This is a genomic window from Mycobacterium rhizamassiliense (assembly GCF_900157375.1).
Taxonomy (GTDB): Bacteria; Actinomycetota; Actinomycetes; order Mycobacteriales; family Mycobacteriaceae; genus Mycobacterium; species Mycobacterium rhizamassiliense.
This window is the reverse complement of the sequence record NZ_LT721901.1, coordinates 939861-993693: the sequence shown is the minus strand read 5'-3', so window position 1 is coordinate 993693 and position 53833 is coordinate 939861. Positions and strand designations below refer to the sequence as shown.

At 68.7% G+C, this 53833-nt stretch carries 60 protein-coding genes, 1 pseudogene and 1 riboswitch (2 of these 62 only partly in view); of the genes and pseudogenes, 35 read left to right on the top strand and 26 right to left on the bottom strand.

The window, feature by feature from the left end; all coding sequences use genetic code 11:
• A protein-coding gene (gene fbaA / locus MRAB57_RS05005) for a class II fructose-bisphosphate aldolase (RefSeq protein WP_077086580.1) crosses the window boundary here: on the top strand, nt 1-371 show its end. Its footprint begins 664 nt before the window's first position; the window shows 371 of its 1035 coding nt (coding positions 665-1035); its start codon lies beyond the left edge, outside the window; its stop codon occupies nt 369-371.
• Here the strand turns inward: fbaA and MRAB57_RS05000 are convergent.
• A complete protein-coding gene (locus tag MRAB57_RS05000) occupies nt 368-1225 on the bottom strand; it encodes an Rv0361 family membrane protein (protein WP_077086579.1) in 858 nt (285 codons plus the stop codon). The two genes, fbaA and MRAB57_RS05000, sit on opposite strands and share 4 nt — an antisense overlap.
• A gap of 44 nt (nt 1226-1269) precedes the next feature.
• On the opposite strand from MRAB57_RS05000, the gene MRAB57_RS04995 reads away from it, so the two are divergent.
• On the top strand, nt 1270-1683 hold the full coding sequence (locus MRAB57_RS04995; RefSeq protein ID WP_077090396.1) for a DUF3151 domain-containing protein: 414 nt from the start codon (nt 1270-1272) through the stop codon (nt 1681-1683).
• 2 nt (nt 1684-1685) lie between these two features.
• On the opposite strand, the gene MRAB57_RS04990 is transcribed toward MRAB57_RS04995, so the two are convergent.
• From MRAB57_RS04990 to MRAB57_RS04980, 3 genes are read right to left on the bottom strand one after another with little or no spacing between them, the layout of a single operon-like run.
• Nucleotides 1686-2585, bottom strand: a complete 900-nt coding sequence (locus MRAB57_RS04990; RefSeq protein ID WP_077086578.1) for a cation diffusion facilitator family transporter — start codon at nt 2583-2585, stop codon at nt 1686-1688.
• 41 nt (nt 2586-2626) lie between these two features.
• Nucleotides 2627-3406, bottom strand: coding sequence for a site-2 protease family protein (locus MRAB57_RS04985; protein ID WP_077086577.1), 780 nt, complete (start codon nt 3404-3406; stop codon nt 2627-2629).
• A 9-nt stretch (nt 3407-3415) separates the two neighbouring features.
• Entirely contained in the window at nt 3416-4060 is a 645-nt protein-coding gene (locus MRAB57_RS04980) for a peptidase M50 (protein WP_083743584.1), read from the bottom strand.
• Nucleotides 4061-4144: 84 nt separating this feature from the next.
• On the opposite strand from MRAB57_RS04980, the gene MRAB57_RS04975 reads away from it, so the two are divergent.
• Genes MRAB57_RS04975 through MRAB57_RS04955 form a run of 5 tightly spaced genes read left to right on the top strand, consistent with a single transcriptional unit; the run spans nt 4145 to nt 9037 of the window.
• Complete coding sequence (locus MRAB57_RS04975; protein WP_077086575.1) at nt 4145-5443, top strand: adenylosuccinate synthase; 1299 nt, start codon at nt 4145-4147, stop codon at nt 5441-5443.
• A complete protein-coding gene (locus MRAB57_RS04970) occupies nt 5440-6090 on the top strand; it encodes a PaaI family thioesterase (RefSeq protein ID WP_077086574.1) in 651 nt (216 codons plus the stop codon). The genes MRAB57_RS04975 and MRAB57_RS04970 overlap by 4 nt, the downstream gene beginning before the upstream one ends.
• A gap of 41 nt (nt 6091-6131) precedes the next feature.
• Nucleotides 6132-7373 carry a formate-dependent phosphoribosylglycinamide formyltransferase gene (gene purT / locus MRAB57_RS04965; RefSeq protein WP_077086573.1) on the top strand — a complete coding sequence of 414 codons (1242 nt, stop codon included), beginning with the start codon at nt 6132-6134 and terminating at the stop codon, nt 7371-7373.
• A 19-nt stretch (nt 7374-7392) separates the two neighbouring features.
• On the top strand, nt 7393-7809 hold the full coding sequence (locus MRAB57_RS04960; RefSeq protein WP_077086572.1) for a rhodanese-like domain-containing protein: 417 nt from the start codon (nt 7393-7395) through the stop codon (nt 7807-7809).
• A gap of 7 nt (nt 7810-7816) precedes the next feature.
• On the top strand, nt 7817-9037 hold the full coding sequence (locus tag MRAB57_RS04955; protein ID WP_077086571.1) for an O-succinylhomoserine sulfhydrylase: 1221 nt from the start codon (nt 7817-7819) through the stop codon (nt 9035-9037).
• Here MRAB57_RS04955 and MRAB57_RS04950 read toward each other — a convergent pair.
• Together MRAB57_RS04950 and MRAB57_RS04945 are read right to left on the bottom strand one after the other, a co-directional pair.
• A complete protein-coding gene (locus tag MRAB57_RS04950) occupies nt 9034-10410 on the bottom strand; it encodes an NAD(P)/FAD-dependent oxidoreductase (protein WP_077086570.1) in 1377 nt (458 codons plus the stop codon). The two genes, MRAB57_RS04955 and MRAB57_RS04950, sit on opposite strands and share 4 nt — an antisense overlap.
• Nucleotides 10411-10651: 241 nt before the next feature.
• Nucleotides 10652-11446, bottom strand: a complete 795-nt coding sequence (locus tag MRAB57_RS04945; RefSeq protein ID WP_245835831.1) for a UbiA family prenyltransferase — start codon at nt 11444-11446, stop codon at nt 10652-10654.
• Nucleotides 11447-11625: 179 nt separating this feature from the next.
• Here MRAB57_RS04945 and idi point away from each other — a divergent pair, with 179 nt between their 5' ends.
• Nucleotides 11626-12204, top strand: coding sequence for an isopentenyl-diphosphate Delta-isomerase (gene idi, locus MRAB57_RS04940; protein WP_077086568.1), 579 nt, complete (start codon nt 11626-11628; stop codon nt 12202-12204).
• A 200-nt stretch (nt 12205-12404) separates the two neighbouring features.
• Here the strand turns inward: idi and MRAB57_RS04935 are convergent, their stop codons facing one another.
• Nucleotides 12405-13010 (bottom strand): hypothetical protein, encoded by a 606-nt coding sequence (locus tag MRAB57_RS04935; RefSeq protein ID WP_077086567.1) that lies wholly within the window; start codon nt 13008-13010, stop codon nt 12405-12407.
• A 30-nt stretch (nt 13011-13040) separates the two neighbouring features.
• The gene (locus MRAB57_RS04930) at nt 13041-14225 is read right to left on the bottom strand and encodes an acyl-CoA dehydrogenase (RefSeq protein WP_077086566.1); all 1185 of its coding nucleotides are present in this window, start codon (nt 14223-14225) and stop codon (nt 13041-13043) included.
• A gap of 35 nt (nt 14226-14260) precedes the next feature.
• Between MRAB57_RS04930 and MRAB57_RS04925 the strand changes: the two genes are divergently transcribed.
• The 6 genes from MRAB57_RS04925 to MRAB57_RS04900 all read left to right on the top strand — a co-directional run bounded on the left by MRAB57_RS04925 (nt 14261) and on the right by MRAB57_RS04900 (nt 19617).
• A complete protein-coding gene (locus tag MRAB57_RS04925) occupies nt 14261-14632 on the top strand; it encodes a DUF3054 domain-containing protein (protein ID WP_077086565.1) in 372 nt (123 codons plus the stop codon).
• A 6-nt stretch (nt 14633-14638) separates the two neighbouring features.
• Complete coding sequence (locus MRAB57_RS04920) at nt 14639-15538, top strand: SAM-dependent methyltransferase (protein WP_077086564.1); 900 nt, start codon at nt 14639-14641, stop codon at nt 15536-15538.
• 62 nt (nt 15539-15600) lie between these two features.
• Nucleotides 15601-16086, top strand: coding sequence for a GNAT family N-acetyltransferase (locus tag MRAB57_RS04915; RefSeq protein WP_245835830.1), 486 nt, complete (start codon nt 15601-15603; stop codon nt 16084-16086).
• Nucleotides 16083-17189, top strand: coding sequence for an LLM class flavin-dependent oxidoreductase (locus tag MRAB57_RS04910; RefSeq protein WP_077086562.1), 1107 nt, complete (start codon nt 16083-16085; stop codon nt 17187-17189). The genes MRAB57_RS04915 and MRAB57_RS04910 overlap by 4 nt, the downstream gene beginning before the upstream one ends.
• On the top strand, nt 17186-18304 hold the full coding sequence (locus MRAB57_RS04905) for an LLM class flavin-dependent oxidoreductase (protein ID WP_077086561.1): 1119 nt from the start codon (nt 17186-17188) through the stop codon (nt 18302-18304). The genes MRAB57_RS04910 and MRAB57_RS04905 overlap by 4 nt, the downstream gene beginning before the upstream one ends.
• Complete coding sequence (locus MRAB57_RS04900; protein WP_077086560.1) at nt 18301-19617, top strand: NtaA/DmoA family FMN-dependent monooxygenase; 1317 nt, start codon at nt 18301-18303, stop codon at nt 19615-19617. The genes MRAB57_RS04905 and MRAB57_RS04900 overlap by 4 nt, the downstream gene beginning before the upstream one ends.
• Here the strand turns inward: MRAB57_RS04900 and MRAB57_RS04895 are convergent.
• Nucleotides 19614-19949, bottom strand: a complete 336-nt coding sequence (locus tag MRAB57_RS04895; protein ID WP_077086559.1) for a YnfA family protein — start codon at nt 19947-19949, stop codon at nt 19614-19616. The two genes, MRAB57_RS04900 and MRAB57_RS04895, sit on opposite strands and share 4 nt — an antisense overlap.
• The gene (locus MRAB57_RS04890) at nt 19946-20698 is read right to left on the bottom strand and encodes an MBL fold metallo-hydrolase (RefSeq protein ID WP_077086558.1); all 753 of its coding nucleotides are present in this window, start codon (nt 20696-20698) and stop codon (nt 19946-19948) included. The genes MRAB57_RS04895 and MRAB57_RS04890 overlap by 4 nt, the downstream gene beginning before the upstream one ends.
• A gap of 29 nt (nt 20699-20727) precedes the next feature.
• Here MRAB57_RS04890 and fgd point away from each other — a divergent pair, with 29 nt between their 5' ends.
• The 3 genes from fgd to MRAB57_RS04875 are packed head-to-tail and all read left to right on the top strand — an operon-like array spanning nt 20728 to nt 24993.
• The gene (gene fgd, locus MRAB57_RS04885) at nt 20728-21738 is read left to right on the top strand and encodes a glucose-6-phosphate dehydrogenase (coenzyme-F420) (protein ID WP_077086557.1); all 1011 of its coding nucleotides are present in this window, start codon (nt 20728-20730) and stop codon (nt 21736-21738) included.
• An 11-nt stretch (nt 21739-21749) separates the two neighbouring features.
• Complete coding sequence (gene pta / locus MRAB57_RS04880; protein WP_077086556.1) at nt 21750-23834, top strand: phosphate acetyltransferase; 2085 nt, start codon at nt 21750-21752, stop codon at nt 23832-23834.
• Entirely contained in the window at nt 23824-24993 is a 1170-nt protein-coding gene (locus tag MRAB57_RS04875; protein ID WP_077090395.1) for an acetate kinase, read from the top strand. Before pta ends, MRAB57_RS04875 begins: the two co-directional genes overlap by 11 nt.
• 73 nt (nt 24994-25066) lie before the next feature.
• On the opposite strand, the gene MRAB57_RS04870 is transcribed toward MRAB57_RS04875, so the two are convergent.
• Together MRAB57_RS04870 and MRAB57_RS04865 are read right to left on the bottom strand one after the other, a co-directional pair.
• Entirely contained in the window at nt 25067-26260 is a 1194-nt protein-coding gene (locus MRAB57_RS04870; RefSeq protein WP_077086555.1) for a DUF1501 domain-containing protein, read from the bottom strand.
• Nucleotides 26261-26271: 11 nt separating this feature from the next.
• Complete coding sequence (locus MRAB57_RS04865; RefSeq protein ID WP_077086554.1) at nt 26272-27588, bottom strand: DUF1800 domain-containing protein; 1317 nt, start codon at nt 27586-27588, stop codon at nt 26272-26274.
• A 122-nt stretch (nt 27589-27710) separates the two neighbouring features.
• On the opposite strand from MRAB57_RS04865, the gene MRAB57_RS04860 reads away from it, so the two are divergent.
• A complete protein-coding gene (locus MRAB57_RS04860) occupies nt 27711-28574 on the top strand; it encodes a hypothetical protein (protein WP_077086553.1) in 864 nt (287 codons plus the stop codon).
• Between the two features lie 104 nt (nt 28575-28678).
• Here MRAB57_RS04860 and MRAB57_RS04855 read toward each other — a convergent pair whose 3' ends face one another.
• From MRAB57_RS04855 to glnX, 3 genes are read right to left on the bottom strand one after another with little or no spacing between them, the layout of a single operon-like run.
• Nucleotides 28679-30976: a serine/threonine-protein kinase PknG gene (locus MRAB57_RS04855; RefSeq protein ID WP_077086552.1), complete on the bottom strand. Its 2298-nt coding sequence runs from the start codon at nt 30974-30976 to the stop codon at nt 28679-28681.
• A complete protein-coding gene (locus MRAB57_RS04850; RefSeq protein WP_077086551.1) occupies nt 30976-31962 on the bottom strand; it encodes a glutamate ABC transporter substrate-binding protein in 987 nt (328 codons plus the stop codon). Before MRAB57_RS04850 ends, MRAB57_RS04855 begins: the two co-directional genes overlap by 1 nt.
• Nucleotides 31962-33281 carry a protein kinase G-activating protein GlnX gene (gene glnX, locus MRAB57_RS04845; RefSeq protein WP_077086550.1) on the bottom strand — a complete coding sequence of 440 codons (1320 nt, stop codon included), beginning with the start codon at nt 33279-33281 and terminating at the stop codon, nt 31962-31964. The genes MRAB57_RS04850 and glnX overlap by 1 nt, the downstream gene beginning before the upstream one ends.
• A gap of 131 nt (nt 33282-33412) precedes the next feature.
• Between glnX and MRAB57_RS04840 the strand changes: the two genes are divergently transcribed.
• On the top strand, nt 33413-34039 hold the full coding sequence (locus tag MRAB57_RS04840) for an NUDIX hydrolase (protein ID WP_077086549.1): 627 nt from the start codon (nt 33413-33415) through the stop codon (nt 34037-34039).
• Here the strand turns inward: MRAB57_RS04840 and thiE are convergent.
• Nucleotides 34011-34679, bottom strand: a complete 669-nt coding sequence (gene thiE / locus MRAB57_RS04835) for a thiamine phosphate synthase (RefSeq protein WP_108638051.1) — start codon at nt 34677-34679, stop codon at nt 34011-34013. The genes MRAB57_RS04840 and thiE overlap by 29 nt on opposite strands.
• A gap of 166 nt (nt 34680-34845) precedes the next feature.
• On the opposite strand from thiE, the gene thiO reads away from it, so the two are divergent.
• Genes thiO through MRAB57_RS04815 form a run of 4 tightly spaced genes read left to right on the top strand, consistent with a single transcriptional unit; the run spans nt 34846 to nt 37574 of the window.
• Entirely contained in the window at nt 34846-35865 is a 1020-nt protein-coding gene (thiO, locus tag MRAB57_RS04830) for a glycine oxidase ThiO (RefSeq protein WP_077090394.1), read from the top strand.
• The gene (gene thiS, locus MRAB57_RS04825) at nt 35865-36062 is read left to right on the top strand and encodes a sulfur carrier protein ThiS (protein ID WP_077086547.1); all 198 of its coding nucleotides are present in this window, start codon (nt 35865-35867) and stop codon (nt 36060-36062) included. The genes thiO and thiS overlap by 1 nt, the downstream gene beginning before the upstream one ends.
• Nucleotides 36055-36810 carry a thiazole synthase gene (gene thiG / locus MRAB57_RS04820; RefSeq protein WP_077086546.1) on the top strand — a complete coding sequence of 252 codons (756 nt, stop codon included), beginning with the start codon at nt 36055-36057 and terminating at the stop codon, nt 36808-36810. The genes thiS and thiG overlap by 8 nt, the downstream gene beginning before the upstream one ends.
• Nucleotides 36807-37574 (top strand): SGNH/GDSL hydrolase family protein, encoded by a 768-nt coding sequence (locus tag MRAB57_RS04815; protein ID WP_077086545.1) that lies wholly within the window; start codon nt 36807-36809, stop codon nt 37572-37574. The genes thiG and MRAB57_RS04815 overlap by 4 nt, the downstream gene beginning before the upstream one ends.
• Before the next feature lie 4 nt (nt 37575-37578).
• Here MRAB57_RS04815 and MRAB57_RS04810 read toward each other — a convergent pair whose 3' ends face one another.
• The gene (locus MRAB57_RS04810; protein ID WP_077086544.1) at nt 37579-38100 is read right to left on the bottom strand and encodes a hypothetical protein; all 522 of its coding nucleotides are present in this window, start codon (nt 38098-38100) and stop codon (nt 37579-37581) included.
• A gap of 282 nt (nt 38101-38382) precedes the next feature.
• Here MRAB57_RS04810 and MRAB57_RS04805 point away from each other — a divergent pair, with 282 nt between their 5' ends.
• The 6 genes from MRAB57_RS04805 (at nt 38383) to MRAB57_RS04780 (ending at nt 44287) form a co-directional block, all read left to right on the top strand.
• A complete protein-coding gene (locus tag MRAB57_RS04805) occupies nt 38383-38712 on the top strand; it encodes a CD225/dispanin family protein (protein ID WP_077086543.1) in 330 nt (109 codons plus the stop codon).
• Nucleotides 38713-38725: 13 nt separating this feature from the next.
• Nucleotides 38726-39151, top strand: coding sequence for a DUF2752 domain-containing protein (locus MRAB57_RS04800; protein WP_077086542.1), 426 nt, complete (start codon nt 38726-38728; stop codon nt 39149-39151).
• A 52-nt stretch (nt 39152-39203) separates the two neighbouring features.
• The gene (locus MRAB57_RS04795; protein WP_077086541.1) at nt 39204-40703 is read left to right on the top strand and encodes a M28 family metallopeptidase; all 1500 of its coding nucleotides are present in this window, start codon (nt 39204-39206) and stop codon (nt 40701-40703) included.
• Complete coding sequence (locus MRAB57_RS04790; protein ID WP_077086540.1) at nt 40700-42172, top strand: M28 family peptidase; 1473 nt, start codon at nt 40700-40702, stop codon at nt 42170-42172. The genes MRAB57_RS04795 and MRAB57_RS04790 overlap by 4 nt, the downstream gene beginning before the upstream one ends.
• 114 nt (nt 42173-42286) lie before the next feature.
• Nucleotides 42287-43744 (top strand): neutral zinc metallopeptidase, encoded by a 1458-nt coding sequence (locus MRAB57_RS04785; protein ID WP_077086539.1) that lies wholly within the window; start codon nt 42287-42289, stop codon nt 43742-43744.
• Between the two features lie 78 nt (nt 43745-43822).
• Entirely contained in the window at nt 43823-44287 is a 465-nt protein-coding gene (locus MRAB57_RS04780) for a DUF4190 domain-containing protein (RefSeq protein WP_245835829.1), read from the top strand.
• A gap of 120 nt (nt 44288-44407) precedes the next feature.
• On the opposite strand, the gene MRAB57_RS04775 is transcribed toward MRAB57_RS04780, so the two are convergent.
• Entirely contained in the window at nt 44408-44596 is a 189-nt protein-coding gene (locus tag MRAB57_RS04775) for a hypothetical protein (protein ID WP_425436805.1), read from the bottom strand.
• A gap of 72 nt (nt 44597-44668) precedes the next feature.
• Between MRAB57_RS04775 and MRAB57_RS04770 the strand changes: the two genes are divergently transcribed.
• Nucleotides 44669-44923 (top strand): hypothetical protein, encoded by a 255-nt coding sequence (locus MRAB57_RS04770; RefSeq protein WP_077086537.1) that lies wholly within the window; start codon nt 44669-44671, stop codon nt 44921-44923.
• A 4-nt stretch (nt 44924-44927) separates the two neighbouring features.
• Here MRAB57_RS04770 and MRAB57_RS04765 read toward each other — a convergent pair whose 3' ends face one another.
• From MRAB57_RS04765 to MRAB57_RS04750, 4 genes are all read right to left on the bottom strand, one after another.
• On the bottom strand, nt 44928-45545 hold the full coding sequence (locus MRAB57_RS04765; protein WP_077086536.1) for an alpha/beta hydrolase family protein: 618 nt from the start codon (nt 45543-45545) through the stop codon (nt 44928-44930).
• Nucleotides 45542-46378 (bottom strand): bifunctional hydroxymethylpyrimidine kinase/phosphomethylpyrimidine kinase, encoded by an 837-nt coding sequence (gene thiD / locus MRAB57_RS04760; protein ID WP_077086535.1) that lies wholly within the window; start codon nt 46376-46378, stop codon nt 45542-45544. Before thiD ends, MRAB57_RS04765 begins: the two co-directional genes overlap by 4 nt.
• Nucleotides 46375-48015: a phosphomethylpyrimidine synthase ThiC gene (thiC, locus tag MRAB57_RS04755; RefSeq protein ID WP_077086534.1), complete on the bottom strand. Its 1641-nt coding sequence runs from the start codon at nt 48013-48015 to the stop codon at nt 46375-46377. Before thiC ends, thiD begins: the two co-directional genes overlap by 4 nt.
• Nucleotides 48007-48117: riboswitch (TPP riboswitch) on the bottom strand. Its footprint overlaps the gene before it by 9 nt.
• A 105-nt stretch (nt 48118-48222) precedes the next feature.
• Nucleotides 48223-48498 (bottom strand): hypothetical protein, encoded by a 276-nt coding sequence (locus tag MRAB57_RS04750; RefSeq protein ID WP_108638050.1) that lies wholly within the window; start codon nt 48496-48498, stop codon nt 48223-48225.
• 63 nt (nt 48499-48561) lie between these two features.
• Here MRAB57_RS04750 and MRAB57_RS29045 point away from each other — a divergent pair, with 63 nt between their 5' ends.
• The gene (locus MRAB57_RS29045; RefSeq protein WP_077086532.1) at nt 48562-48840 is read left to right on the top strand and encodes an Rv1535 domain-containing protein; all 279 of its coding nucleotides are present in this window, start codon (nt 48562-48564) and stop codon (nt 48838-48840) included.
• A gap of 36 nt (nt 48841-48876) precedes the next feature.
• Here the strand turns inward: MRAB57_RS29045 and MRAB57_RS04740 are convergent, their stop codons facing one another.
• The 4 genes and pseudogenes from MRAB57_RS04740 to MRAB57_RS04725 all read right to left on the bottom strand — a co-directional run bounded on the left by MRAB57_RS04740 (nt 48877) and on the right by MRAB57_RS04725 (nt 51663).
• Nucleotides 48877-49326 carry a hypothetical protein gene (locus MRAB57_RS04740; protein ID WP_077086531.1) on the bottom strand — a complete coding sequence of 150 codons (450 nt, stop codon included), beginning with the start codon at nt 49324-49326 and terminating at the stop codon, nt 48877-48879.
• A gap of 173 nt (nt 49327-49499) precedes the next feature.
• Nucleotides 49500-50300: pseudogene (locus tag MRAB57_RS04735) on the bottom strand (exodeoxyribonuclease III); the annotation flags it as partial.
• 17 nt (nt 50301-50317) lie between these two features.
• Nucleotides 50318-51070, bottom strand: a complete 753-nt coding sequence (locus MRAB57_RS04730) for a GNAT family N-acetyltransferase, cg3035/Rv0428c family (protein ID WP_077086530.1) — start codon at nt 51068-51070, stop codon at nt 50318-50320.
• On the bottom strand, nt 51070-51663 hold the full coding sequence (locus MRAB57_RS04725; protein WP_077086529.1) for a peptide deformylase: 594 nt from the start codon (nt 51661-51663) through the stop codon (nt 51070-51072). The genes MRAB57_RS04730 and MRAB57_RS04725 overlap by 1 nt, the downstream gene beginning before the upstream one ends.
• Nucleotides 51664-51857: 194 nt before the next feature.
• On the opposite strand from MRAB57_RS04725, the gene napA reads away from it, so the two are divergent.
• The 4 genes in view from napA to MRAB57_RS04705 are tightly spaced (at most 32 nt apart) and all read left to right on the top strand, a layout consistent with a single transcriptional unit that may run on beyond the window.
• Nucleotides 51858-52166, top strand: a complete 309-nt coding sequence (gene napA, locus MRAB57_RS04720) for a nucleoid-associated protein NapA (protein WP_077086528.1) — start codon at nt 51858-51860, stop codon at nt 52164-52166.
• A 19-nt stretch (nt 52167-52185) separates the two neighbouring features.
• On the top strand, nt 52186-52668 hold the full coding sequence (locus MRAB57_RS04715) for a LytR C-terminal domain-containing protein (RefSeq protein WP_077086527.1): 483 nt from the start codon (nt 52186-52188) through the stop codon (nt 52666-52668).
• A 32-nt stretch (nt 52669-52700) separates the two neighbouring features.
• Nucleotides 52701-53432 (top strand): superoxide dismutase[Cu-Zn], encoded by a 732-nt coding sequence (gene sodC / locus MRAB57_RS04710; protein WP_077086526.1) that lies wholly within the window; start codon nt 52701-52703, stop codon nt 53430-53432.
• Nucleotides 53413-53833: the 5' end (the start) of a glutamate--cysteine ligase gene (locus MRAB57_RS04705; protein WP_108637881.1), read on the top strand. Its footprint extends 719 nt past the window's final position; only the first 421 of its 1140 coding nucleotides appear in the window; its start codon is at nt 53413-53415; the stop codon falls past the right edge of the window. The genes sodC and MRAB57_RS04705 overlap by 20 nt, the downstream gene beginning before the upstream one ends.

The following is a 53833-nucleotide window of genomic DNA, read 5'->3' as shown; positions in this document are numbered from 1 at the left end:
TGCGCCCCGACATCCTGGGCCAGGGCCAGCAGGTCGCGGCGGCCAAGCTCGGGTTATCCGACGGCGCAAAGCCTTTCGACTTCGTCTTCCACGGTGGCTCGGGTTCGCTGAAGTCGGAGATCGAGGAGGCGCTGGGCTACGGCGTGGTGAAGATGAACGTCGACACCGACACCCAGTACGCGTTCACCCGCCCGATCGCCGGCCACATGTTCACCAACTACGACGGCGTGCTCAAGGTCGACGGCGAGGTGGGCAGCAAGAAGGTGTACGACCCGCGCAGCTACCTCAAGGCCGCCGAGGCGTCGATGACGCAGCGGGTGGTCGAGGCCTGCAACGACCTGCACTGCGCCGGGAAGTCGCTGGGCGGCTAGCCGGTAGGGGACTGGCAGATCTTCCACTGATCGTCGCGGAACTGTAGGTCCAGGCTGCGGGTCGAGCGGGTCTGCGGGTCGAACGCCATGAACGTGGTGATGTTCGCCTCGGCGTGCTGCCCGTTGACGACGACCTGGTCGATGCTGGCGATCACCGGGAACTGCTTGGCTGCCGAAACCCGGTGATAGGTCTCGTCCCACGCGCGCTCGTCGTAGTCGACGTACCCGTCGCGGGCGGTCCCGCACGTCATGGTGCGCAGCGAGGTCAGATCGCCCCGCTGCACCGCGACGTCGTAGGACTGGATGGTCTGACGGACCTGGTCTTCCTGCGACGCCTTCGCGTGCTTGCCGCGGGTCAACAGCACGGTGCCCAGAATGGCGATGGCCGCCAGCGCTAGGACGATCACGGTGATCGCCAGCACCCAGCCCCAGTTGAAGTTCTTGCCCAACGACTGCAGCTTGCCGCCTTCGCGGCCCGGAAAGGATTGCGGCACAGCAGATTTCGGTGACATCGGGGGAGCCTGCCCCGGCGGGAACGGCGGCGGCGGTTGCCCCGTCCCGACTGGCTGGGTGGGCGGTGTGGCGAACACCTCCGTCGCGGGATCCGGCGTGGTCGAGATGACCGCCGTTTCCTTCGCGTCGAAGCCCGGGGCGGTGAATCGCCGTTCGGGCTGCTGACCCTCCGGGTCCGACTCGGGCTCGTGGCCCGGCTCGGGCCTGTTGATCACCACGGTCTCGGTCTCGGGATCAGGGGGCAACAGGGGATAGTTTTCGGTCGCCTCTTCGGCCTGCTCCGCGCCCGGCTCCTCGCCGGGCGTCGCGCCGGTGCGGTCTGGCTCCGATGCGTTAGGCATGAGTGGAGCTTAGCGACCCGAGCGGCAACGGCAGAATGGAAGCCATGACGCCGATGGGTGACCTCCTAGGACCTGATCCGATACTGCTGCCGGGTGACAGCGAGGCCGAGGCCGCGCTGCTCGCCGGAGAGAAACCGGGCATCGTCGCCGCCGCGCACCCGTCGGCCTCGGTGGCCTGGGCGGCGCTCGCCGAGGACGCCCTGGCCGACGACAAGGCCATCACGGCCTACGCGTATGCCCGCACCGGCTACCACCGCGGCCTCGACCAACTGCGCCGCAACGGCTGGAAGGGCTTCGGCCCCGTCCCGTATTCGCACGAACCGAATCGCGGTTTCCTGCGGTGTGTGGCCGCGCTGGCGCACGCCGCCGACACGATCGGTGAGACCGACGAGTACCGGCGCTGCATCGACCTGCTCGACGACTGCGATCCCGAAGCCCGCAAGGCGCTGGGCCACTAGGCCTAGAACGTCTCCGAGCAGTCGCCGCTGCGGTCCGGGTTCTCGACCTGCACGGTGGCGTGCTCGAGCCCGCGGTCGTGCAGCACCGCCCGCGCGTCGCTGAGCACCCGGGCCGAGTCGCTCGAGCTGGTCAGGTGCACCGTGCACATGTCCTTGCCCGGCGACAGCGTCCACACGTGCAGGTCGTGCACCTCGGTCACGCCGTCGACGGCGCCCAGCGCCGAGCGCAGCTCCTCGACGTCGATGTGTTCCGGCGACGTCTCGGACAGGATCCGCAGCGCGGCGCGGGCCAGCGCGAACGCGCGGGGCAACACCCATAGCGCCACCAGCACGGCGACCACGACGTCGGCGTAGGGCCAGTGCGTCGTGACGGTCACGATGCCCGCGATCAGCACGCCCAGGCTGCCGACGGTGTCGGCGACGACCTCCATGTACGCGCCCTTGACGGCCAGGCTGCCCTCGGACTGCGAGCGCAGCAGCATGGCGACCACGAAGTTGGCGACCAGTCCGGCCAGCGCCACCACGATCATCGGGACGCCGGGGACGGCCGCGCCCTTACCGAGGCGTTCGATGGCCTCGTAGAGGATGAACAGCGCCACCCCGACCAACAGCACGGCGTTGGCCACCGCGGTGAAGACCTCCGCGCGATGCCAGCCGTAGGTGCGATCGGGCGACGTGCTGCCGCGCTTGGCCAGCATGATCGCGGCCAGCCCCATGAACACCGCGACGACGTCGGTCAGCATGTGCCCCGCATCGGCAAGCAGCGCAAGCGAATTGATCAACAGGGAGGTGGTCAGTTCCACCACGAAGAACGTCGCCAGGATCGACGCGGCCATGATCATGCGGGGGATCATCCGAGACGCATCGGCCTCGGCAGGGGTGTGACTGTGTCCGGCGCCCATGAGCGATCAATATATGCGTAACGACGCATATATTGCAAGCGCTAGATCCACTGGCTCCAGAAGCGGGTGAGCGAGCTGCCGGCACTCGCCAGCAGCGACGGCGTCCCGGAGAACTCGAAGAACCATTCGGCTATCGCGTAGAGCCACTGGCCGACCGCCGGCGCCAGAAACAGGAACAGCAGGATGAACACCGCGTACTGCTTGGCCGGGGCCACCGCCCGCTGCGTCTCCGGGCTCAGGTGCGGCTCCAGGGCTTCGTAGCCGTCCAGCCCCGGGATCGGCAGCAGGTTGAGGATCACGGCCATGATCTGCAGGAGTCCCAGGAACGCCACGCCCGCCCACAGCACCCAGTGGTTCGGGTCGAAGAACAGCCGGGTCAGCACCAGCAGCAGCACCGCGAGCACCAGATTGGCCGCCGGTCCCGCGAGGCTGACCAGGGTGCGCCGCATCGGCGTCATGAACCACGTCCGCAGGTACACCGCGGCGCCGGGCAGCCCGATCCCGCCCAGCGCGATGAACACCATCGGCAGCAGCAGCGACAGCCCGGGATGGGTGTAGCGCCGCGGATCCAGCGTCAGGTAACCGCGCACCGCGTCGTCGCGGTCACCGAAATGCCACGCGGTCGCGGCGTGCCCGAATTCGTGCAGGCACAGCGAAACCAGCCAGCCGGCGATCACGAAGACGAACACCCCGGCGTAGGACAGCGGGCGCACGGTAGCCCCGGCCAGCCAGGCCAGCAGGGCGCCGACACCCGTCACGCCGACGAGGACTAAAAAGATCGGGCTGGGCCGGACCGACTCCTGGGCCCTGGGGAAGCTCACCGGATGAAACTACCGGACCAGCAACCAGCCCTCGACGTGGCGGTAAAACGTCGATCGGCGCGCGCTGCGGGATGCCGGGACGCCGTCGCGCACCACCACAACGCCGGTGCAGCCGAGCTGTGCGGCGCGGCCGGCGACCCAGCGGCGCCACGGCCGGTGCCCGCCGTCAAGCGAGGTCCGCAGGCCGGGCACGGCCAGCGTCGGCTCGATGCGGACGCCGGCGGCGTCGCCGTCGAACAACACCGTGTCGTCGACGACCGCCTCGCCGTGCAGCGACTGCCCCGCGTCCGGCGGCCGCCAGTCGGCCCGGCCCACGATCACCGCGCCGGTCTCGTCGCGGATCAGGGTGACCCGCCGGGCCGTCGCGAGCCGGGCGGCCCGGGCGGCGCGGCGTCCCGCCGGCAGCCGGTACACCCGGGTGGCCGGGGTGCGCCGCGGCGGGACGTAGGCGAGCTCGACGTCGAGGCGTTCGGCGCGCAGCAGCCTGCTCAGCACCGCGGCCAGGTCGGCGTCGGTGCCGACCACCGCCAGCCGCCCGTACGGCCCGATCGCGGCGTCGATGTCGGCCGGCCCGTCGACGCGGTGAACGGGCAGGTCGCGCAGCGGCGCGGGCGTGCGCGCATCGCCGAACAACAACACCGCCACGGTGGTAATCACGACGCTCCTCGCAAGCCGCTGGGATAAGGTGGGTCCCCGGCTGGACCACAATAAGCAGGCGAGACCAAGCGGGAGCATGCCATGCCGGCAATCGTCCTCATCGGCGCCCAATGGGGCGACGAGGGCAAAGGTAAAGCCACTGACCTGCTCGGCGGGCGTGTGCAGTGGGTGGTGCGCTATCAGGGCGGCAACAACGCCGGGCACACGGTCGTACTGCCGACCGGCGAGAACTTCGCGCTGCACCTGATCCCGTCGGGCGTGCTCACACCCGGGGTCACCAACGTCATCGGCAACGGCGTGGTGATCGACCCCGGCGTCCTGCTCGACGAGCTCAAGGGCCTCGAAGACCGCGGCGTCGACACCTCCAAGCTGCTGATCTCCGCCGACGCGCACCTGCTGCTGCCCTACCACGTCGCCATCGACAAGGTGACCGAGCGCTACATGGGCAACAAGAAGATCGGCACCACCGGGCGCGGCATCGGGCCGTGCTACCAGGACAAGATCGCCCGCCAGGGCATCCGGGTCGCCGACGTGCTCGACACCGAGCTGCTCACCCACAAGGTCGAGGGCGCGCTGGAGCTCAAGAACCAGATCCTGGTCAAGATCTACAACCGCAAGGCGCTCGATCCCGATCAGGTGGTCGAGGCCCTGCTGGAACAGGCAGAGGGCTTCAAGCACCGCATCGCCGACACGCGGCTGCTGCTCAACGAGGCGCTGGAGGGCGGCGAGACCGTGCTGCTGGAGGGCTCGCAGGGCACGCTGCTCGACGTCGACCACGGCACGTATCCCTATGTGACGTCGTCGAATCCGACCGCGGGCGGCGCGGCCGTCGGGTCCGGCATCGGGCCGACCCGGATCACCACGGTGCTGGGAATCCTCAAGGCCTACACGACGCGGGTGGGCTCGGGCCCGTTCCCCACCGAATTGTTCGACGCGAACGGCGAATACCTGTCCAAGACGGGCGGCGAGTTCGGCGTCACCACGGGGCGGCGCCGCCGCTGCGGCTGGTTCGACGCCGTCATCGCCCGCTACGCCACCCGGGTCAACGGGATCACCGATTACTTCCTGACCAAGCTCGACGTGCTGTCGAGCCTGGAGACCGTGCCGGTGTGCGTCGGATACCGGGTCGACGGGGTGCAGACCAACGAAATGCCGATGACCCAAAGCGAGCTGCACCGCGCCGAGCCCATCTACGAGGAGCTGCCCGGCTGGTGGGAGGACATCTCCACCGCGCGCGAGTTCGACGACCTGCCCGCCAAAGCGCGTGACTACGTGTTGCGGCTGGAAGAGCTTGCGGGAGCCCATGTTTCGTGCATCGGTGTGGGCCCGGGCCGGGATCAGACCATCGTGCGCCGCGACGTGCTGGCGGCGCGGCGGTGACCGAACCCGATCCCAAAGAGCTCGACCCGGAGTACGAACACCACGGCGGTTTCCCCGAATACGGGGTGGCCAGCCCGGGTCCCGGATTCGGGCGCTTCGTGGCGGCCATGCGCCGGCTGCAGGACCTGTCCGTGTCGGCCGACCCGGCCGACGACGTGTGGGACGACGCGGCCGACCGCGTCGCGGCGCTGGCCGAGCTGCTCGGGCCGTTTCAGTCCGCGATCGAGGGCCAGGCGCCGTCCGGCCGGACACCCGGGTTGCCCGGCATGGGCAGTCTGCTGTTGCCACCGTGGACGTTGACGCGCTACGAGCCCGACGGCTGCGAGATGCGGGGCCACTTCACCCGCTTTCACGTCGGCGGCAACATGGCCGTGCACGGCGGGGTGCTGCCGCTGCTGTTCGACCACATGTTTGGGATGGTGTCGCACGCGTCGAACCGGCCGATCAGCCGCACGGCGTTCCTGCACGTCGACTACCGCAAGATCACCCCGATCGACGCGCCGCTGGTGGTGCGCGGACGGGTCGACCGCACCGAGGGACGCAAGGCGTTCGTCTCCGCGGAACTGGTCGACTCCCGCGACTCTGGGGACACGCTGTTGGCCGAAGCCAACGGCCTGATGGTGCAGCTACTTCCTGGCCAGCCCTGAGGAATCCGCCGCCCCGCTGCGGGCACACATATCCTTAGCTCGTGACCGATGGCGTGACCGAAGGACAGCATGAGCCCCTGCGGCCCCGAATAGTCCTGCTCGGATCCGACGAACTCAGCCGCGAGCTGGCGATCGCCCTGCGGCATCTCGGCGCCGAGGTGATTGCCGTCGACGACCACCCCGACGCGCCCGCGCACTCGGTGGCCGACCAATCGCTGGTGCTGCCGATGACCGATGACGGCGAGGTGTCGGCGCTGATCAAGCGGCTGCAGCCCGACTTCGTGGTGACGGCCGCCGATGCGGTTTCCGTCGACGCCCTCGAGTCGCTGGCGGCCGACCACGACCACGAGCTCACCGAGCTGGTGCCCAATGCCCGGACCGTCCGGCTCACCTCCGACCGCGAAGCGTTGCGCCGGCTGGCTGCCGACGAGCTGGGCCTGCCGACCGCGCCGTTCTGGTTCGTCGGGTCGCTGGGCGACCTCAAGGCGGTGGCCGCCCACGCCGGCTCGCAGCTGCTGGTCGAACCGGCCGCCGGGCCCGTCGGCGACCGGCGTTCGGTGGTCCGGGGGCCCGGCGACCTCGAGACGGCCTGGGAGCGGGCCGTGGGATCGGCGCCGCCCGAGCGGCAGCGGGTGCTGGCCGAGACGGTGGTAGAGGTCGAGTTTTACGTCACGCTGCTCGCAATCCGCAGCGAGGGCCCGAAGGGTCCGGTGATCGAGTTCTGCTCGCCCATCGGGCACCGCGGCGTCCAGGGTGACGTGCAGGAATCCTGGCAGCCGCAGCACCTGACCCCGGCCGCGACCGACGCCGCCAAGTCGATCGGGGCGCGGATCGTCAAGGCGCTCGGCGGCCGCGGCGTGTTCAGCGTCGAGCTGATGGTCAACGGCGACGAGGTGTACTTCGCCAGCATCAGCGCCCGGCTGCCGCAGACCGCCTGGGTGACGCTGCGCAGCCAGCGGCTTTCGGCATTCGAGCTGCAGGCCCGCGCGATCCTGGGTCTGCCGGTGGACACGCTGATGATCTCGCCGGCGGCCGCACGCGCGATCAACCGCGGGCGCGACGGCGACCGCGCACCGGCCGCCGGGTCGCTCAGCGCGGACGCGCTGGCCGGCGCGCTCGGTGTGCCGGAGACCGACCTCCGCGTGTTCGGCCGGGGCTCGACGCGGCAGCTGGGCGTGGCGCTGGCCATGGGCCCGGATGTCGCGGCCGCCCGTGACCGCGCCCGCGACGCGGCCGCCGCCCTGTCCGGTGCGGCGACCACGGATTCGCAGCGGCCCAGCTGAATATGCCAGACTCACGCGAATGAGCTACGCAGGAGACATCACGCCGCTGGACGCATGGAAGCTGCTCAGCGACAACCCTGACGCGGTCCTGGTCGACGTGCGCACCGACGCGGAATGGCGGTTCGTCGGGGTGCCGGATCTGTCCAGCTTGGGCCGCGACGTGGTCTACATCGAATGGAACACGTCCGACGGGCGCCACAACGAGAACTTCCTCAAAGAACTGCAGGAGCAGGTGCCGTCGGCGCAGGGGGAACGGCCGGTCGTCTTCCTGTGTCGCTCGGGCAACCGCTCCATCGGTGCCGCCGAGGTCGCCACAGAGGCGGGCATCGCCCCGTCCTACAACGTGCTGGACGGCTTCGAGGGAAATCTGGACGCGCTGGGACACCGGGGCGAAACCGGTTGGCGCGCACTCGGATTGCCGTGGAAACAGGGCTGATCCCGCGATGACCGATAGCGATTCGGTCCGCACCCCGAAGGCGCTGCCCGACGGCGTGGACCAAGCCACCATTGGAGTGCGCGGCGGACTGCTGCGGTCCGGGTTCGACGAGACCGCCGAGGCGATGTTTTTGACGTCGGGCTACATCTACCCGACGGCGGCCATCGCGGAGCAGTCGTTCACCGGCGAGGTGGACCACTTCGTGTACTCGCGCTACGGCAACCCCACCGTCACGATGTTCGAGGAGCGGCTGCGCCTGATCGAGGGCGCGCCAGCGGCATTCGCCACGGCCAGCGGCATGGCCGCGGTGTTCACCTCGCTGGGTGCGCTGCTGGGCGCGGGCGATCGACTGGTGGCCGCGCGCAGCCTGTTCGGATCGTGCTTCGTGGTGTGCAACGAGATCCTGCCGCGCTGGGGGGTCGAGACCGTCTTCGTCGACGGTGAGGACCTTTCCCAGTGGGAGCAGGCCCTGTCGGTGCCCACGCAGGCGGTGTTCTTCGAGACACCGTCGAACCCGATGCAGTCGCTGGTGGACATCGCCGCGGTCACCGAGCTGGCCCATGCCGCGGGTGCAAAAGTGGTGCTGGACAACGTCTTTGCCACGCCGCTGCTGCAACAAGGGTTTCCGCTCGGGGTCGACGTGGTGGTGTACTCCGGGACCAAGCACATCGACGGCCAGGGCCGGGTGCTCGGCGGTGCGATCCTGGGCGACAAGGAGTACATCGACGGCCCGGTGCAGAAGCTGATGCGCCACACCGGCCCGGCGATGAGCGCATTCAACGCCTGGGTGCTGCTGAAAGGCCTTGAGACACTTGCCATTCGCGTGCAGCACAGCAATTCTTCGGCACACCGCATCGCCGAATTCTTGGAGACGCATCCGGCGGTGAGCTGGGTGCGCTACCCGTATCTGGCGTCGCATCCGCAGTACGACCTGGCCAAGCGGCAGATGTCCGGCGGCGGGACGGTGCTCACGTTCGAGCTGAAGGCGGCCGAGGGCGCCGCCAAGCAGCGGGCCTTCGAGGTGCTGGACAAGCTGGCGCTGATCGACATCTCGAACAACCTCGGTGACGCCAAATCGCTTGTCACACATCCCGCTACGACGACACACCGGGCGATGGGCCCGGAGGGCCGAGCCGCGATCGGGCTGGGCGACGGCGTGGTGCGGATCTCGGTCGGCCTGGAAGGCACCGACGATCTGATCGCCGATATCGACCAGGCCCTCAGCTAGCCCGCCGCCCTTTCTCGGGCCTGCTCGGCCGCCTCGGCCTCCATCGCTTCCTGGGTGTGGGATTCCATCCAGTTCGTCACCACCCGGGCGTACATCATCTGGTTGGTGATGGCCATCTGGCTGCGCCCGTCGCCCAGGAAGGTGATGAACCAGGCGATCACCGTGGTGAACCTGTTCTTGAAGCCGACCAGATAGAGCAGGTGCAGCCCGAGCCACGCCAGCCAGGCGATGAAGCCGCCGAACTCCAGCTTGCCGACCTGTGCGACGGCGCTGAACCGCGAGATGGTCGCCATGCTGCCCTTGTCGAAGTAGCTGAACGGCTTTCGGGTCGCCGGGTCGTCGGTGCCCTTCACCATGTGCTTGATCAACGTCGTGGCGTAGTGCGCGCCCTGGATCGCGCCCTGGGCCATGCCGGGCACGCCGGGGAAGGACATCAGGTCGCCGACGATGAAGACGTTCGGATGGCCCTTGACGGTCAGGTCGGGCTCGACGATCACCCGCCCCGCCCGGTCGACCTCGGTGCCGTCGGACTGGTCGGCGATGATCTTGCCCAGCGAGCTGGCCTGGACGCCGGCGGCCCAGACCTTGCACGCGCATTCGATCCGGCGCTCGGTGCCGTCCTGGTCTTTCACCGTGAGGCCCAGGTAGTCGACGGTGCTGACCATCGCGTTGAGCTGGACCTCGACGCCCATCTTTTCCAGCCGCTGTTGCGCCTTGAGGCCCAGCTTCTCGCCCATCGGCGGCAACACCGCGGGCGCGGCGTCGAGCAGGATCACCCGGCAGTCGCGGGGCTCGATGGTCCGAAACGCCTGCTTCAGCGTGCGGTGGGCGAGCTCCTTGATCTGGCCCGCCACCTCCACGCCCGTGGGTCCGGCGCCGACCACGACGAACGTCAGCCGGCGTTCCCGCTCGACGGGATCGTCGGTGAACTCGGCGGCCTCGAACGCGCCGAGGATGCGCCCGCGCAGCTCCAGCGCGTCGTCGATCGTCTTCATCCCGGGCGCGTAGGTCGCGAACTCGTCGTTGCCGAAGTAAGACTGCTGGGCGCCGGCGGCCACGATCAGGCTGTCGAAGGGCGACACAGTCTCCATGCCCATCAGCTTCGATGTCACCGTGTTGGCCGTGAGATTGACGTCGCAGACCTCGCCGAGCAGCACCTGGACGTTCTTCTGCCGCTGCAGGATCAGCCTGGTGACCGGGGCGATCTCGCCCTCGGACAGGATGCCGGTGGCCACCTGATAGAGCAGCGGCTGGAACAGGTGGGTGGTGGTCTTCGAGATGAGGGTGACGTCGACGTCGGCGCGCTTGAGCGCCTTGGCCGCATTCAGCCCGCCGAATCCACTACCGATGACGACGACGCGATGGCGCGACATGCTGATCCCTTCCGGTGCCTGGCTTCCTTCTGGTTTCCATGGTCTCCGCAGCTCATGTACACCGTACGACTCCACGTGGCCGATGGATGTCGCAGTCGTGACGCCTCGCCTTTCGGCGGGCCGGTTGTTCTCGGTTACCCGTTTTCTGCGCGAACGACGACACGGCGAACCGGATGCGCAGGTGCGGGTGGGTTCGCCCGTGAAAGACGTTACCCGCGAATGTATTTCGTGGCCAGAGGCCTCAGGTGAGCGAGCACCCGCCCACGGCGAAGATCACGGTGTCGACGGCCCCGACGCCGATCACGGCCCAGAGCGGCACCTTGCCCCGGCCGCGGGTGGCGATCACGGCAAGCGGGATGGCGGCGGCCAGCCCCCCAAGCGCGAACCACGGGCGGCTCGAGGCCAGTAACAGCAGCACCGATGGCGACAGCACCAAGACCAGCACGACGCCGCGGGCTGCCGTGATGCCCCAGCGGGCGGTGATCTGCTGCGCCATGCCCTTGACGCCGGTGACCCGGTCGGCGGTGAGGTCGGGCAGCACGGTCGCGAAGTGGCCACCCACGCCGAGCAGGGCCGCGCCCGCGGTCGCGTACCACGTCGGCGCGGGATGACCCGGCAGCGTGCTCGCCGCGTAGGCGGGTATCAGGCCGAACGCGGGGACGAGGATGAGGCCATCGGCCGGTGTCGACTTCAGGACAAGGTTGTAGGTCCAGTTCGCGCCGACGATCACCGCCAGGACGATCGCGGTCGCCACGCCGATGGCCAGCGACATCGCCAGCGCCGCCAGCAGCGCCGCGAAGGCCGCGATCCACACCGCCCGCGCGCTGATCGCACCCGTGGCGATCGGCTTGTCCGTCCGCCCAGCTGCGGCGTCCCGGGGTGCGCCCGAGGCGTCGTTGGACCAGCCGACCGAGAGCTGGCCGGCCAGCATGGCGGGTGCGGTCAACACGGGCCCGAAGCCGTGCGGCGCCGCCTGCGCCGCCAACGCGCCGGTCAGGGCGCTGATGCCGGTCACCGCTATCGGATGGCCGGCCATGATCAGTGCTCGGGCGCGGATCAGGGCAGGGGCCGTTCGGCCGGTCTGAACCATCGTCGTCGGCCCCCTCCCATGCCTGCGCCCGGACGGCGACAGATGCCGTGGATCAGCGCGAGGTACAACAGTTGAGATGCTAATTCCGTGACGGAGCGTCGTAAATGTAGGAACGGGGGAGTGGCTTGAACAGTTCAGAGCCCGACAGCCGGGTCGTCTCGAGCGACGACGATCAGCTCATCCTGGTGGACAGCGACGACCACGAGGTCGGCTTCCTGGCGAAGGCCGACGCGCACCTCGGCAGCGGGACGCTGCACCGCGCGTTCTCGGTGTTCGTATTCAATCCGGCGGGCGAACTGCTCATCCAGCAGCGCGCGCAGAACAAGCGCCTGTGGCCGGGCTACTGGTCGAACACCTGCTGCTCACACCCGCGGTCGGGCGAGCAGGTGGACGACGCGGCCCCCCGCCGCTTGCGCGAGGAGCTCGGCCTCGCCGCGGAGCTGGACTTCCTGTTCAAGTTCCAATACCAGGCGCAGTACGACGCGCAAGGCGGCGAGCACGAGGTGTGCTGGGTTTACGCCGGGCGCAGCGCCGAGCAACCCCGCCCGAACGTGAACGAGATCGCGGCCTGGCGCTATGTCACGCCGGAGGCGTTGAACGACGAGATCGCAAGCGCGCCTGACACTTTCACGCCGTGGTTCAAGATCGAATGGGAGCGCCTGGTGCGCGATCACCCGCAGGTGCTGTCCCCGCGTCAGACGTAGAGAAACGAATAGGCCGACGCGTTGTTGGCCGGCTCGCGCTCGCAGAGCACGACGTCGCGAACGGCCCGCCGGATCGAGGCCGCGATGCGGTTCTTCAGAGCGGTCATGGCTGCACTTCCTCTCCGTCTTGTGTTGACGTCGAGATAGTGGGCCGCCCGCCTTGAGGAATCCTTTACGTGCAGGTAGGGGGCGTTTTCAAGTCACGGCCACGCGGACGCGTTGGTCTTGTAGTTGCCGCTGAGCGCGCTGCAGAAGTCGGAGTTCGTGCCGGCGAGCAGGACGGCATAGTCGCCGCCCTTCTTGTTGAAGTCCTGGGGCGGGTACATCCAGCTGCCGTTGCACATCGACATGGTGCTGCCCGCCGAAGGCCTGCGCCAGTTGGTCATCTCGCAGGCCTTCATCGCGTCGGTGTCCGGGTACGCGCTCTTAGGGATCACCAGCATCGCGCCGCCCCACAGGCCGTCGTTGCGCCGGTAGGCGCGCGCGCCGAATCCGGCGTTGTTGGCCTGGCATGCCAGCGCCCGCTGCAGCGCCATGAACGGGGCGGAGAGGTCGCGGTTCGCCAGACCTGCTGCGGCAGAGATGAATTGGGCAGCATCCGGGCCGTCGACCTCTTGGACTCCTCCGTCGTTCAGGCTCTTGAGTTGCTGCGTCATCTGCGACGCGTTACCGCCGCCGCCGATGATCGGCCCGCCGTTGGTGGGCGTCATCGGCGGCAGGGTGTCGGCGGCGCCCGCCGTCGCCGGCGTGCACAGGGCGGCCACGGCCAGCGCGCTGGCGGCGACGGGACCGATCCGCATCCTCATGATTCGTCAACGTAGCAGTCGGCGGCCATGTCAGCGAAAAGCGTCGCTGCCGGTGAACGCCTGGCCGAGCACCAGCTGGTGCATCTCGGGCGTGCCTTCGTAGGTCAGCACCGACTCCAGGTTCACCATGTGCCGGATCACCGGATACTCGAGCGATATCCCGTTGCCGCCCAGGATCGTTCGTGAGGTGCGGCAGATCTTGATCGCCTCGCGGGTGTTGTTGAGCTTGCCGAAGCTGACCTGTTCGGGGCGCAGCCCGACGGTGTCCTTGAGCCGGCCGAGGTGCAGCGACAGCAACTGGCCCTTGTGCAGCTCGATGGCCATGTCGGCGAGTTTGGCCTGCGTCAACTGGAATCCGGCGATGGGACGGCCGAATTGGGTGCGCTGCGTCGAATAGTCGAGCGCGGCCTGCCACGCGGAGCGGGCCGCACCCATCGAGCCCCAGATGATGCCGTAGCGCGCCTCCGACAGACAGGACAGCGGGCCGCGCATTCCCTTCGCGTCGGGCAGCATCGCGTCGGCCGGCAGCCGCACGTCGTCGAGCACCAGCTCACTGGTGATCGACGCCCGCAGCGACAGCTTGTGGTGGATGGTGTTGGCGGTGAAGCCCGGGGTCTTGGTGGGGACGACGAAGCCGCGGATCCCGTCGTCGGTGGCGGCCCAGACCACCGCGACGTCGGCGATAGATCCGTTGGTGATCCACATCTTGCGCCCGTTCAGCACCCAGTCCGAACCATCTTGTCGCGCACGGGTTTTCATCGCCGCGGGATCGGAACCGACGTCGGGTTCGGTGAGCCCGAAGCAGCCGAGCAGCTCGCCGGCGGCCATGCCGGGCAGCCACTGCTGCTTTTGCTCCTCGGACCCGAAGTTCCAGATCGCGAACATCGCCAGCGAGCCCTGCACCGAGACCATCGACCGGATGCCGGAGTCGGCGGCCTCCAGCTCGGTACAGGCCAGGCCGTAGTGCACGGCCGACGCGCCGCCGCATCCGTAGCCGTGCAGGTGCATGCCGAGCAGGCCGAGTTGGCCGAAGCCTTTGGCGAGTTCGCGGACCGGCAGATCGCCGATCTCGAACCACTCCGCGATGTGCGGCAGGACGTGTTCGGCGCAGAACTCCCGGGTGGTGTCGCGTACCGCGATCTCGTCGCTGGACAGCGATGCGTCCAGGCCCAGCGGGTCGCTGCGGTCGAACGCGGGTGGCGATTGTGTGCTCATGGGAATCAGCCTGCCACCTTGGGTAGTCTCGCTGCATGCAGCGGCTGGGGTGGCTGGCATCCCTCTTGGCGGACGTGGTGGGCGTCCTGGTGTTCTGCGCGGTGGGGCGGCGCAGTCATGCGGAGGGGCTCACGCTCGCCGGCATCGCCGCCACGGCCTGGCCGTTTCTCACCGGGACCCTCATCGGGTGGTTGGCGTCGCGCGGCTGGCGGCGGCCGACCGCGGTGGCGCCCACCGGGCTGACCGTCTGGGTGTGCACCGTGGTGGTCGGCATGCTGTTGCGCAAACTCAGCTCCGCGGGTGTGGCGGTCAGCTTCGTGGTGGTGGCCTCGACGGTCACCGCGCTGGTGTTGCTGGGCTGGCGGGCGGCCCTCGGGCTGGCGCTGCGGCGCCGCGCGGACGTCTGACCGGCGATGGCACGGACAGACCACGACACCTGGGATCCGGCCACCGGCGTCGGAATGACGGCGACGTTCGGCGCCGTCGTGCGGGCCGTGGCCACCAACAAGGGGCTGCTCGACGATCCGTTCGCCGAGCTGCTGGTGCGCGCGGCCGACGTGCACTACTTCACCCAAATGGTCGAGAACGAGCTGTATTCCGACGACGGCGCCAACTCCGTGACCGCCGGGCTCATCGCCGTTCTCGGGGCCTACACCCGGTTCCTCGACGACTACCTCGCGGACGCCGGGCGCGCCGGGATCCGCCAGGTCGTCCTACTCGGGTCGGGTCTCGACACCCGGCCGTATCGGTTGTGGTGGCCGCACGGGACCACGGTGTACGAACTCGACCAGCCGAGCGTCATCGACTTCAAGACCGACGTCCTGGTCGCCCTGGGCGCCGAGCTGACCGCGAGCCGCCGCGCGATCGGAGTCGACCTGCGTCAGGACTGGCTGGCCGCGCTGTACCGGGTGGGATTCGACGCCGCCCAGCCCACGGTCTGGATCGCCGAGAACCTGTTGGTCGGGTACCTGCCGCCGGACGGGCAGGATCGGCTGCTGCGGGATGTCACGGTGGCCAGCGCCCCGGGCAGCCGGTTCGCCGCCGATCACATCCCCACCTGGAACCCGTTGCAGCTGGAGGCCGGCCGCGGGTTCGTCGACCGCTGGCGGCAGTTCGGTCTGGACATCGACTTGGCCGAACTGATCTATCAGGGTGAATACCGCCATGTCCCGGCGAATCTTGCCGACCGCGGGTGGCAGACGGTCGAGTTCAAAGTCGCCGATTTGTTCGCCACGATTGGAATGGCGAACCGCTGGCGCGGGGGCCGAAAGGGCGATGCCATCACCCCCGCGTATGTCACGGCGACGAGGTAGGCGGGCCGATCGGCCGCAATGCTGCGGAATGCGAAGATCCGGCAGACGTTAAAAATGGGGTGGTGGCCAATATTGAGCTGAAGTTCGTCGCGGCCGCGCTCGACGACGCGGTGGCGCAGCCGTTGCTGGCCGAGCTGGCGGTGGAGTACTCGACGCGCTACGAGCGCCCGGTGCCGATGGTGCTGGCGTGGCTGAAGGACAACCCGTCCGACGAGTTCGCTCCGCCCGACGGGGGCATGCTGATCGGCCTGCTGGACGACCGGCCGGTCACCGGCGGCGGATTCCGCCGGTACGACGAGCAGACCGCCGAACTGAAGAGGATCTGGACCGACAGCGCGCACCGCCGGCGCGGATACGCGATGGCGCTGCTGGGCGAACTGGAAACCGAGATCGTGACCCGCGGCTACCGCAAGGTCTACCTGATGACCGGCGACAAGCAGCCGGAGGCCGAGGAGCTGTATCTGGCCACCGGATACACCCGGTTGCCGGGGCCGCTGCCGTCCGAGGGCCCGGTCTTCCCGATCGCGTTCGAGAAGTGGCTCGCATGACCGATCAGTTGCATCTGGGCGTCGCGCTGGACGGGTACGGGTGGGACCCGCAGGCGTGGCGGGCCACCCTGGCATCCGCCCCGGACACCGCGCCGGTGCTCAGCGGCCGCTACTGGGCCGGCCTCGCGACCACCGCCGAGCGCGGGCTGCTCGACTTCCTGACCATCGACGACTCGTTGATGCCGCAGCCCGGCCGCCGCGAGCGGATCGACCCGAAGCGGCTGGCCGGCCGTGGCGATGCCGTGCTGGTCGCGGCGCGCGTCGCGCCGGCGACCCGGCACATCGGGCTGATCCCGGTCGCGACGGTGACGCACACCGAGCCGTTCCACACCTCGAAAGCCGTTGCCACGCTTGACTATGTCTCGCATGGCCGGGCGGGCTGGCAGCCGAGGATCAGCTCGACGACGCACGAGGCCGCGCTGTTCGGCCGCCGCGACGGCTCGCTGGACGGTCTGTCGGACCTCTTTCCAGAGGCCGCGGACTACGTCGAGGTGGTGCGCCGGTTATGGGACAGCTGGGAGGACGACGCGATCATCCGGGACGTGGGCACCGGGCGCTACGTCGACATCGACAAGCTGCACTACATCGACTTCAGCGGAAACCGCTTCTCGGTCAAGGGCCCGTCGATCACGCCCCGCCCGCCGCAGGGTCAGCCGGTCGTCGCCGTCCTGGCGCACCAAGGGCCGGTATACGAATTCGCCGCCGCCAGCGGCGATCTCGTGTTCATCACGCCGAAGGACGAGGCCTCGCTGCGCGGCATCCTCGACGAGGTGTCGGCGGCCGGCGGCGCGGGGCTGAAGGTTTTCGCCGACGTGGTGGTGTCGTTCGGCGGCCCGGGTGATCCACGCTCCGATGCGCTCAACTTCACCGGGGCCGCAACGGAATTGGTGGACTTGCTGCTGGAGTGGCAGCGCCTCGGCATCGCCGGCGCGCGGCTGCGCCCCGCGGTCAACGCCACCGACCTGCCGGTGATCGTCGACGAGGTGGTGCCATTGCTGCAACGGGCCGGGAAGTTTCGCGAGACCTACCGCGACGGCGAAACGCTGCGCGAGCGGCTCGGCCTGCCGGTGGCACCCAACCGCTACGCAGGAGCCGGCCGATGAGCGTTCCCCTGTCGATCCTGGACCTCGCGCCGATCAGCGCGGGCGGCGACGCCGCGACGGCGCTGCGCAACACCGTCGACCTGGCCCAGCACGCCGAGCGCTGGGGCTATCGCCGCTACTGGATGGCCGAACATCACTTCGTCGGCGTGGCCAGCTCGGCGCCGGCGGTGCTGATCGGCCAGATTGCCGCCGCCACCAACACCATTCGGGTGGGTGCGGCCGCCGTGCAGTTGGGCTACACCACCGCCGTCGCGGTCGTCGAGAGCTTCGGCATGCTGGAGGCCTTCCACCCCGGCCGCATCGATCTCGGCATCGGCCGGTCCGGGCAGCGCCGTTCCGAGGACAACAAGCCGAAGAAGCCGAGACAGCCGCGCCCGCCGCGGGTGTGGCACGAGGTGGATGGCGTCGTCGTCCCGACCCCCTTCGACCTGCGCGGGCTGCTGGACATCGAACAGCTGCAGGCCACGATGGGTGTGCTGCAGCAGCCGGAGGCGTTGTCGCCCGACTTCACCGAGCAGGTCGACGACATTCTCGCCCTGCTGGAGGGCACCTACCGCGTCGGCAAGTTCGACGTGCATGCGGTGCCCGGCGAGCGAAGCGGGTTGCGGCCATGGGTCTTCGGCAGCACCCGGGGACAAAGCGCGCGGGTGGCCGGGGCGCGGGGACTGCCGTTCGTCGCCAGCTACCACATCACGCCGGCCACCGCGCTGGAGGCGATCGAGGCCTACCGCGACACATTCGTGCCGTCCGCGGCGCTGGCGAAGCCCTACGTCGTGGTCTCGGCCGACATCGTGGTCGCCGACGACACCGAGACGGCCAAGCACCTGGCCTCCGGCTACGGCCACTGGGTGTACTCGATCCGGACCGGGGTGGGCGCCATGCCCTATCCCGAGCCGGGCAGCAGCCCGCCGCTGACCGATGAGCAGTATGGCCTGGTAAAGGACCGGCTGGCAACGCAATTCGTGGGTGGCGCGGACGAGGTCGCCGAACGGCTGCGGGCGCTGCAGCGGGTCACCGGCGCCGACGAACTCGTCGTCACCTCGGTGACGCACCGCCACGAGGACCGGCTGCGCTCACACGAGCTGATCGCCAAACGCTGGGGGCTGAACCCGTGAGCCGCAAGCCGATTCACCTGGCGGCGCACTTTCCGGGCGTCAACAACACCACGGTGTGGACCGATCCCGGCGCCGGCAGCCAGATCGAATTCGAATCCTTCACCCACCTCGCCCGCACCGCCGAGCGCGGCTTGTTCGATTTCTTCTTCCTGGCAGAGGGGCTGCGGCTGCGCGAGCATCGCGGCCGGATCTACGACCTCGACGTCGTCGGGCGGCCCGACACCTTCACCGTGCTGGCGGCGCTGGCCGGCGTCACCGACCGGATCGGGCTGACCGGCACCATCAACACGACCTTCAACGAACCCTTCGAGGTGGCAAGGCAATTCGCCACCCTCGACCATCTGTCCGGAGGGCGCGCCGGGTGGAACATCGTCACGTCGTCGGACGCGTTCACCGGCGCGAACTTCCGCCGCGGCGGTTTCCTGAAGCATCCCGAGCGCTATCAGCGGGCCGAGGAGTTCGTCAACCTCGCCCGGCAATTCTGGGACAGCTGGGACGCCGACGCGGTGCTGGCCGATGTCGAGGGCGGAACGTACGTCGACCCGTCCGGCATCCACGCTGTCGAACACTCCGGGCCGCAGTTCGACGTTCGGGGTTTCCCGACGCTCCCGGTGGGGCCGCAGGGTCATCCGGTCCTGTTGCAGGCGGGCGACTCCGACGAGGGCCGGGCGTTCGGTGCCCGGTACGCCGATGCGTTGTTCACGCTGCACGGCTCGCTGGAGGACGGCCAGCGCTACTACGCCGACGTCAAGGGCCGCGCCAAGGCGGCCGGCCGAGACCCGAACGAGCTCAAGGTGTTTCCGGCCGCGACGTTTGTGCTCGGTGACACCGACGCCGAGGCGCGGGACAAGGCGCACCACATTCGCCATCAGCAGGTCAGCGGCGCGACGGCGATCGCGATGCTGGAGCAGGTGTGGGGCCGCGAGCTTTCCGGCTTCGATCCCGAAGGCCCGCTGCCCGACTTCGATCCCGTCGTCGAAAGCGACATCACCCAGGGGCGGGTCCGCCACGTCGACCCGGTCGCGGTGGCCGGCCGCTGGCGCGAACGCGCCGTGGCCGAGAAGCTGTCGATCCGCGAGCTGATCATCGCGGTCACCAGCCGTGAGCAGTTCGTCGGCACCGCAACAAGGATCGCCGACGAGATCGACCGCTACGTCCAGGCCGACGCCTGCGACGGCTTCATCCTGGTGCCGCACCTGACGCCGCACGGCCTCGACGAATTCGTCGACCGCGTGGTGCCGCTGCTACAGGAACGTGGCGCCTACCGCAGCCAGTACAGCGGCGAGACGCTGCGGGATCACCTGGCCGCCTAGCGGGTGCGCGGCGCGTACATGATGACGCCGACGCCCAGCAGGCAGATCAGCGCGCCGGCGATGTCCCAGCGGTCGGGGCGGAATCCGTCAAAACCCATGCCCCACAACAGCGATCCGGCGACGAAGATGCCGCCGTAGGCGGCCAGGATGCGGCCGAAGTGGGCGTCCGGCTGCAGCGTGGCGACAAAGCCGTAGGCGCCCAGCGCGACGACGCCCCAGCCCACCCACAGCCAGCCGCGATGTTCGCGGACGCCCTGCCACACCAGCCAGGCGCCGCCGATCTCGAACAGCGCCGCCAGGACGAACAACGCGATCGACTTGGCAACCGTCACCGAACGCCGGCCTTCTCCAGCGCCGCATCCGTCGCTTCGCGGATGGGACCGCGCCACAGCGGGCCGTGACCCGGTGCCAGGACCTCGGTCTCCAACAGCGCCAGCGCCGAAAGGGTTCGGATGCAGTCCTGCTGGCTGTAGCTGAAGATCGCCGGCAGCAGTTGCGGCCCGTCGTGGCGGATCAGCGGGTGCCCGGTGATCAGCGCGTCGCCGCTCGCCAGCACGCCGTCGACCAGGTACGAGCAGTGGCCATTGGTGTGGCCGGGGCTGAAGACGGGCCTCGGGTGGCCGGGCAGCCCCGCGGCGATTTCGGGCGTCAGCGGCTGGGTGGTCGAAATGCCGTCGCGGATCAGGCCGCCGCTGCGCACCACGTGCGCCGTCCACACCGCCCACCGGGGCCGCCAGATCCGCAGCGCCAGATCGACGATCGACACCTGCTCGAGGTACTCGCGCTTGGCGTGGCCGACCTCGTCGGCGTGGCAGTAGACGGGGGTGCCGTGCTCGCCGGCGAACCAGATCGCCGAGCCCAGGTGGTCGATGTGGGCATGCGTCAGCAGGATGGCGCGCACGTCGCCGGGGCCGTAACCGAGCGCGCGCAACGAGGCCAGCACGTCGTCGCGGTCGCCCGGGTAGCCCGCGTCGATCAGCAGGACGCCGGTGTCGTCGACGACCAGCGTCCAGTTGACGGCCTCGCCCTGGGCGAGGTGCACGGTGTCGGTTACTTGAACAAGCGCCGGTGCAGGTCCCATGCCGAACACTGTAGGAGTAGAAAGAACGGGTGGCTGAACTGAAACTTGGATATAAAGCGTCCGCCGAGCAATTCGCACCGCGCGAGCTCGTCGAACTGGCTGTTGCCGCCGAAGCGCACGGCATGGAGAGCGCCACCGTCAGCGACCATTTCCAGCCGTGGCGCCACAAGGGTGGACACGCTCCGTTCTCGCTGGCCTGGATGACCGCCGTCGGCGAACGCACCAAGAAGCTGGTGCTGGGCACGTCGGTGCTCACCCCGACGTTCCGGTACAACCCCGCCGTCATCGCGCAGGCCTTCGCCACCATGGGGTGCCTGTATCCGAACCGCATCTTCCTTGGCGTGGGCACCGGCGAGGCGCTCAACGAGATCGCCACCGGATACGAGGGCGAGTGGCCGGAGTTCAAGGAGCGCTACGCGCGGCTGCGCGAGTCGGTGCGGCTGATGCGCGAACTGTGGCTCGGCGATCGTGTCGACTTCCAGGGCGAGTACTACAAGACCAAGGGCGCCTCGATCTACGACGTGCCCGAGGGCGGTATCCCGATCTACATCGCCGCGGGCGGACCGCAGGTGGCCAAGTACGCCGGGCGCGCCGGCGACGGCTTCATCTGCACCTCCGGGAAGGGCGAGGAGCTCTACAAGGACAAGCTGATCCCCGCGATGCGCGAGGGCGCCGAGGCGGCGGACAAGAACCCCGACGACATAGACCGGATGATCGAGATCAAGATCTCCTATGACACCGACCCCGAACTGGCCCGGGAGAACACCCGGTTCTGGGCGCCGCTGTCGCTGAGCGCCGAGCAGAAGCACAGCATCGACGACCCGATCGAGATGGAGAAGGCCGCCGACGCGCTGCCGATCGAGCAGATCACCAAGCGCTGGATCGTGGCGTCGGATCCCGACGAGGCCGTCGAAAAGGTCGGTCAGTACGTGAAGTGGGGCCTCAACCACTTGGTGTTCCACGCACCCGGTCACGACCAGCGCCGATTCCTGGAGCTCTTCGAAAAGGATCTGGCGCCCAGGTTGCGACGGTTGGCCTGACAGGCGCGCGGGTGCCCGGGGGGTCCGCATCCGCGATCTACATCGCGGCGCCGGAGCCGGAGACCGGCAAATCGACGATCGCGCTGGGGCTGCTCAATCGGCTGACGGCGACGGTCGCGAAAGTCGGTGTGTTCCGGCCGATTACGAGGCTGGACGAGGACCGGGATTACATCCTGGAATTGCTGTTGACGCGCACCACCGCGGGCCTGTCCTACGAGCAGTGCGTCGGCGTGACCTACCAGGAGCTGCACGCGGACAGCGACGCCGCGATCGCCAGCATCGTCGACGCGTATCACGCGATGGCCCAGGCGTGCGACGCGGTGGTGATCGTGGGCAGCGACTACACCGATGTCGCTGGGCCGGCCGAACTTTCGGTCAACGCGCGGATCGCGGTCAACCTCGGTGCCCCGGTGCTGCTGGCGGTGCGCGCCAACGGCCGCAGCGCCGACCAGATCGCAGGTGTCGTCGAGGTCTGCTTGGCCGAGCTGTCGGCGCAGCGCGCCCACACCGCGGCGGTGGTCGCCAACCGGTGCGATCCGGCCGAGATCGGTGCGGTTGCCGAAGCGCTGCACATGTTCACCCCGCTGGGCTACGTGCTGCCCGAGGAGCCGCTGCTGCTGGCGCCGACGGTGGCCGAGCTACAGACGGCGGTCAACGGCAGGCTGCTCAGCGGCGACGCCGAACTGGTCGACCGCGAGGCGATGAGCGTGCTGGCGGCCGGCATGACCGCCGACCACGTGCTGGAACGGCTGCGCGACGGCATGGCGGTGATCACCCCCGGCGACCGTTCCGACGTCGTGCTGGCCGTCGCCAGCGCCCATGCGGCCGAAGGGTTTCCGTCGCTGTGCTGCCTGATCCTCAACGGCGGCTTCGACCTGCACCCGTCGATCTCCCGCCTGGTGTCCGGCCTGCGGCTGCGCCTGCCGATCGTCGCCACCCCGCTGGGCACCTACGACACGGCCAGCGCCGTCGCCGGGGCCCGCGGCCGCGTCACCGCGAAATCGCAGCGCAAGATCGACACCGCGATCGAGCTGGTGAACAACCACATGGATGTCGCGGATCTCATTGCGCAGCTGGCCATTCCGATCCCCACAGTGACCACCCCGCAGATGTTCACCCACCAGCTGACGCAGCAGGCGCGGGCCGACCGCAAGCACATCGTGCTTCCCGAAGGCGACGACGACCGGATCCTCAAGGCGGCCGGGCGGGTGCTGAAGCGCGGCATCGCCGACCTGACGATCCTTGGCGACGAAGCCCAGATCCATTTGCGCTCAGCCGAACTCGGCGTGGACCTGACCACCGCAAAGATCATCAACCCGCGCGGCGGGGACCTGTGCGAGCAATTCGCCCAGCAGTATTCCGAGCTGCGCAAGGCCAAGGGCGTCAGCGTCGAGCGGGCCCACGAGATCATGCACGACGTCTCCTATTTCGGGACCATGCTGGTATTCAACGGCATGGTCGACGGCATGGTTTCGGGCGCCGCGCATACCACCGCGCATACCGTCCGTCCGGCCTTCGAGATCATCCGGACCGTTCCGGACGTCTCGACGGTGTCCAGCATCTTCCTGATGTGCCTACCCGACCGGGTGCTGGCCTACGGCGACTGCGCGATCGTCCCGGACCCCACCCCCGAGGAGCTCGCCGACATCGCGATCAGTTCGGCGCGCACCGCGGCGCAGTTCGGCATCGAACCCAAGGTGGCGATGCTGTCGTACTCCACCGGCGACTCGGGAACCGGCATCGACGTCGACAAGGTCAGGACCGCAACGGCATTGGTGCGGTTGCGCGATCCCCAGCTGCTGGTCGAGGGCCCCATCCAGTACGACGCCGCGATAGAACCCTCGGTCGCGGCCACCAAGCTGGCGGACTCGCCGGTCGCGGGGCACGCCACGGTGCTGATCTTCCCGGACCTCAACACCGGCAACAACACCTACAAGGCGGTGCAGCGCAGCGCCGGGGCGATCGCGATCGGTCCGGTGCTGCAGGGCTTGCGCAAACCGGTGAACGACCTGTCGCGGGGCGCGCTCGTCGAAGACATCGTCAACACGATCGCGATCACGGCGATCCAGGCGCAGGGTGTACGCGATGGCCGGTGACACTGTGCTGGTCATCAACTCCGGCTCTTCGTCACTGAAATTCCAGCTGGTGGAACCCGATTCGGGCGAGGCACTGGCGGGCGGCATCATCGGGGAGATCGGCGAGCCGTCGGGGCGGGCCGCCGACCACGAGGAGGCGCTGCGCCTGGCGTTCACTCAGCTGGCCGAGGACGGCATCGACCTCAAGACCTGCGGCCTGTCTGCCGTCGGGCACCGCGTGGTGCACGGGGGCAAGGCTTTCTACCGGCCCACGCTGCTCGACGACGACCGGATCGCCGAGCTGGAGAAGCTGTCGGAGCTTGCCCCGCTGCACAATCCGCCTGCGTTGCAGGGCATCAAGGTGGCGCGCAAGCTGTTGCCGGACGTCGCGCACATCGCCGTGTTCGACACCGCCTACTTTCACCACCTGCCCGCCGCGGCCGCGACGTACGCGATGAACCGGGAGCTGGCCGACCGATACCAGATACGCCGCTACGGATTTCACGGCACGTCGCACCAGTACGTCAGTGAGCGGGCGGCCGCCTTCCTGGACCGGCCGTTGGATTCGGTGAATCAGATTGTGCTGCACCTGGGTAACGGCGCCTCGGCGTCGGCCATCGCGGGCGGGCGGCCGGTCGACACCTCGATGGGCCTGACGCCGCTGGAGGGCCTGGTGATGGGCACCCGCAGCGGCGACATCGATCCCGGCGTCGTCAGCTACCTCTGGCGCAGCGCCAATATGAGTGTCGACAAGATCGAGTCGATGCTCAACCACGAGTCGGGCGTCTGGGGCTTGGCCGGTGAGCGCGACTTCCGCCGGCTGCACTCGATGATCGAATCCGGCAACAGCTCGGCACAATTGGCCTACGGCGTGTTCATCCACCGGCTGCGCAAGTACATCGGTGCGTACCTGGCGGTGCTGGGTCACACCGACGTCATCAGCTTCACCGCCGGCATCGGCGAGAACGATGCGCTCGTGCGCCGCGACGCGGTGACCGGCCTGGGCGAGCTGGGCATCGTGCTCGACGAGGACCGCAACACCGCCGACGGCAAGGGGGTGCGGCGGATCTCCGCCGACGACTCCCGGGTCGCCGTCCTGGTGGTCCCCACCAACGAGGAGCTGGCCATCGCGCGGGATTGCATGGCCGCGCTCGCGCAGCTAGAGGAGTTTCCGCGTTGAGTGTGCGCGTAGGGCGGAGTACGTCGGCGTGTCGCCGCCAAACACGCACACTCAACGCCAGGGAGGCACACGGTTAGACGAAGCCGAGACTCTTTCGGCCGGTGCCGACCGACGGCGTGGGGTCGGTTCCGACGGTCCGCGACAGCAGCTCGTGGTAGACATCCCGAAAGTCGGTGCTGTACTTCAGGTCTCCGCGGTCGAGGTTGCTCAGGCTGGGCTCCTCGCCGTAGAAGCCGCCCTTGACGGGGGCGCCCGCGATGAAGACGGGGCCGGCGGTGCCGTGGTCGGTGCCCTGGGACGCGTTGGCCGCCACCCTGCGCCCGAACTCCGAATACGCCATCAGGACGACGTTCTTGCCGTGGCGGTCGCCGGCCATGTCGCGCAGGAATGGGGTCACGGCCTCGTCGAGCGTCTGCAGCTGCCGCTGCTGGGTGGCTCGCTCGTTGGCGTGGGTGTCGAATCCGCCGAGCTGCACGGTGTAAACCCGGGTCGGCACGCCCGCGCGCACCGCGGCCGCCACCGTGGCGAGCTGGGCGGCCAGCGAATTATGTTCCCCGGAGGCGGGTTTGACCGATTCGAATGTCTTGTTGGCGGTGCGCGCCGCGCGGTAGGCCTTGCACACCGCGGCCATCGCCGGAGTATCGGAGGGGTCGTCGGCGCCCAGCGCTGTCATGATGGTGTCGAACCTGTCCGCCTGCTTGGGTGGTACGCGCGTGGTGGAAAGAGCTGCGGCCGTGTACTTCTCGCCGACCGCGAGCGGGGGCAGCACCGGCCCGATGTTGACCGCGCGCAGCGGGTCGTCGCCGGTGGCGTCGAGCCAGCGGCCGATCCACCCGGTCGAGACGGGCTCTGCCGGAGACGCCGTCTGCCAGATGTCCATGGAGCGGAAGTGGCTGTGATCGGGCTGCGGGTACCCGACGCCGCGCACGATGGCCAGCTGGCGCTGGGTCCACAGTTGGGCGAGCCCCTTCAGCGCCGGGTTGAGGCCCAGCTGCGAGTCCAGCTGCAGCACCTCGTTCGGGGCGTACGCGAGCTCTGGGCGTGCGTCGTGATAGGCGTTGTCGCCGTACGGGATCAGGGTGCTGATGCCGTCGTTGCCGCCGTAGAGCGTGACGAGCACCAGCACGCCGGCGCCGTCGGCCAGCGGCCGATCCTGGGCCGCGCGCAGCAGCTCGGGCCAGTTGACCGCGACCGGCGTCGAGAGCAGGCCGGCGGCGCCCGCGCCGGCGCTGGCGATCAGGAATTTTCGGCGATTGATCTCGGGCATGGTGTGTCTGCCTAGGACGTCAGGTATTCGGGTGTGTTGACGGCGGCGGCCACCAACTGCGGCGGGTTGCGCACCAGGGGTTCGAGCGCGTCGACGGTCCGGTCCGACCACGCCCCGACGCCGATCGCATAGCCGACCGCGTCCATGCGCTCGCCCGGCGCGGCGCCCTCGATGCCGGACAGGTCGGCCAGGTGGGCGAGCCGGCTGGCGGCGCGCAGCCGGGCCTCGGCGCTGGCCGTGGACAGCCACACCTGGCCGTGCGGCCATCCGCCGACGCTGGGCGGGTAGAACGGGCGCTGGCCCAGCGCCCGCAGCGTCGTGTCGGCCAGCTTCACGTTCGCGGGCTGGTCGAGCGGCACCCGCAGGGCCCGGAGCACGCCGACGAGCCACTCGATCGGCGTGTTGACGACAGCGGCCCGGGCGCCGGTGAAGTCGTCGTCGGTGAGGATGGCCGCGGTGAGTGCGCGCAGGTTGCGGCCCGGGCCGTACGCGGAGACCAGCCGGTCCAGCGTCTGGGGCTGGGGCGGTTCGTCGGAGGCCAGCTGCTGCCACAGCCGCCCGGCGACATAGCCCGCCGACTTGGGTTGGGCCAGCACGGCATCGCAGAATCCGGCCGCGTCGAAGTTGCGGCTCCGGCCGAACAGGGTCTTGGGCCCGGCGTCGTGGCGCTTGGGTAGCAGCGACGTTCGGCCGTCGGGATCGATCACCCAACCCGTCAGGGCGCGGGCGCCGGCGCGCACGTCGTCCTCGGTGTATCCGTTGCCGTGACCGAGCGCGAACAGCTCCATGAATTCCCGGGCGAGATTCTCGTTGGGCGCCTTGGCCGTATTGCTCTGGCCGTCCAGCCAGCGCAACATCGCCGCATCGGTCAGCATGGTGTACGCGAGCGCGCCGAAATCGCCCAGCGACCCGGTGCGCAGCTTCTGGTTCTGCGCGGCCATCCGCGCGGCGGCCCGGACCTTCTGCGCCGACGTGGCGAAGTGGTTGTGCCACAACAGCGTCAGCTTCTCGTGGATCGGGTTCTGCACTACCGCCATGCGCTGCAGCCACCAGTCGGACAGCACGCGCTGCTGCTCGGACAGGCCCTGGTTGTATTCCTTGCGGGCGGCCGGCGTGGCGCCCTTGCCCGGTGCGCGAGGCGTCGCGAACGAGGGCATCGGGGTGGCCTTGGCGCCCGGGTCGGCGTCGGGATCTGCGCCCAGCATGGCGTCGACGTACGAGGGCCAGTCCCGGCCGAGGGCCGCGTCGACCTCGGGCCCGGTCACGCCGAATCCGGCCCGGCGCAGCACGCGGGCCGTGGCTACCCATCGGCTGGACTGCCCAGGCATGCGTTAACTGTGCGGCGTCCAGCTGAAAATTGGCTGAGCTTTCTTGCGTATTTCTTGCGTCGCTGCATACGGCCTGTGGATGGACGAAATCGCGCGCGGCGCGAACGTGGGAGTGTCGCGACATGGCAGACGTCGAATACCCGTTCATCGGCAGCGAGGCACTGAAAAGCGGGAAGCTGAACCGCCATCAACTACGGACGCGTTACCGCGCGGTGTTGCCCAATGTGTACCTGCCAGAGCATATCGAGCCGTCCCTGGAGCTGCGCACCGTCGCGGCCTGGCTCTGGTCCGGCCGCCGCGCGGTCATCTCCGGTGCGGCGGCCGCGGCGCTGCACGGCGCGCAGTGGATTCCCGACGGCGTCCCGGTCGAGCTGGTACACGCGAATCCCCGTGCGCCGCACGGCGTGCTGACACGGCGCGGTGTGCTGGGCGACGGTGAGACCCAGCAACTGGGCGGATACCCGGTCACCACACCCGAGCGAACGGCGTTCGACATCGGCCGGCGCGGTGCCGTGCATTCGGCGGTTGCCAGGCTCGACGCGCTCGCGCGCGCAACGGGTTTCAAAATCGACGACGTGCTGCGCGTCGCGGAGAATCATCCGCGCTCGCCGGGACTGCGCAGCCTGGAAACCGCGCTGGAGCTCGTCGACGCCGGGGCGCAGTCGCCGCGGGAGAGCTACCTGCGGCTGCTGCTCATCGATGCGGGTCTGCCCCGGCCGCAGACCCAGATCCCGGTGGTCGGCGCCGACGGAATGCCGGTCGCCTACCTGGACCTCGGTTGGGAGGACCGCATGGTCGCGGTCGAATACGACGGCGACCATCATCGCAGCGATCGACGCCAGTACGTCAAAGACATCCTTCGGATGGAGACCCTCGAGCAGATGGGCTGGACCGTCGTCCGGGTCGTCGCCGAGGACAGCCCCGCGTCAGTGCTACGCCGTGTGCGCGCTGCGCTCGCGGCTTCGACTGTGCAACAGCGTATTTGAGTGTGCGCGTGGGGCGCGGTCCGTCGGGCGTGTCGCCGCCCTGGGTGCACACTCAACGGGCGCCCTGGGCGCACACGCGACGGGAGGCGCGACGCCAGAAGAAACTAGAAGGTGCTGGTGGGCCGCACGGCGTTGGCCATGTCGACCAGGGTGTAGCGGTGTCGCTGCGTGGGCGCGACACGCGCCAGGCTGCGCAGCGACGCCTCGACGCCCAGCCGCAGGCCGTGCTCGGTGAACGGGAAACCGAGGATGTGGTTGGTGCTGGCCTCGTTGCCGTCGAGCCAGTCCATCGCCCCGCCCAGCACCAGCGCGCGGATCTGCAGCACGCGCGGTTCGGTCGCCGGCAGCGCCTCGACACGCCGGGCGGCGTCACGGATCTGCTCCTCGGTGACCTCGTTCGTCGACCGGCCGGACAGCAGCGTCACCGCACTGGTCAACCGCGCGGTGGTGAAATGCCTTGAGGTGGGCGGAACTTCGTCGAGGGTGCGTACCGCATCGGTTCGAACACCTTCGGCGGAAAGGGATCTGGCCAGGCCGAAAGCCGCCGAGATCACGCCGTCGTTGGTGCGCCACACCGTCTGATAGAACTTGTGCACATCGGTATTGCCGGCCAGTTCGCCGGTGGCGGCCAGCGCCAGCTTCGGGCCCAACTCGCCGGGGAAGGTGTCGAGCACCTCGGTGAAATGCTTCATGGCCGAGTCGTAGTCGCCGGTCAACAGCTCCGCGACAGCTCGATACCAGACCAGCCGCCAGCGCCAGCCGACGCGCTCGGCCAGGTCGTCGAGCTTGCGGGTGGCCTTGGCGACGTCGCCCAAATCCAGCAGGGCGCGGACTTCCATCAGGGGCAGCTCGATCGACTCCGACACGTCGACGCCCTCCGCCTCGAGGGTGCCGTGCCGGGCTGCGCGCAACGAGTCCAGCGTCTGCACCGGCTGCGAGAGCACGGTTGCCTGCAACACCGGGGCGGCGACGTCGCTCGGATCGACCAGCGGAACCGGCAGGGCGGTCACGATTTCGCGGGCGGTCAGCCTCTCCGAGTGCACCTGGCCGTCCAGGTACACGTCGGTGTGCGCAACCAGCAGGTCCACCCCGAAGGTGGAGCGGCTGGGGCTGAAAACCGTTGACAGGCCAGGGCGTGCGACGCCGGAGTCCTGGGCGACGACCTCGCGCAGCACGCCCATCAGCTGTGCCGACATCTCCTCGGCCGAGCCGAACCGGCGCCGCGGGTCGGGGTCGGTGGCACGGCGCAGCAGCCTGCCGAACGAGTCGTAGGTGCTCAGCACCGGGTCGTCTTCGGGCAGGCCGTCCGCGTACCGGCCGTTGCGGGTGCGCAGGTTGAGGGTGAGCGCGGCCAGCGTGCGCCCCACGGTGTAGATGTCGGTGGCGATCGTCGGGCCGGTGCGAACGATCTCGGGTGCCTGGAAGCCGGGAGTGCCGTAGAGGTAGCCGAACGAATTGACCCGCGACACCGCGCCCAGGTCGATCAGCTTCAACAGCTCCTCGGTGAGCATGATGTTCTCCGGCTTGAGGTCGTTGTAGACCAAGCCGATGGAATGCAAATAGCTCAGTGCGGGAAGGATTTCCAGCAGGTAGGCGATGGCCTCGGCGACCGGTAGCTTCTCGTCCTTCTTCTTCAGCCCGCCCTTGAGGGACTGGCCGCCGATGTACTCCATGACGATGTAGCCGACCGGGTCGCCGTGCCGGTCGGTGTGCTCGACGAAGTTGAAGATCTGCACGATCTGCGGGTGGACCACCTCGGCGAGGAACTGCCGTTCGGCCATCGCGATCGCCTGGGCCTCGGCGTCACCGGAATGCACCAGGCCCTTGAGCACCACCGGACGATCGTTGACGTTGTGGTCGACCGCGAGGTAGACCCAGCCCAGCCCGCCGTGTGCGATGCAGCCCTTGACTTCGTACTGCCCCGCGACGATGTTGCCTGGAGTCAGTTGCGGCAGAAATGAATACGGGCTCGCGCAGAACGGGCAGGTGCCCTCCGAGGAGCCCTTGCCCTCGCCCTTGGACCGGCCCACCGGCTTACCGCAGTTCCAGCAGAACCGCTTGGACTCCGGCACCACCGGGTTGGTCATCAGGGCTTCGAGTGGATCGATGTCGCGGGCCCGGGGAATCTCGACCAGGCCGCCGCCGAGCTGTCTGGTCGGTGGCAGCACCCGCGTCGCCACCGTCATCCGGTCTTGCGCTTCGGTGTCCAGCGCGCCGAGCGCGATGTGCGGCAGGTCGTCGTCGTCATCGTCGAAGTCCGGCCGGAACAGCGCCTGCGTGGCGTTCAGCCGCCCGGTGTTCGCACCCGTGGCCGTGTCCGGCGGTTGGGTGCCCGGGTTCGGTTCGGCTTCCGTATCCGGCTGCGCCGCTTGGCTTTCCACGTCTTTTTCCCCGTCGGCCATCAGTCCACGTACCTCGGTATGGGCGGCATGGGTGCCGGGCCGAGAACCGTTAACCACTTGCGGTACAACGTGTTCCAGGTGCCGTCGCGGCGGATCCGCTCGAGGGTGCCGTTGACGAACCGGACCAGTCCCAGGTTGTCGAGGCTGATCCCGATGCCGTAGGGCTGGGTGGCCATGTTCGGGCCGACGATGTGCAGATACGGGTCCTCTTCGACCAGTCCGGCCAGGATCGAGTCGTCGGTGGACACGGCGTCGATCTCGCGCTGCTGCATCGCCACCAGGCAGTCGGCCCAGTTGACCACCGACACGACGACCGGTGGCGGATTGATCTGCCGGATCCGGTGCAGCGACGTGGTGCCCCGCGCCACGCAGACCCGCTTGCCGGACAGGTCGTTCACCTTGGCGATCGTCGAGTCACGCGGGGCCAGGATGCGCTGGTTGGCGTCGAGGTAGACGGTGGAGAAATTGACCAGCTTGCGCCGTTCGCAGGTGATGGTCATGGTTTTGACGACGACGTCGACCTCGGACTTCTGCAGCGCGGTGATGCGCTCGTCGCTCGACAGGATCCGGTACTCGACATGCGATGGGGCGCCGAAGATGTCGCGCGCGATCTCGCCGGCGATGTCGACGTCGAAGCCGGTGATCTCGCCGGTGATCGGGTCGCGGAAGCTGAACAGGTTGCTGCCGATGTCGAGCCCGACGATCAGCCTGCCCCGGGCCCGGATGTCGGCCACCGCGGCGTCGGCGTCCGCTTTATTGCCGAACGGGCGCAGGCTGGCGGTCGCGTTGCAATTGTCGGCGGAATCGTCGGGCGGCAGCGCGGGTTCCGGCGGCATCTGGCTCATGCCGACCGGTGTGGGCGGCGGCAGCGTCGGCACGCTGGCCGTCGTCAGCGATTCGGTGTGCCCGCACCCCGCCAGCACGATCGCCGCGGCCAGCGCCCCGATGCGGGAGCCGGCCCGCCGGACCCGTGGCAGGCGCGGCATTATCGATACTCTTTCAGCCGCGGCCACAGACCGAGCGCGACCGCGATCGCGGCACCCAGGCTCAGCACCACGCCGCCGACCTGCGCGCCGGACAGCCCGCTGCGCGCGTTGATGACGTCGTTGCGCAGGTGCGCGCGGCTTTGGGTCATGGCCTTGCCCAGCGCGTCCTCGAGCTTGTCGAACGCGGGCGTGGAGTCGTCTTCGGCGCTGCCCAGCGCGACCTGGGTGGCGGACCGGTAGTTACCGACCGAAATGTAGGAGTTGATGCGGTCGTTGGCCTGCCGCCACCGGACCAGCAGCTGGTCGGCGCCCTGCAGGTCGGGCTTGTCGACGGCGTCCGGGCGCGCCATGTACTGGTCGATCTGCTGGTGCATGGCGTCGATGCGCTGATAGAACGACTGCTTGCGGATCTCTTCGTCGCCGCGCCGGATCAATGACAGCGTTTCGTCGGCTCGCGCCTGCTGGGCGGTGATCGCGACGTTGGTCACGGTCCTGAGCGACTCGGCCGCGGTGTCCTTCGCGCTCCGGCTCGCGGTCGTGGAGATCGTCAGCGCAGTTCCCACCCAGACCACCATGACGAGGATACCGAGCGCGCCCACGACCAGGCCGGGATTGATTCGGCGCCGGGTACGCCGGGCCAGCCAGCGATGCGAGAACGCGCCGAAGATCACTGTGCCCGCTACGACGAGGATCACCGGCGCGGGGAAGTGGGTCGACGCTGTGGTCTCCGAGTCCACGCGCTCCGACGTCGCCTGGTAGAGCTGGGCCGCGTCGGGCAGGATCGTCGACTGCATCAGCCCCGAGGCCTCCGACAGATACGACGAGCCGACCGGATTGCCCTCCCGGTTGTTGGTGCGCGCGATCTCGATCAGACCCGTATAGACGGCCAACTCGGCGTTGATCTTGCCGAGCAACTGCACCAACGGTTCGTCGGTGAGGCCGCTGGACGCGCGGGCCACCGCCACCGAGGCGTCGGTGATCGCCTGTTCGTAGCGCAGCCGCACCGGCCGCGGCTCGGCCTGGGCGATGAACGCGGTCGCGGCCGCGGCGTCGGCCACCGACAGCGTCGTGTAGAGCCGTCCGGCGGCGAAGGCCAGCGGCTCGGTGTGGTTGAGCACCGTGGTCAGCACCTGCTGCCGGTGGTTGATGGTGGTCGAGGTGGCAAACGCGCTGGACACGCCCAGCGCCGCCAGGACGATGCCGATGGTCAGGATGCGGCCGGGCGTCGTGGAGATGAACCACCAGCGGGGATGGGCCGGTTCGACCGGCGACCTCGACCCCTGTGGCTCGGTCGACGGGTGCGCCAGCTCAACCGTCACGTGTGTTCAGACCTCAGCTTTCGGCCCCAGGAGTTCGCTGCAACAACTCTATAAGCGAATTCTAAGAGGATGTTCGGCCGGATGGGGGGAGGCGGACCCAATTTCGCCGAACGCCTGCATATCCTGATCTCGTGCATGGCGACGGTGACGGGTGGGTGATATCCGACAGCGGCGCCCATTATTGGGGTCGATTCGGCGCGGCGGGTCTGCTGCTGCGGGCCCCGCGACCCGACGGAACCCCCGCGGTACTGCTGCAACACCGCGCGGTGTGGAGCCACCAGGGCGGCACCTGGGGCCTGCCCGGCGGCGCCAGGGACAGCCACGAGACGGCCGAGGAGACGGCGGTCCGGGAGGCGCGCGAAGAGGCCGGCCTGCTCGCCGAGCTGCTGACGGTGCGCGCCGCGGTTGTCACGTCCCAGTTGGCCGGAGCCGGCGACACGCACTGGACCTACACCACCGTTGTCGCTGACGCCGACGAGTTACTCCACACCGTCCCCAACCGTGAGAGCGCCGAACTGCGCTGGGTCGGCGAGGACGAGGTGGCCGACCTGCCGCTGCATCCCGGGTTCGCCGCGAGCTGGGAGCGGCTGCGCACCGCACCGGCCCTGATTCCGCTGGGCGACGCCGACGAACGGCGTCAGCGCCTGCCGCGCACGCTGGAGCTCGAGACCGGGGTCTTCGTCTGGTGCATGCCGGGCGACGTGGATCAGGCGCCGCTCAGCCCGCACATCAATTCGGTGCTGCAAGCGCTGATCTGAGCCGTTGGGCCGCCGCCGTCGGGTCTTCGGCCGCGGTGATCGCGCGCACCACGACGATGCGCCGGGCCCCGGCGTCGAGCACCTCGGGCAGTCGCTGCGCGTCGATGCCGCCGATGGCGAACCACGGTTTGTCGGTCGCGAGCGCGGCGGCATCGCGCACCAGCCCCAGGCCCGGGGCCGATCGGCCCGGCTTGGTCGGGGTGGGCCAGCAGGGGCCGACGCAGAAGTAGTCAGGGCTGCCCAGCCCCGGGGAACTAGCCTCGACAAGCTGCTGCGCGTCGTGCGTGGACAGGCCGATCAGCGTGTCGGGCCCGGCGATGTCGCGCGCGAGGTCCACCGGCAGGTCGCCCTGGCCCAGGTGCAGCACGTCGGCGCCGGCCACGCGGGCGATGTCGGCCCGGTCGTTGACCGCGAACAGCGCGCCGTGCCGGCGGGCCGCCTCGGCCAACATCTCGCAGGCCGCCAGCTCGTCGCGCGCTTCCAGCGGCCCGAACTCCTGCTCGCCGGCCGAACCCTTGTCGCGCAGCTGGATGATGTCCACCCCGCCGGCCAGTGCGGCGTCGGCGAACCGCGCCAGGTCACCGCGCTCCCGACGGGCGTCGGTGCACAGATACAGCCTTGCTTCGGCCAGACGAGGCAGGAGTGGGTGCACACCGCGACGCTAGCGCGCTAGCGTAGAAGCCGACGAACACGGGAGTCCCGGGAAGCGGGGCTGAGAGTGGGCACAGCCAGCGCGACTGGACCTGCCCTTACCGTCACACCTGATCCGGATCATGCCGGCGAAGGGAGGCCCACGAATGACCGGGATGCCGCCAGAACCACCTGTGGGGCTGCTGGCTGTCATCGGCGGCGGTGTCATCGGGTTGTCAGTGGCGCGCCGCGCGGCGCAGGCCGGATGGTCGGTGCGGGTGCACCGCACCGGCGAGCACGGTGCCTCGTGGGTCGCGGGCGGCATGCTGGCGCCGCACAGCGAGGGCTGGCCCGGTGAGGAACGGCTGCTGCGAGTCGGCCTGGAATCGCTGCGGCTGTGGCGCGAGGGCGGCTACCTGGACGGGTTGCCGCCCGGGCTGATCACCGCTCGCGAGTCGCTGGTGGTGGCCGTCGACCGCGCCGACGTGGCGGACCTGCGGACCGTCGCGGACTGGCTGTCGCAGCAGGGCCACCCGGTGAGCTGGGAGTCGGCCGCGCGTGACGTCGAACCGCTGCTGGCACAAGGCATTCGGCACGGGTTCCGGGCGCCCACCGAACTCGCGGTGGACAACCGCGCCCTGCTCGGCGCGCTCTCGGCCGACTGTGAGCGTCTCGGAGTCCGGTGGGCCGGACCGGTCAGCGACCTGGCGAGCGTCGACGCCGACACCGTGGTGATCGCCAACGGCCTTGACGCGCCGGCGTTGTGGCCCGGCCTGCCGATCCGCCCGATCAAGGGCGAAGTGCTGCGGCTGCGCTGGCGAAAGGGCTGTATGCCGTTGCTGGACAAGGTGATCCGCGCCCGGGTGCACGGCAGGCAGGTTTACCTGGTGCCGCGCGCCGACGGGGTGGTCGTGGGCGCGACACAGTACGAGCACGGCCGCGACATCGCGCCGGTGGTGTCGGGCGTGCGCGACCTGCTCGACGATGCCTGCGCGGTGCTGCCCGCGCTGGGCGAGTATGAGCTGGCCGAGTGCGCCGCCGGGCTGCGCCCGATGACACCCGATAATCTGCCCCTCGTGCACCGCCTGGACCAACGCACCCTCGTCGCCGCCGGCCACGGCAGGTCGGGTTTCCTGCTGGCGCCGTGGACGGCAGAACAGATCGTTTCCGAACTGGCCCCGGTAGGAGCGCACTGATGATCGTCGTGGTCAACGAGCAGAAGGTCGACGTCGACACGAACACCACCGTTGCCGCGCTGCTCGATTCGCTCGGCTTCCCGGACCGCGGCGTCGCGGTGGCGATGGACGACGCGGTGCTCCCGCGATCACGCTGGGCCACAGAACTTTTCGATGGTGCGCGACTCGAGGTAGTGACGGCGGTGCAAGGTGGCTGACAAGTTGACGATCGCGGACCGCAGCTTCGAGTCGCGGCTGATCATGGGCACCGGGGGAGCGGCCAACCTGGCCGTGCTGGAAGAGGCGCTAATCGCCTCGGGCACCGAGTTGACCACCGTCGCGATGCGCCGCGTCGACGCCGAGGGTGGCACCGGATTGCTGGACCTGCTCAACCGGTTGGGCATCACGCCGCTGCCCAACACCGCGGGATGCCGCGGCGCGGCCGAGGCGGTGCTCACCGCGCAGCTGGCCCGCGAGGCGCTGAACACCAACTGGGTCAAGCTCGAAGTGATCGCCGACGAGCGCACGCTGCTGCCCGACGCGGTCGAATTGGTCAGGGCCGCCGAGCAATTGGTCGATGACGGCTTCGTCGTGCTGCCGTACACCAACGACGACCCGGCGCTGGCCCGCCGCCTGGAGGACACCGGATGTGCGGCGGTGATGCCGCTGGGCTCGCCGATCGGTACCGGCCTGGGCATCACCAACCCGCACAACATCGAGATGATCGTCGCCCGGGCGGGTGTGCCCGTGGTGCTGGACGCCGGCATCGGTACGGCCAGCGACGCGGCACTGGCGATGGAGCTGGGTTGCGACGCCGTGCTGTTGGCCACGGCGGTGACGCGGGCCTCCGATCCGCCGGTGATGGCCGCGGCGATGGCCGCCGCCGTGACGGCCGGCCACCTGGCGCGCCGGGCGGGGCGGATCCCCAAGCGGTTCTGGGCCCAGGCCTCCAGCCCTGAGCGATGAAACGCTATGTCGCGCTGGGCAGTTCGATGGCCGCCGGCCCCGGTATCCAGCCACGCGCCGAGGGCGCGCCGCGTTGGTCCGGCCGATCGGCGCGTAACTACGCGCACCTGATCGCCGAACGCGAAGGTCTTGAGCTCACTGACGTCACCTTCTCCGGGGCGAGGACCGCGCACCTGCTCACCGACCGACAGCGCAGTGCGCCACCACAACTCACGACGCTGGACGGTTCGGAAGCCTTGGTCACGGTGACGATCGGCGGTAACGACGTCGGCTACGTGCCGCTGCTGATGGCGGCCGCGGTGCCGCGCGCCGCGCGTCGCCTGCCGCTGCTCGGCGGGCGCATTGCCGAATTGCTGGATGCCGGGGCGCGCGACCGGGCTCTGGCCGAGGTGTTCGATTCGCTGTGCGCTGTCGGTGCTGAACTGCGCAGGCGCGCCCCGCATGCGCGCATCTTCTTCGTCGACTACCTGACCATGCTGCCACCCGAAGGCGTTGCGGCCCCTTCACTTTCGCAAGCTGACGCCGACCTGGGTCGCCACGTGGCCGCCGCCCTGGAGCGGCTCACGGCCGAGGCCGCCGCGGCAACGGGCTGCGAAATCGTCGGTGCCGCGGCGGCCAGCCGCGATCACCACGCGTGGTCGGATCAGCCTTGGACCACTACGCCGGCCAAATACGTTGTGCCGCTTCCCGGCCGGCCCGCCCCGCTGCACCCCAACGCGGCGGGGATGCGGGCCGTCGCCGAGCTGGTTTCAGCTCAGCTGTGACGGATCAGCCGTTGGCCTGCCACCACTTGTACAGCGACGCCGTGTCGCCGTTGGACGCGCGGACGAACGCCAATACGTTCTTGGCGTCGACGGTCCACAAGACCTCGGCCTGACCCGAATCCGTCCCGCACGCGACCTGTCCGGCCGAGTCACTGTTGCTGCCCTGGTGCCACGTGGTGGGCGACGAAGCGGTCCCGCAATTGGCCAGGGTGTCGCCGCTGATCAGCTTGGTGAACGAGCTGGCGGTGTCGGCGCTATTGCCGAACAGGAAGTACTTGCCGCCCATCGGACCGCTGGAGTCGGAGTTCTGCCCGCACTGCAGCACCGCGATCACGGTGGCGTTGAACGAGCTCTGCACATCGGACGGCTGCTGGGCCTTGCAGTTGCTGCTGGTGTAGCCCTTCGACAGTGCGCTGGCAAGCGTGTCGTTGGCGTCTGCGGTCGCGGTGGCCGTTCCCGCACAGGCGATACTGCTCATGAGTGCTGCTGCCGCCCCGGCGCGCAGCGCGTTGGTGAGATGGGACATCGGAAACTCCTTAGGGCTTCCCGTGCGGGTTATCGGACATTCGCGATTGTATTTCCGCTGGGCACCGAAAATATAGTGCGAAATCTCAGCCGTCGGCGTGCCACCGGAGGGCTAACTCCGCGCTATACAACACATTCCGCTGGATACTGTCTCCCTGGGTGCTGAAAAGCCAACACTGCCAGGCGATCTGGCCGGATCTCGCGCACACCATGGCGCGCAACCAGCGCTGGGGTACTGTAGGCTCCGCTCGTCGCCAGCAAACTTCAGTTGAGTGGAGAATCGATGACCGCACAGCCGCCCCCGCCCGGGTACCCGCACCAGCAGCCGGGCACGCAACCGCCCGACAACTACCTGGTTTGGTCGATTCTGGCGACTGTGTTCTGCTTCCCCATCACCGGGATCGTCGCGATTGTCAAGGCGGCCTCAGTTAACGGATTGTGGGCACAGGGCCGCTACCCCGAGGCGCAGGCGGCCATCGCCAGCGCCAAGAAATGGGTGCGTTGGTCGGTCATCCTCTGGGTCGTCGGCGTCGTCGTCTACGGAATTCTGCTCGTGGTGTTGGTGCTGAACGCCGACAACGCGAATGCGGCGATGCTCGCGAGGACTTTCTAACTAGGATTGCCCTATGGCGACCCGCCCGGCGCTTGCTCGGCCCGGCCTCGGCGCCCCACTGGTAGTGGCGGCGTCGGCGACGCTCGCGTGCGCCGCGATCTGGGTCGCCGATCCGACCACCCCGCACGGCCCGTTGCCGGTCTGCCCCACCAAGGCGCTGCTGGGCATCGACTGCCCCGGGTGCGGCAGCCTGCGAATGCTGTATTCGCTCATGCACGGCAACGTGTTGGCGGCCGCCCGATTTAACGCCCTGGGGCTGGCGGCGGTGGTGCTGTTGGTGTGGGCACACCTGGCATGGACCTACGGCCGTGTGAAGGGCCGGCGCATCCGGAGCTGGCAGCACTGGCGTTGGTCTCCGATGGTGGCCCTGTGCTTGGTGGTGGCGTGGTTTGTGGTGCGCAACATCCCGGTCGCACCCTTCAACTGGCTGTATGTCTGAGTTGCGGGTGGATGACGCCTGATCGGCGGCCCGCGGTCTAACGTTGGGCGGGATGGTGAACAAATCATGGACGCTCTCGGCGCTGGTGGCCGTGGTTGCCCTCGCTGCGATGACGACCGGCTGTTCGCACCGGTCGGCCGGTTCGCAGCAGACGACCGGCGATCCCGCCGCGGCCGAGTTCGCCACCACGCTGCATGACAAGGTCACGACGGACGCGATGATGGCGCATCTGTCGAAGCTCCAGGACATCGCCAACGCCAACAACGGCACCCGGGCGGTGGGCACGCCCGGCTACGAAGCTACCGTCGACTACGTTGCGAATACCTTGCGCGGCAAGGGATTTGATGTGCAGACGCCTGAGTTCTCGGCGCGGGTGTTTCATGCCGACAAGCCGGTGGTCTCCGTTGCCGGCCAGGCGGTGGAGGCGCGCGCGCTCGAATTCAGCCTGGGCACCGGGCCCGGCGGCGTGAGCGGGTCGCTGGTGGCCGCGCTGGGCACCGACAGCCCGGGCTGCGCACCCACCGATTACGACAAGGCGCCGGTGCAGGGCGCGGTCGTCCTGGTGGACCGCGGCAGCTGCCCGTTCGCGCAGAAGGAAGATGCCGCGGCCCAACGCGGCGCCGTGGCGATGATCGTGGCCGACAACGTCGACGAGCAAGAGATGGGCGGCACGCTGGGAGTCGACACCACCGTGAAGATCCCGGTGGTCGGTGTGACCCGGTCGGTCGGGATGCAGCTGCACGCCCGGCCCGGGCCGGCCGCCATCACGCTGAACGCCAGCAGCAAGAGCTTCAAAGCGCGCAACGTCATCGCGCAGACCAAGACCGGCTCGCCCACCGACGTGGTGATGGCGGGCGCCCACCTGGACAGCGTGCCGGAGGGGCCGGGCATCAACGACGACGGCTCCGGGGTGGCCGCGATCCTGGAAACCGCGGTGCAGCTGGGCAATTCACCGCCCGTGCACAACGCGGTGCGGTTCGGGTTCTGGGGGGCCGAGGAGCTCGGCCTGATCGGGTCGCGCAGCTACGTCGAGTCACTGAACCTGGAAAGCCTGAAAAACATTGCGCTGTACCTGAATTTCGACATGCTCGCGTCGCCGAACCCGGGCTACTTCACCTATGACGGCGACCAATCACTGCCGGCGGACGCCCGGGGCACTCCGGTGGTGCCGGAAGGCTCGGCCGGCATCGAGCGGACATTCGTCGCTTACCTGAAATCGGCGGGAAAGACGGCGCAGGACACCTCCTTCGACGGCCGCTCCGACTATGACGGGTTCACCCGCGCGGGCATCCCTTCGGGCGGCCTGTTCTCCGGCGCGGAGGCCAAGATGTCCGATGACCAGGCCAAGCTGTGGGGCGGGACAGCCGGCGCGCCGTTCGACCCCAACTACCACCAAAAGGCCGACACCCTCGACCACATCGACCGCACCTCGCTGGGCATCCAGGGCGCCGGGGTCGCCTACGCGGTGGCGCTCTATGCGCAGGATCTCGGCGGCCACGACGGGGTCCCCGTCATGGCCGATCGCGTCCGCCACCTGCCGTCGCGACCATGATCCGCCGGCCGGGTGCAGCGCTGCTGCTCGCCGTGGGCCTCGTGGCGGGATGCTCGTCGCCGCGGCCGGCCCCGCCCGCGGCCGCTCCGGATCTGGCCCGGGAATTGGCGCCGAAGGTGACCGCGGAGCGGATGATGTCCCACCTGCGCGCGCTGCAGGACATCGCCAACGCCAACAAGGGAACTCGGGCCGACGGCACACCGGGCTACGACGCGAGCGTCGAGTATGTGGCGAAGGCGTTGCGCGACAGGGGTTTCGACGTGTCGACGCCGGAGTTCGACCGGGTATACCCGGTTTCGCCGGGTAAGCCGACGGTGACGATCTCCGGTCACAATTATCGGGTGGACCAGGCCTCGCTGTTGGTCCGGACACCTCCCAACGGCCTGACCGGGCAGCCGGTCCGCCCGATTCAGCCGACCGGCTGTGCGGTCAGCGATTACCCGGCAACGATCCCACCGGGTTCGGTCGCCTTCGTCAACGACGTCGGTTGCTCGGTGGTGGACAAGCAGAACACCGCGGTGGCCAAAGGGGCGGTGGCGCTGATCGTGATCACCGCGCCCAACGAGCAGGCGGCCGCGCCGACGTTGTTCAGCCCCGGCTATTTCAAGCAGCTGACCGTGCCGGTCGCCGTGCTCGACGACAGCGGCGGCCACGCACTGGCCCAGGCCACCACGCCGGTACGCCTGGTGCTCGATGCCGAGAACTTCAAGATCACATCGCGAAATGTGGTGGCACAAACCAGGACTGGCTCACCCGACGACATGATCGTGGTCGGCGCGCATCTCGACAGCCCGCGGAACAGCCCGGGCATCAACGACAACGGATCCGGGGTGGCCGCGGTGCTGGAAACGGCGCTGCAGCTGGGGCCCTTAACGCCGGTGAACAACGCGGTGCGGTTCATGTTCTGGGGAGCCGAGGAGAATGGCCTCAACGGCGTGATGGACTACGTCTTCGGCCTGGATCGCGACCAGCTCAACGACATCGCAATGTATCTCGACTTCACCATGCTCGCCTCGCCCAACGCCGGCTTCTTCACCGATGACGGCGACCAATCCGGCCCGCCGGGACAGGGAGTGGCCGCCTCCGATGTGCCCGAGGGGTCGGCGGGCATCGAGCGCGTGCTGGCCGGTTACCTGTACCTCGCCGGAAAGCGGCCCGCCGATATGCCGTTGAGCACCCGGGCCGACTACCACCCGTTCATGGTCGCGGGAATCCCGGTCGGGGGCATGACGACCGGGGCCGGGCAGTCGAAAAGCACTGTGCAGGCTCGGCTGTGGGGCGGGACGGCCGGCGCACCGTTCGACCCGAATTTCCAGACCCCCCGCGACACGATCGACAACATCAACCGGGACGTCTTGGCGGTCATGGGTTCCGGCGTGGCCTTTGCGGTGGGCAGCTACGCCCAGTCGATCGGCGGGGTCAACGGCGTCGTGCCACACGACAAGCGGCACCGGGCTCGGTTGCCCTAGCGGCGAGTTCGCCGCATCTCAAACTGGTAGACCCGTTTCGGGTTTATATGGTTTGCTGGATTCGCATTTTTGCTACGCCTGAAAGCTTCGGACCTAGTCGGGATGAGGTTGGCCATGAAGAACCGAGGGCGCGCCCGACGCTTGCAGGCGGCCGTCGTCTGCGCAACGGCGGTACTCATTGTCGCGGGCTGCAGCACGGTCACCCAGGGCCACGCGCTGTCGATGCTCAACGACCCGTTCCGGGTGGCTGATCTACCTGCGACCAACGGTCCCAGCGGCATCCGTTCGAACGCGCCGGCGCCGAACGGCACGGTGGTCAACACCGACAACGGGCAAATCGACAAGCTGGCATTGCTTTCGGTAAACGACATTCAGGATTACTGGAAATCCGTCTACAGCCAATCGCTGAAGGGATCCTTCGTCCCGGTCAGCAAGCTGGTGTCCTACGACTCCAACGACCGGAGCAGTCCGATTGTTTGCCGCGAACAGACCTATAAGCTCGTCAACGCCTTCTTCACCGGGCGCTGCAACTTGATCGCCTGGGATCGCGGCGTTTTCATGCCCATCGCGGAACGCTATTTCGGCGACATGTCCGTCACGGGCGTGTTGGCACACGAGTTCGGGCACGCGTTGCAGCAGATGTCCAAGCTGGTGACCAGATCGGATCCGACGATCGTCCGTGAGCAGCAGGCCGATTGCTTCGCCGGCGTCTATCTGTACTGGGTCGCCTCCGGCAAGTCCCCGCGCTTCACGTTGAGCACCGCCGACGGGCTCGATCACGTGTTGGCCGGGATCATCACCACCCGCGACCCGGTGCTGGACGCCGATACCCAGAACGACGACGAGCATGGGACGGCGCTGGACCGGATCGGCGCCTTCCAAATGGGTTTCATCACGGGTGCCTCGGCCTGCGCGAGGATCAACAAGCAGGAGATCACGCAACGCCGCGGCGACCTACCGACCGCGCTGCAGGTCGACACCAACGGCGACCAGGAGACCGGTGAGGTCACGATCAACGAGGACACCCTGTCCACGCTGATGGAGTTGTTGGGAAAGGTGTTCTCGCCCAAGAGTGCGCCGACAATTTCCTACAAGCAGGCCAATTGCCCCGACGCGAAACCCAGCCCGCCGGCGTCCTACTGCCCGAGCACCAACACCATCGTGGTGGACCTGCCCGGGCTGGCGGCGATGGGCAAGGTGTCCAGCGAGAGCGAACACACACTGCCGCAGGGCGACGACACCGCACTGTCGATCGTGATGTCGAGATACGCGCTGGCGGTGCAGCACGAGCGCGGCCTGCCGATGCAGAGCCCGTGGACGGCGCTGCGAACCGCGTGCCTGACCGGTGTGGTGCACCGCAAGATGGCCGAACCGATCGACACGCCCTCGCACAACGAGCTATTGCTGACCGCAGGCGACCTCGACGAGGCCGTTGCGGGCCTGCTCACCAACCGCATGGTTGCCAGCGACGCCGACGGCACCAGCGTGCCGGCCGGCTTCACCCGCATCTCGGCGTTCCGCGGCGGGGTGGCCGGCAACATGGACGCGTGCTACTCCCGCTACCCCGTGTGAGCCGAGATTTTATTGGGCGACAAGCCCCCAGCCGCAGCGTAGAGTGTGGGCGACTTGACCCCTGACGAGGAGGCTTCCTTGACGAGCAACCGCCTAACTACCCCCCGCCGCCCCCGGGTGACTACCCAACCGCCTAACTACCCCCCGCCGCCCCCGGGTGACTACCCGCCGCCAGGTCCCGGTTACCCGCCACCTGGGCCGGGTTACCCGCCGCCCGGGCAACCGGCCGCCGGAACCAACACCCTGGCCATCGCGTCGTTGGTGTCCTCGCTGTTGGGCTGGCTGTGCGGCATCGGACCGATCCTGGGGCTGATCTTCGGCTTCATCGCGCTGAACCAGATCAAGAAGACCGGGGAGGGCGGCCGCGGCCTGGCGCTCGCCGGCATCATCATCGGTGCGATCGCCATCGTCCTGGGCATCATCTACGGGATCATCGTGGGCATCGCAGCCGTGAACCAGCCTCAGGTGCAGACGAGTTCAAGTGCACCGCCCGCGGTGGTGCTCACCGTCGACCAGCCGGTTGCGGCCGCGTTCGCGGCGTAACCGCCTGTCGCTCTACCTATTTCGGCCGGCCTGGGCGCCAGTTTGTCGCCCAGGCGCCGGATTTTGCGCGGGGCCGCGACCGTCGTGTCGTGGCCCCGTTCGGCAATTGGCATCGGCGGCTTACGTCATGCACACGTTGGAGAACAGCAGGACCGGCCAGGAAACGATCGAGCCGAGGAACGACACGACCAGGTCTGCGCCGTGCATTCCACGCAGATGGTCGGAGTGGGTCGACGACCAAATCAACCCGGCGATGCCATACGGAATGCCCAGTAGCACCCCCAGGGCTATCCACTCGGCCACTGTCATCTCGTAGTTCAGAAACTGCCGCAGCTTGGTGATCAAGTACCGCACCCCCTTTTCAACCGGTACGTTTCGAAAATGACCTTCATCCGGCGAATGCTTGCGCATCCAGTGTCGGTCCAAGCGCTCATCGAGTTCACGCTATGGCTCACATTGCCCTACCTCGCCTTTGGATTCTTCTGGACCGTCGTGCACCCTGACAAGGTCAGCGAACTGGAAGCCCAATGGAAAGCGGTGCTGCCCTCGGGCGGGGAAATCGCGTTCGGCGAGGCGACGGTGTTGTGGCCCGTGGTCCTGCTGCTGCCGAGCACCTGCGGGGCGCCGGGACAGTAGCGCGTCAGCGCGCTAGCCGCAGCGCCGCGTCGACGGCCAGCGTGGGTACGTCGAACGTCTTCGAGCGCAAGTCGTGGCGGGCACCGGTGATTTCGACGACCTCGGTGGGTGCCGCGATCAACGCCACTGCCTCGCGCAGTTCGTCGATGGTGCCGAACGGGTCCGAGGTGCCATGGGTGAACACGGTGGGCACGGCGATATCGGGCAGGTGTTCGGTGCGGCGGCGTTCCGGCTTGCCAGGCGGGTGCACCGGATAGGAGAACAGCGTCAACACGTCCACGGTGGCTTCGCCGGCGGCGATCGCCATCGATGTCTGGCGGCCGCCGTATGAATGCCCGCCGGCGATCAGCGGGCCGTCGGCGAGCTTGCGGCACACGGCGATTGCCCCGGCGATCCCGGCGCGATCGGCGGCGGCCGAGCCGGACGGCGGGCCTTTCGGCCGACGCCGTCGGTAGGGCAGGTTGTAGCGCACGGCCAACCAGCCGCGCCGCGCCCATTCATCGCAAATCCGTTGCAGCAGTTCGGAATCCCGATCACCGCCGGCACCATGCGTGAGCACCACCACGCCTTGCGGTGTGCCCGCGGGCTCGTGCGCGACGCCGGCGATCTCCTCGAGATTCATGCCAACCGGAATAGCGGGGAGACGGGGCCGTGCCCGCCGCCGAGCGGGTAGGCGGCGCGCAGGCATTCGGTGACCCAGCGCTTCGCGAAGCCGACGGCGTCGGGCACGGTGAATCCGTGTGCCAGGGCGCACGCGACCGCGGCGGCCAGGGTGTCGCCACCGCCGTGGTCGTTGCCGGTGTCGATCCGTTCGGCGTCGAACTCGTGGAATTCGGCGCCTTCAGAGGGGCCGTAGAGCAGGTCGCAGCTGCGTTCCGACGAGCGCAGGTGCCCGCCCTTGACCAGCACCCACCGCGGGCCCCGCGCGTGCAGGGCCTTGGCGGCCGCGCGCTGCGACTCGGCGTCGGTCACCTCGATGTCGACCAGCAGTCGCACCTCGTCGAGGTTCGGCGTCACCAGCGTGGCCAATGGGAACAGTTGGCCGCGAAGCGAATCCAGGGCCGCCGGTGCCATCAGCGCGTCGCCGTGCATCGATGCCGCCACCGGGTCGACGACGAGCGGGACCGTCAACCCGAGCCGGCGCCAGGTGCTGGCCACGGTGTCGATGATGCGCGGCGAGGCCAGCATCCCGGTCTTGGCGGCCTGCACGCCGATGTCGGTGACCACGGCATCGATCTGCCCGGCCACGACGTCATCGGGGATCTCGTGAAAGCCCTTGACGCCCAACGTGTTCTGCACGGTGACCGCGGTGACCGCGACGCACGCGTGCACGCCCAGCAGCGCGATCGTGCGCATATCGGCTTCGATGCCCGCGCCGCCGCCGGAGTCGGATCCGGCGATGGTCAACACCCGCCGCGGGGTGGTGCCCGGCGGGGGCAGCGGCAGATAGTTCACTGCGTGATCGGCAGATACACCCGGTTGCCGTGCTCGGCGAACTCGCGGGACTTCTCCTCCATGCCGCTGTTCAGCATGGCCTCGATGTCCTCTTCGGTCTCCAGGCCGTGCTTGGCGGCGTAGTCGCGGACATCCTGCGTGATGCGCATCGAGCAGAACTTCGGCCCGCACATCGAGCAGAAGTGCGCGGCCTTGGCGGGTGCGGCGGGCAGCGTCTCGTCGTGGTACTCCCGCGCGGTGTCCGGATCCAGCGACAGCGCGAACTGGTCGTTCCAGCGGAACTCGAAACGTGCCGTGGACAAGGCATTGTCGCGATCCTGCGCATGCGGGTGCCCCTTCGCCAAATCGCCCGCGTGGGCGGCGATCTTGTAGGCGATCACCCCGTCCTTGACGTCCTTGCGATCCGGCAGTCCGAGGTGTTCCTTCGGGGTGACGTAGCAGAGCATCGCGGTGCCGGCCTGGGCGATGATGGCCGCGCCGATCGCGGAGGTGATGTGGTCGTAGGCCGGGGCGATGTCGGTGGTCAGCGGCCCCAGCGTGTAGAACGGGGCCTCCTCGCACAGCTCCTCTTCCAACCGCACGTTCTCGACGATCTTGTGCATCGGGACGTGCCCGGGGCCTTCGATCATCACCTGCACGCCATGGGATTTCGCGATCTTGGTCAGTTCGCCCAGGGTGCGTAATTCGGCGAACTGCGCGGCGTCGTTGGCGTCGGCGATGGATCCCGGCCGCAGCCCGTCGCCGAGCGAGAAGGTGACGTCGTACTGGGCGAAGATCTCGCAAAGCTCGTCGAAGTTGGTGTACAGGAACGACTCTCGGTGGTGCGCCAGGCACCAGGCCGCCATGATCGACCCGCCGCGGGACACGATGCCGGTGACGCGCTTGGCGGTCAGCGGCACGTAGCGCAGCAGCACGCCGGCGTGCACCGTCATGTAGTCCACGCCCTGCTCACACTGCTCGATCACGGTGTCGCGGTAGAGCTCCCAGGTCAGCTCGGTCGGGTCGCCGTTGGTTTTTTCCAGCGCCTGGTAGATCGGCACGGTGCCGACCGGCACCGGCGAGTTGCGCAGGATCCACTCGCGGGTCTCGTGGATGTTCTTGCCAGTGGACAGGTCCATGATGGTGTCGGCGCCCCAGCGGGTGGCCCAGACCATCTTGTCGACCTCCTCGGCGATCGACGACGTGACCGCCGAGTTGCCGATGTTCGCGTTCACCTTGGTCGCGAAGGCCTTCCCGATGATCATCGGCTCGATCTCGGGGTGGTTGTGGTTGGCAGGGATCACCGCGCGACCGCGCGCGACCTCGTCGCGCACCAGCTCGGCGGGCATGCCCTCGCGGGCGGCGATGAACGCCATCTCGGCGCTGATCTCGCCGGCGCGGGCCCGCTGTAACTGGGTACCGCGATCGCGGACCAACCCGGCGCGCGCCGGCAAGCCGGCCGCGAGGTCGATCGTCGCATCGGAGTCGGTGTAGGGACCCGAGGTGTCGTAAAGGTCGAAGTCCTCGCCGTTGGTCAGGTGCACCCTGCGCAGCGGCACCCGCAGGGCGGTTCCATCCGGAGCCGCGATTTCGCGGTAGGCCTTACTGCTGCCCCAGATGGGTCCGGTGGTAACGGATGGTTCGACGGTGACAGTCATCTTTCATCTCCCTACGCCGGCATTACCCGGTCAGGTTCTTACGGTCGACGGCTCCGAGCCGTCCTCTCAGCGCATATGGATTGCGCTCCCGCGTTTGGTGGATGGTCCGCACGCGACGTTACCCCCACGAGGGACCATTCGTGCCAGACGGTCGCGCGGCCGTTGTCCAGATAACGAAAACTTGACCGATCCGCAACGCCCCGCCCGCTAGATCTCTTCCATCGCCTCGCCAAGCTCCTCGAGGAGCTTGTTGTGGTGATTGCTGGCCAGCACGTGCCCGGCGGCAATGACCAGCGCGACGGGCCAATCGATGAGTTCGAGGGCGGCCAAGGCCGCCAAGCCGCCGTAATAGGCCAGCTGTTCGGGGCGCGGAATCTCGGTTTGACCGACTATCGGCAGGTTCAGGATGAACGTTTCGCCCTCGCGGACCTTCTCTACGGCGTCCGCCTGCGACGTTGTTCGGCGAGTTTTCTTTTCCGCCATCATTTGCCTTTCAGTAACTTTAGGTTTCCCGTCGCGCCGGGTGATGCCGTCAACGTCGGAATTATGTCGACGACCGATAACCTGGCCGATCCGATAGTTTCCTCGTTTGTATCCATCCTGTGCGTGCCCCTAAACGAACTTTATGCGCTGCTGTGGCGGGTGGGGGTCGTCGAGATCCGGCACGACGACCAGCCCCGCGGCCGCGCCTCGCGCCTGGTTGCCCGGGTTGCGCCCGGTCCGCGGCGTCCGGTCTGTCCGGACCCGTCAGCACACGGTTCACACCGTCCGCGGCCCCAATCGCCGCAGCGCCCGCACCGGGCCTACCGCCAAGCGGCTGGCTGACCACCGAAAACACGCAGGTCCCCGCCGGGGACCTGGTTAGTTGGTGCTGCGCAGCTCGGCGGTGCCGGCCCGACGACCGGTGGCCTTCTTGGCCGTCGACTTCGCGGGCGTCTTACGCGGAGCGGACTTCTTCGCCGAGTTTTCCGAGGCGGGCTCGGTCGGCACCGGCTTGAGGTTCGCCTTCGCCCGCGGTTCGGGTTTCTGGCTCAGCCTGCGCAGCAGCAGCGCGCTGCCGCCGACCGCCAGCAGCAACGGCCATTCGACCAGCCCGGCAACACCGAGGGCGCCGATCGCCAATGCGGCGGCGGGCGTCGAGTGGCTGCCCGAACTGATTCCGCGCTTGATGCCCTCGGCCGCTCCGGTGACCCCGCCGACGACCCCGTTGACCGCTGCTCCGCCCACAGCGCCGGCGGCGGCCGTGGTTGCGTCGGCCGCACGGTTGACCGTCTTCCCCACGTTGCGGATTGCCCCTCCGACGACACTCATGATGACTCCTGGACTTCGTCGCTCGTCGCAAATCGCGTGTCAACATGTATACCCGTTGAACGCAAAGTTAACGGCTATGACGCAAATTGATCACACATCTAACAGGGGAAAATGCTGCCACGTTGTAATCGCATAGACAACGTGGAGTCGCCCTGGAATTTAGCCGCTTTCGGTTTGCTCACATCGACCAAAACCGGCGCGTGATCGCTGGGCGCCTTGCCTTTGCGCTCGTCGCGGACGATCTGCGCGCCGGTCACCCGTCCGGCCAGCCCCGGCGACGCGAGGATGAAGTCGATCCGCATGCCCTGCCGCTTGGGGAACCGCAACTGGGTGTAGTCCCAGTAGGTGTAGACGCCCGGCCCCGGCGTGAAAGGCCTTACCACGTCGGTGAATTGGGCGTCGACAATCGCGTTGAACGCCCGCCGTTCCGGCTCGGAGACGTGCGTGGCACCGGCAAAGAACTCGGTGTCCCACACGTCGTCGTCGGTGGGGGCGATGTTCCAGTCGCCGACCAACGCGATCGGTGAGGCGGGGTCGTCCCGCAGCCAGCCGGACGCCGTATCACGCAGCGCGGCAAGCCAATCCAGCTTGTAGGTGTAATGCGGATCGGCCAGGGTGCGGCCGTTGGGTACGTACAGGCTCCACACCCGGACGCCGGCACAGGTGGCCCCGATGGCGCGGGCTTCCGCGGTGGCGGCCACCTCCGGCTTGCTGCTCCAGCTGGGCTGGCCGTCGAATCCGATCTGCACGTCCTCGATGCCGACGCGGGAGGCGATCGCCACGCCGTTCCACTGATTGAAGCCGACGTGGGCCACCTCGTAGCCCAGCTCGAAAAACGGCAGGGTCGGGAATTGGCTGTCGGAGCACTTGGTCTCCTGCATGGCCAGCACGTCGACGTCGCCGCGGGCGAGCCAGTCGACAACGCGGTCCACGCGGGTGCGAATCGAATTCACATTCCAGGTTGCTAGCCGCAAGCTCCCGTCGGGCATGGCTAGACGGTATCCCAGCCGCCGGGCCGCGCCGTGACGTAGCGGCGACGATGGTGCAGCCGGAAACCCAGCGACTCGGCCAGGCTCACACCGGCGGTGTCGTCGTCGACGACTTCCAGGTAAGCGCGGGTCGCGCCGCACCGCGCACCCCAGGCCAACAGGGCCTCACTCGGAACCGAAAGTCCCACCCACCGAGTGCCGTCCGGCGCGTCGGCGACCGTCGCACCTGCGGGCGGATCCTGCGGCTCCTGGGTCGAGGAGGCGGCAACGTCGCGCACCAGCACGCGCTCGGTGCGTTCGCTCACCAGGGCCGGCGGCAGTGCGAGCAGGCGGTCGGGAACGGCGAGCCGGGGCGTCAGCCCGCGGCGCTCGTACCAGTCGACGATCCCGGGCAGCGCCGTGAGCCGGGCCGAAAGATCCAGTGGGATAGCCGAATTCACCGACAGGGCGGGGCCGGGGTCGGCGCGCAGCAGCCAGCCGTCCAGCCAGGTCAGTTCGGCCGCGGGCCGGGCCGCGGCGACCGCGTGTTCGAGCGCCCGGATCGCCGAGGTGCGCACCGGTGCGTCGGTCAGCGACCGCAGCGCCACCACATCGGCGGGCGCGAACTCGACGACGGCGCCTGTCTTGGTCCGCACCCGGACCATCGGATCGATCGCGAGCAGGTGCCCGACCGCGTCGGTGAGCGGCGGGTCCGATCCGGCGGGCCGCCGGTAGCGAACCGTGACCCGGGTGCCGAGGTTCGGCCACGAGAGCATCAGTGGCCGAACGGGTCCGGTTCCTCGCCCGGCATCCACGACAGCCCGGGGACTCCCCAGCCGTGGGACTTGACGGCGCGTTTCGCCGCGCGGGCATGCCGGCCGATGAGGGTGTCCACGTACAGGAACCCGTCGAGGTGCCCGGTCTCGTGCTGCAGCATCCGGGCGAACAGGTCACTGCCCTCGATGGTGACCGGATTGCCGTCGGCGTCCAAGCCGGTGACCCGGGCCCACTTCGCCCGGCCGGTGGGGAACGACTCGCCCGGAACCGACAGGCAACCCTCGTCGTCGTCGCCAGGGTCGGGCATGGTCTCGGGGATCTCGGAGGTTTCCAGGATCGGGTTGATCACTACCCCGCGGCGCCGCTGGGTCTGGCCGCGGTCGTCGGCGCAGTCATAGACGAACAGCCGCAGCCCGTGCCCGATCTGGTTGGCGGCCAGCCCGACGCCGTGGGCGGCGTCCATCGTGTCGTACATGGTGGCGATCAGGGCGGGCAGATCCGCGGGCAGCGAACCGTCGGCGGCGACGGCCACCGGCGTTGTCGGGGTGTGCAAGACCGGATCTCCGACGATGCGAATTGGTACGACTGCCATGGTCGGCTAGCTTAGGCGCGCGGGCGATGCGGCCTGCGCGGCGGCGGGCAATCGAAGTCAATCGGCCGACTCGCGGGTCTGGATGAGCGCTTGAGGGTTCGCGACGTGTTTCAATATTCGCCGAAACATGCCCCTATATAAGTCAAGTCATTCGAGCAACACGGAATTTGCCGGAAGGGTCCAGGGGAAGCGATATGGACAGCGCCATGGCGCGGGCTAATCAATCGGGGGACGAGTCTGATATCGCCGACGGCCTGACCCGCCGCGAGCATGACATCCTGGCGTTCGAACGCCAGTGGTGGAAATTCGCCGGTGTCAAGGAAGACGCGATCAAAGAGCTCTTCTCGATGTCGGCCACCCGCTACTACCAAGTGCTCAACGCCCTGGTTGACCGGCCCGAGGCACTGGCAGCCGATCCGATGCTGGTGAAGCGGTTGCGGCGGCTGCGCGCCAGCCGGCAAAAGGCCCGGGCGGCGCGGCGCCTCGGCTTCGAGGTGACCTGACTCGCTACAGTAGGGCTCGATGAAAGAGCGTGTCCCCGACTCCACGGGACTTCCCCTGCGGGCCATGGTGATGGTGCTGTTGTTCCTCGGCGTCATCTTCCTGCTGCTGGGATGGCAGGCCCTGGGCTCGTCCGGGAACTCCGATGACGACACCGCGTCGCCGGTCTCCAGCACCAGCAGCGCCGCCAGTTCGTCGTCGTCGACTTCGACCAGCGCCAAGCCCGCGGCGAATGCGGCCGACGTGCACGTGTACAACATCTCCGGCAAGGAAGGCGTCGCCGGGCACGCGGCGGACCAACTGAAGGCCGCCGGCTTCAAGGTCGTCGACGTCGGGAACCTCTCGATACCCGATGTGCCGACCACGACCGTCTACTTCACCGACGCCGACGGCGAGCACGCCACCGCCGACGCGGTGGGCAAAAACTTGGGCGCGCCCGTCGAACAGCGAACTGCCGCATTGTCCGGCCAGCCGCCCGGCGTCATCGTCTTGGTCGCGGGCTGACTTGAGGTCGTGAGCCGGGATAGGCTCTCGTTATGCCAATGCCCGCCGGTCGTCGCGATGCCGTTGCCGCCACCACGTCCGCACTGTCTGTTTCGTTGTTAGCCGCGAGCGTCGCGCTGCTAAGCGCCTGCTCGTCGCCGCAACACGCGTCGTCGGTTCCGGGCACCACGCCGCCGGTCTGGACGGGATCGTCCGCGCCGGCGGGTGCGGCGGGTGCCGCGGGTGCGGAGACCCCGCAGGCCGGCGCGCGGAGCGTGACGACCCACCTGCGGGCGCCGGACGGCACCCAGGTGGCGACGGCCAAGTTCGACTTCAGCAACGGATACGCCACCATCACGATCGCCACGACCGGCGTCGGCCAGATCGCGCCGGGGTTCCACGGCGTGCACATCCACAAGGTCGGTAAGTGCGAAGCAAATTCGGTCGGTCCCACCGGCGGTGCGCCCGGCGACTTCCTGTCGGCCGGCGGTCACTTCCAGGCGCCCGGCCACTCCGCCGATCCCGCCAGTGGCGACCTCACCTCGCTTCAGGTGCGCCGCGACGGCGTCGGGACGCTGGTGACCACCACCGACGCCTTCGCCCTGGACGACCTGATGTCGGGTGAAAAGACCGCCATCATCATCCACGCCGGGGCCGACAACTTCGGCAACATTCCTGCGGAGCGCTACACCCAGACCAACGGCACACCGGGGCCCGATGCCACGACGATGAGCACCGGTGACTCCGGCAAGCGGGTAGCGTGCGGTGTCATTGGTGCCGGCTAGCCGTCCCGTCACGCACATCGAATTCGCCCGGTCACCGCGGCCGACCCTCGGCGTCGAGTGGGAGTTCGCTCTCGTCGACGCGCAGACCCGGGACCTGAGCAACGAGGCCACCGCCGTCATCGCCGAGATCGGCGAAAACCCGCGCGTGCACAAGGAATTGCTGCGCAACACCGTCGAGGTGGTCAGCGGCGTCGCCGATTGCACGGGGCAGGCGATCGAGGATCTGCGTGAGACGCTGGGCCCCGCGCGCCGCATCGTGCGGGCCCGCGGCATGGAGCTGTTCAGTGCCGGGACACACCCGTTCGCACAGTGGACCACCGCGAAGCTCACCGACGCGCCGCGGTACGCCGAGCTGATCAAACGCACGCAGTGGTGGGGCAGGCAGATGCTGATCTGGGGCG

What these genes read in the sequence shown, in the direction of transcription:
- MRAB57_RS29045 (WP_077086532.1), top strand. Translation starts at nt 48,562, where the DNA reads ATGTCGACGACCGATAACCTGGCCGATCCGATAGTTTCCTCGTTTGTA.
- MRAB57_RS04990 (WP_077086578.1), bottom strand. Translation starts at nt 2,585, where the DNA reads ATGGGCGCCGGACACAGTCACACCCCTGCCGAGGCCGATGCGTCTCGG.
- MRAB57_RS04770 (WP_077086537.1), top strand. Translation starts at nt 44,669, where the DNA reads ATGACCTTCATCCGGCGAATGCTTGCGCATCCAGTGTCGGTCCAAGCG.
- MRAB57_RS04865 (WP_077086554.1), bottom strand. Translation starts at nt 27,588, where the DNA reads ATGCCTGGGCAGTCCAGCCGATGGGTAGCCACGGCCCGCGTGCTGCGC.
- MRAB57_RS04950 (WP_077086570.1), bottom strand. Translation starts at nt 10,410, where the DNA reads ATGTCGCGCCATCGCGTCGTCGTCATCGGTAGTGGATTCGGCGGGCTG.
- MRAB57_RS04750 (WP_108638050.1), bottom strand. Translation starts at nt 48,498, where the DNA reads ATGGCGGAAAAGAAAACTCGCCGAACAACGTCGCAGGCGGACGCCGTA.
- MRAB57_RS04740 (WP_077086531.1), bottom strand. Translation starts at nt 49,326, where the DNA reads ATGAGTGTCGTCGGAGGGGCAATCCGCAACGTGGGGAAGACGGTCAAC.
- MRAB57_RS04850 (WP_077086551.1), bottom strand. Translation starts at nt 31,962, where the DNA reads ATGCCGCGCCTGCCACGGGTCCGGCGGGCCGGCTCCCGCATCGGGGCG.
- thiC (WP_077086534.1), bottom strand. Translation starts at nt 48,015, where the DNA reads ATGACTGTCACCGTCGAACCATCCGTTACCACCGGACCCATCTGGGGC.
- MRAB57_RS04715 (WP_077086527.1), top strand. Translation starts at nt 52,186, where the DNA reads ATGAAAGAGCGTGTCCCCGACTCCACGGGACTTCCCCTGCGGGCCATG.
- thiO (WP_077090394.1), top strand. Translation starts at nt 34,846, where the DNA reads ATGCCGCCAGAACCACCTGTGGGGCTGCTGGCTGTCATCGGCGGCGGT.
- MRAB57_RS04930 (WP_077086566.1), bottom strand. Translation starts at nt 14,225, where the DNA reads ATGAGCACACAATCGCCACCCGCGTTCGACCGCAGCGACCCGCTGGGC.
- MRAB57_RS04875 (WP_077090395.1), top strand. Translation starts at nt 23,824, where the DNA reads ATGGCCGGTGACACTGTGCTGGTCATCAACTCCGGCTCTTCGTCACTG.
- MRAB57_RS04725 (WP_077086529.1), bottom strand. Translation starts at nt 51,663, where the DNA reads ATGGCAGTCGTACCAATTCGCATCGTCGGAGATCCGGTCTTGCACACC.
- MRAB57_RS04805 (WP_077086543.1), top strand. Translation starts at nt 38,383, where the DNA reads ATGACCGCACAGCCGCCCCCGCCCGGGTACCCGCACCAGCAGCCGGGC.
- MRAB57_RS04800 (WP_077086542.1), top strand. Translation starts at nt 38,726, where the DNA reads ATGGCGACCCGCCCGGCGCTTGCTCGGCCCGGCCTCGGCGCCCCACTG.
- thiS (WP_077086547.1), top strand. Translation starts at nt 35,865, where the DNA reads ATGATCGTCGTGGTCAACGAGCAGAAGGTCGACGTCGACACGAACACC.
- MRAB57_RS04890 (WP_077086558.1), bottom strand. Translation starts at nt 20,698, where the DNA reads ATGGGACCTGCACCGGCGCTTGTTCAAGTAACCGACACCGTGCACCTC.
- MRAB57_RS04775 (WP_425436805.1), bottom strand. Translation starts at nt 44,596, where the DNA reads ATGACAGTGGCCGAGTGGATAGCCCTGGGGGTGCTACTGGGCATTCCG.
- MRAB57_RS04925 (WP_077086565.1), top strand. Translation starts at nt 14,261, where the DNA reads ATGCAGCGGCTGGGGTGGCTGGCATCCCTCTTGGCGGACGTGGTGGGC.
- MRAB57_RS04870 (WP_077086555.1), bottom strand. Translation starts at nt 26,260, where the DNA reads ATGCCCGAGATCAATCGCCGAAAATTCCTGATCGCCAGCGCCGGCGCG.
- MRAB57_RS04960 (WP_077086572.1), top strand. Translation starts at nt 7,393, where the DNA reads ATGAGCTACGCAGGAGACATCACGCCGCTGGACGCATGGAAGCTGCTC.
- MRAB57_RS04905 (WP_077086561.1), top strand. Translation starts at nt 17,186, where the DNA reads ATGAGCGTTCCCCTGTCGATCCTGGACCTCGCGCCGATCAGCGCGGGC.
- napA (WP_077086528.1), top strand. Translation starts at nt 51,858, where the DNA reads ATGGACAGCGCCATGGCGCGGGCTAATCAATCGGGGGACGAGTCTGAT.
- MRAB57_RS04945 (WP_245835831.1), bottom strand. Translation starts at nt 11,446, where the DNA reads ATGGCCGGCCATCCGATAGCGGTGACCGGCATCAGCGCCCTGACCGGC.
- MRAB57_RS04855 (WP_077086552.1), bottom strand. Translation starts at nt 30,976, where the DNA reads ATGGCCGACGGGGAAAAAGACGTGGAAAGCCAAGCGGCGCAGCCGGAT.
- MRAB57_RS04975 (WP_077086575.1), top strand. Translation starts at nt 4,145, where the DNA reads ATGCCGGCAATCGTCCTCATCGGCGCCCAATGGGGCGACGAGGGCAAA.
- MRAB57_RS04995 (WP_077090396.1), top strand. Translation starts at nt 1,270, where the DNA reads ATGACGCCGATGGGTGACCTCCTAGGACCTGATCCGATACTGCTGCCG.
- MRAB57_RS04810 (WP_077086544.1), bottom strand. Translation starts at nt 38,100, where the DNA reads ATGTCCCATCTCACCAACGCGCTGCGCGCCGGGGCGGCAGCAGCACTC.
- sodC (WP_077086526.1), top strand. Translation starts at nt 52,701, where the DNA reads ATGCCAATGCCCGCCGGTCGTCGCGATGCCGTTGCCGCCACCACGTCC.
- MRAB57_RS04920 (WP_077086564.1), top strand. Translation starts at nt 14,639, where the DNA reads ATGGCACGGACAGACCACGACACCTGGGATCCGGCCACCGGCGTCGGA.
- MRAB57_RS04815 (WP_077086545.1), top strand. Translation starts at nt 36,807, where the DNA reads ATGAAACGCTATGTCGCGCTGGGCAGTTCGATGGCCGCCGGCCCCGGT.
- MRAB57_RS04795 (WP_077086541.1), top strand. Translation starts at nt 39,204, where the DNA reads ATGGTGAACAAATCATGGACGCTCTCGGCGCTGGTGGCCGTGGTTGCC.
- MRAB57_RS04730 (WP_077086530.1), bottom strand. Translation starts at nt 51,070, where the DNA reads ATGCTCTCGTGGCCGAACCTCGGCACCCGGGTCACGGTTCGCTACCGG.
- MRAB57_RS04860 (WP_077086553.1), top strand. Translation starts at nt 27,711, where the DNA reads ATGGCAGACGTCGAATACCCGTTCATCGGCAGCGAGGCACTGAAAAGC.
- MRAB57_RS04910 (WP_077086562.1), top strand. Translation starts at nt 16,083, where the DNA reads ATGACCGATCAGTTGCATCTGGGCGTCGCGCTGGACGGGTACGGGTGG.
- MRAB57_RS05000 (WP_077086579.1), bottom strand. Translation starts at nt 1,225, where the DNA reads ATGCCTAACGCATCGGAGCCAGACCGCACCGGCGCGACGCCCGGCGAG.
- MRAB57_RS04790 (WP_077086540.1), top strand. Translation starts at nt 40,700, where the DNA reads ATGATCCGCCGGCCGGGTGCAGCGCTGCTGCTCGCCGTGGGCCTCGTG.
- MRAB57_RS04955 (WP_077086571.1), top strand. Translation starts at nt 7,817, where the DNA reads ATGACCGATAGCGATTCGGTCCGCACCCCGAAGGCGCTGCCCGACGGC.
- MRAB57_RS04785 (WP_077086539.1), top strand. Translation starts at nt 42,287, where the DNA reads ATGAAGAACCGAGGGCGCGCCCGACGCTTGCAGGCGGCCGTCGTCTGC.
- MRAB57_RS04765 (WP_077086536.1), bottom strand. Translation starts at nt 45,545, where the DNA reads ATGAATCTCGAGGAGATCGCCGGCGTCGCGCACGAGCCCGCGGGCACA.
- MRAB57_RS04935 (WP_077086567.1), bottom strand. Translation starts at nt 13,010, where the DNA reads ATGAGGATGCGGATCGGTCCCGTCGCCGCCAGCGCGCTGGCCGTGGCC.